At 40.6% G+C, this 57,671-nt stretch carries 48 protein-coding genes and 6 pseudogenes (2 of these 54 only partly in view); 26 read left to right on the top strand and 28 right to left on the bottom strand.

What is annotated here, in order from left to right:
* Together ANSO36C_RS24360 and ANSO36C_RS24355 are read right to left on the bottom strand one after the other, a co-directional pair.
* Nucleotides 1–144: the beginning of a type II toxin-antitoxin system VapC family toxin gene (locus ANSO36C_RS24360; RefSeq protein ID WP_251956611.1), read on the bottom strand. 279 nt of this gene lie to the left of the window's left edge; the window shows 144 of its 423 coding nt (coding positions 1–144); it begins with the start codon at nucleotides 142–144; its stop codon lies off the left edge, out of view.
* Nucleotides 141–362, bottom strand: a complete 222-nt coding sequence (locus tag ANSO36C_RS24355) for a hypothetical protein (RefSeq protein ID WP_251956610.1) — start codon at nucleotides 360–362, stop codon at nucleotides 141–143. Before ANSO36C_RS24355 ends, ANSO36C_RS24360 begins: the two co-directional genes overlap by 4 nt.
* A 93-nt stretch (nucleotides 363–455) precedes the next feature.
* Between ANSO36C_RS24355 and ANSO36C_RS24350 the strand changes: the two genes are divergently transcribed.
* From ANSO36C_RS24350 to ANSO36C_RS24340, 3 genes are all read left to right on the top strand, one after another.
* On the top strand, nucleotides 456–1,058 hold the full coding sequence (locus ANSO36C_RS24350) for a molybdenum cofactor guanylyltransferase (protein ID WP_251956609.1): 603 nt from the start codon (nucleotides 456–458) through the stop codon (nucleotides 1,056–1,058).
* Nucleotides 1,059–1,194: 136 nt separating this feature from the next.
* Nucleotides 1,195–1,494: an HNH endonuclease gene (locus ANSO36C_RS24345; protein WP_251956608.1), complete on the top strand. Its 300-nt coding sequence runs from the start codon at nucleotides 1,195–1,197 to the stop codon at nucleotides 1,492–1,494.
* Nucleotides 1,495–1,650: 156 nt separating this feature from the next.
* Nucleotides 1,651–2,151 carry a hypothetical protein gene (locus tag ANSO36C_RS24340; RefSeq protein WP_251956607.1) on the top strand — a complete coding sequence of 167 codons (501 nt, stop codon included), beginning with the start codon at nucleotides 1,651–1,653 and terminating at the stop codon, nucleotides 2,149–2,151.
* Nucleotides 2,152–2,389: 238 nt separating this feature from the next.
* Here the strand turns inward: ANSO36C_RS24340 and ANSO36C_RS24335 are convergent, their stop codons facing one another.
* From ANSO36C_RS24335 to ANSO36C_RS24325, 3 genes are all read right to left on the bottom strand, one after another.
* Nucleotides 2,390–3,889 carry a family 10 glycosylhydrolase gene (locus tag ANSO36C_RS24335; protein WP_251956606.1) on the bottom strand — a complete coding sequence of 500 codons (1,500 nt, stop codon included), beginning with the start codon at nucleotides 3,887–3,889 and terminating at the stop codon, nucleotides 2,390–2,392.
* A 176-nt stretch (nucleotides 3,890–4,065) separates the two neighbouring features.
* On the bottom strand, nucleotides 4,066–4,767 hold the full coding sequence (locus ANSO36C_RS24330; protein ID WP_251956605.1) for a hypothetical protein: 702 nt from the start codon (nucleotides 4,765–4,767) through the stop codon (nucleotides 4,066–4,068).
* 153 nt (nucleotides 4,768–4,920) lie between these two features.
* Nucleotides 4,921–5,640 (bottom strand): Uma2 family endonuclease, encoded by a 720-nt coding sequence (locus tag ANSO36C_RS24325; RefSeq protein WP_251956604.1) that lies wholly within the window; start codon nucleotides 5,638–5,640, stop codon nucleotides 4,921–4,923.
* 135 nt (nucleotides 5,641–5,775) lie between these two features.
* On the opposite strand from ANSO36C_RS24325, the gene ANSO36C_RS24320 reads away from it, so the two are divergent.
* Entirely contained in the window at nucleotides 5,776–6,774 is a 999-nt protein-coding gene (locus ANSO36C_RS24320) for a DUF4351 domain-containing protein (RefSeq protein ID WP_251956603.1), read from the top strand.
* Between the two features lie 97 nt (nucleotides 6,775–6,871).
* Here the strand turns inward: ANSO36C_RS24320 and ANSO36C_RS24315 are convergent, their stop codons facing one another.
* On the bottom strand, nucleotides 6,872–8,449 hold the full coding sequence (locus ANSO36C_RS24315; RefSeq protein ID WP_251956602.1) for an NAD(P)H-quinone oxidoreductase subunit 4: 1,578 nt from the start codon (nucleotides 8,447–8,449) through the stop codon (nucleotides 6,872–6,874).
* A 363-nt stretch (nucleotides 8,450–8,812) separates the two neighbouring features.
* Here ANSO36C_RS24315 and ANSO36C_RS24310 point away from each other — a divergent pair, with 363 nt between their 5' ends.
* From ANSO36C_RS24310 to ANSO36C_RS24300, 3 genes are all read left to right on the top strand, one after another.
* On the top strand, nucleotides 8,813–9,076 hold the full coding sequence (locus ANSO36C_RS24310) for a hypothetical protein (RefSeq protein ID WP_251956601.1): 264 nt from the start codon (nucleotides 8,813–8,815) through the stop codon (nucleotides 9,074–9,076).
* Between the two features lie 48 nt (nucleotides 9,077–9,124).
* Complete coding sequence (locus ANSO36C_RS24305; protein WP_251956600.1) at nucleotides 9,125–9,355, top strand: hypothetical protein; 231 nt, start codon at nucleotides 9,125–9,127, stop codon at nucleotides 9,353–9,355.
* A 363-nt stretch (nucleotides 9,356–9,718) separates the two neighbouring features.
* A complete protein-coding gene (locus ANSO36C_RS24300) occupies nucleotides 9,719–10,531 on the top strand; it encodes a hypothetical protein (RefSeq protein ID WP_251956599.1) in 813 nt (270 codons plus the stop codon).
* A gap of 258 nt (nucleotides 10,532–10,789) precedes the next feature.
* Here ANSO36C_RS24300 and ANSO36C_RS24295 read toward each other — a convergent pair.
* The 3 genes and pseudogenes from ANSO36C_RS24295 to ANSO36C_RS24285 all read right to left on the bottom strand — a co-directional run bounded on the left by ANSO36C_RS24295 (nucleotide 10,790) and on the right by ANSO36C_RS24285 (nucleotide 14,628).
* Nucleotides 10,790–12,894 (bottom strand): annotated as a pseudogene (locus ANSO36C_RS24295) (NAD(P)H-quinone oxidoreductase subunit 5).
* A gap of 221 nt (nucleotides 12,895–13,115) precedes the next feature.
* Entirely contained in the window at nucleotides 13,116–13,502 is a 387-nt protein-coding gene (locus tag ANSO36C_RS24290) for a thioredoxin family protein (protein ID WP_251956598.1), read from the bottom strand.
* A gap of 409 nt (nucleotides 13,503–13,911) precedes the next feature.
* On the bottom strand, nucleotides 13,912–14,628 hold the full coding sequence (locus tag ANSO36C_RS24285) for an NnrU family protein (protein WP_251956597.1): 717 nt from the start codon (nucleotides 14,626–14,628) through the stop codon (nucleotides 13,912–13,914).
* Nucleotides 14,629–14,840: 212 nt separating this feature from the next.
* Here ANSO36C_RS24285 and ANSO36C_RS24280 point away from each other — a divergent pair.
* From ANSO36C_RS24280 to ANSO36C_RS24260, 5 genes and pseudogenes are all read left to right on the top strand, one after another.
* A pseudogene (locus ANSO36C_RS24280) lies at nucleotides 14,841–15,856 on the top strand (LysR substrate-binding domain-containing protein).
* 340 nt (nucleotides 15,857–16,196) lie between these two features.
* Complete coding sequence (locus ANSO36C_RS24275; RefSeq protein ID WP_251956596.1) at nucleotides 16,197–17,600, top strand: serine/threonine-protein kinase; 1,404 nt, start codon at nucleotides 16,197–16,199, stop codon at nucleotides 17,598–17,600.
* A gap of 24 nt (nucleotides 17,601–17,624) precedes the next feature.
* Nucleotides 17,625–18,671, top strand: coding sequence for a PstS family phosphate ABC transporter substrate-binding protein (locus ANSO36C_RS24270; protein WP_251956595.1), 1,047 nt, complete (start codon nucleotides 17,625–17,627; stop codon nucleotides 18,669–18,671).
* A gap of 161 nt (nucleotides 18,672–18,832) precedes the next feature.
* Nucleotides 18,833–20,230, top strand: a complete 1,398-nt coding sequence (locus ANSO36C_RS24265; protein ID WP_251956594.1) for an ABC transporter substrate-binding protein — start codon at nucleotides 18,833–18,835, stop codon at nucleotides 20,228–20,230.
* Nucleotides 20,231–20,315: 85 nt separating this feature from the next.
* A pseudogene (locus tag ANSO36C_RS24260) lies at nucleotides 20,316–21,076 on the top strand (PstS family phosphate ABC transporter substrate-binding protein); the annotation flags it as partial.
* Nucleotides 21,077–21,155: 79 nt separating this feature from the next.
* On the opposite strand, the gene ANSO36C_RS24255 reads toward ANSO36C_RS24260, so the two are convergent.
* Complete coding sequence (locus ANSO36C_RS24255; protein ID WP_069068606.1) at nucleotides 21,156–21,875, bottom strand: Crp/Fnr family transcriptional regulator; 720 nt, start codon at nucleotides 21,873–21,875, stop codon at nucleotides 21,156–21,158.
* 526 nt (nucleotides 21,876–22,401) lie between these two features.
* Between ANSO36C_RS24255 and ANSO36C_RS24250 the strand changes: the two genes are divergently transcribed.
* Nucleotides 22,402–23,163: a DALR anticodon-binding domain-containing protein gene (locus ANSO36C_RS24250; protein ID WP_323374495.1), complete on the top strand. Its 762-nt coding sequence runs from the start codon at nucleotides 22,402–22,404 to the stop codon at nucleotides 23,161–23,163.
* Between the two features lie 180 nt (nucleotides 23,164–23,343).
* Here the strand turns inward: ANSO36C_RS24250 and ANSO36C_RS24245 are convergent, their stop codons facing one another.
* Complete coding sequence (locus ANSO36C_RS24245; RefSeq protein ID WP_251956592.1) at nucleotides 23,344–24,195, bottom strand: Cof-type HAD-IIB family hydrolase; 852 nt, start codon at nucleotides 24,193–24,195, stop codon at nucleotides 23,344–23,346.
* Between the two features lie 318 nt (nucleotides 24,196–24,513).
* Nucleotides 24,514–25,221, bottom strand: coding sequence for a choice-of-anchor E domain-containing protein (locus ANSO36C_RS24240; protein ID WP_251956591.1), 708 nt, complete (start codon nucleotides 25,219–25,221; stop codon nucleotides 24,514–24,516).
* Nucleotides 25,222–25,747: 526 nt separating this feature from the next.
* Between ANSO36C_RS24240 and polA the strand changes: the two genes are divergently transcribed.
* A complete protein-coding gene (gene polA / locus ANSO36C_RS24235) occupies nucleotides 25,748–28,690 on the top strand; it encodes a DNA polymerase I (RefSeq protein WP_251956590.1) in 2,943 nt (980 codons plus the stop codon).
* Between the two features lie 142 nt (nucleotides 28,691–28,832).
* Nucleotides 28,833–29,768 carry an ABC transporter substrate-binding protein gene (locus ANSO36C_RS24230; RefSeq protein ID WP_251956589.1) on the top strand — a complete coding sequence of 312 codons (936 nt, stop codon included), beginning with the start codon at nucleotides 28,833–28,835 and terminating at the stop codon, nucleotides 29,766–29,768.
* A gap of 531 nt (nucleotides 29,769–30,299) precedes the next feature.
* Here the strand turns inward: ANSO36C_RS24230 and ANSO36C_RS24225 are convergent.
* The 4 genes and pseudogenes from ANSO36C_RS24225 to ANSO36C_RS24210 all read right to left on the bottom strand — a co-directional run bounded on the left by ANSO36C_RS24225 (nucleotide 30,300) and on the right by ANSO36C_RS24210 (nucleotide 34,126).
* Nucleotides 30,300–31,269: pseudogene (locus tag ANSO36C_RS24225) on the bottom strand (FTR1 family iron permease).
* 79 nt (nucleotides 31,270–31,348) lie between these two features.
* Nucleotides 31,349–31,783 carry a ferritin-like domain-containing protein gene (locus tag ANSO36C_RS24220; RefSeq protein ID WP_196528570.1) on the bottom strand — a complete coding sequence of 145 codons (435 nt, stop codon included), beginning with the start codon at nucleotides 31,781–31,783 and terminating at the stop codon, nucleotides 31,349–31,351.
* A 117-nt stretch (nucleotides 31,784–31,900) separates the two neighbouring features.
* A pseudogene (locus ANSO36C_RS24215) lies at nucleotides 31,901–32,937 on the bottom strand (helix-hairpin-helix domain-containing protein).
* A gap of 163 nt (nucleotides 32,938–33,100) precedes the next feature.
* Complete coding sequence (locus ANSO36C_RS24210) at nucleotides 33,101–34,126, bottom strand: multicopper oxidase domain-containing protein (RefSeq protein ID WP_251956588.1); 1,026 nt, start codon at nucleotides 34,124–34,126, stop codon at nucleotides 33,101–33,103.
* Nucleotides 34,127–34,725: 599 nt separating this feature from the next.
* Between ANSO36C_RS24210 and ANSO36C_RS24205 the strand changes: the two are divergent.
* From ANSO36C_RS24205 to psb27, 8 genes and pseudogenes are all read left to right on the top strand, one after another.
* Nucleotides 34,726–35,413, top strand: a pseudogene (locus ANSO36C_RS24205) (energy-coupling factor ABC transporter permease).
* The gene (locus tag ANSO36C_RS24200; protein ID WP_251956587.1) at nucleotides 35,400–35,702 is read left to right on the top strand and encodes an energy-coupling factor ABC transporter substrate-binding protein; all 303 of its coding nucleotides are present in this window, start codon (nucleotides 35,400–35,402) and stop codon (nucleotides 35,700–35,702) included. Before ANSO36C_RS24205 ends, ANSO36C_RS24200 begins: the two are co-directional and overlap by 14 nt.
* Nucleotides 35,699–36,511, top strand: a complete 813-nt coding sequence (gene cbiQ, locus ANSO36C_RS24195; RefSeq protein WP_251956586.1) for a cobalt ECF transporter T component CbiQ — start codon at nucleotides 35,699–35,701, stop codon at nucleotides 36,509–36,511. The genes ANSO36C_RS24200 and cbiQ overlap by 4 nt, the downstream gene beginning before the upstream one ends.
* Nucleotides 36,486–37,316 carry an energy-coupling factor ABC transporter ATP-binding protein gene (locus tag ANSO36C_RS24190; RefSeq protein WP_251956585.1) on the top strand — a complete coding sequence of 277 codons (831 nt, stop codon included), beginning with the start codon at nucleotides 36,486–36,488 and terminating at the stop codon, nucleotides 37,314–37,316. Before cbiQ ends, ANSO36C_RS24190 begins: the two co-directional genes overlap by 26 nt.
* A gap of 160 nt (nucleotides 37,317–37,476) precedes the next feature.
* On the top strand, nucleotides 37,477–39,078 hold the full coding sequence (locus ANSO36C_RS24185; RefSeq protein WP_251956584.1) for a glycosyltransferase family 39 protein: 1,602 nt from the start codon (nucleotides 37,477–37,479) through the stop codon (nucleotides 39,076–39,078).
* A gap of 102 nt (nucleotides 39,079–39,180) precedes the next feature.
* On the top strand, nucleotides 39,181–40,323 hold the full coding sequence (gene cofH, locus ANSO36C_RS24180; RefSeq protein ID WP_410174630.1) for a 7,8-didemethyl-8-hydroxy-5-deazariboflavin synthase subunit CofH: 1,143 nt from the start codon (nucleotides 39,181–39,183) through the stop codon (nucleotides 40,321–40,323).
* 253 nt (nucleotides 40,324–40,576) lie between these two features.
* Nucleotides 40,577–41,272, top strand: coding sequence for a phosphatase PAP2 family protein (locus ANSO36C_RS24175; RefSeq protein ID WP_251956583.1), 696 nt, complete (start codon nucleotides 40,577–40,579; stop codon nucleotides 41,270–41,272).
* Nucleotides 41,273–41,329: 57 nt separating this feature from the next.
* Nucleotides 41,330–41,734: a photosystem II protein Psb27 gene (gene psb27, locus ANSO36C_RS24170; RefSeq protein WP_251956582.1), complete on the top strand. Its 405-nt coding sequence runs from the start codon at nucleotides 41,330–41,332 to the stop codon at nucleotides 41,732–41,734.
* Between the two features lie 234 nt (nucleotides 41,735–41,968).
* Here the strand turns inward: psb27 and ANSO36C_RS24165 are convergent, their stop codons facing one another.
* The 3 genes from ANSO36C_RS24165 to ANSO36C_RS24155 all read right to left on the bottom strand — a co-directional run bounded on the left by ANSO36C_RS24165 (nucleotide 41,969) and on the right by ANSO36C_RS24155 (nucleotide 45,128).
* The gene (locus tag ANSO36C_RS24165; RefSeq protein WP_251956581.1) at nucleotides 41,969–42,223 is read right to left on the bottom strand and encodes a type II toxin-antitoxin system HicA family toxin; all 255 of its coding nucleotides are present in this window, start codon (nucleotides 42,221–42,223) and stop codon (nucleotides 41,969–41,971) included.
* A 172-nt stretch (nucleotides 42,224–42,395) separates the two neighbouring features.
* Nucleotides 42,396–43,751, bottom strand: coding sequence for a (Fe-S)-binding protein (locus ANSO36C_RS24160; RefSeq protein WP_251956580.1), 1,356 nt, complete (start codon nucleotides 43,749–43,751; stop codon nucleotides 42,396–42,398).
* 63 nt (nucleotides 43,752–43,814) lie between these two features.
* Nucleotides 43,815–45,128, bottom strand: a complete 1,314-nt coding sequence (locus ANSO36C_RS24155) for an FAD-binding oxidoreductase (RefSeq protein ID WP_251956579.1) — start codon at nucleotides 45,126–45,128, stop codon at nucleotides 43,815–43,817.
* 636 nt (nucleotides 45,129–45,764) lie between these two features.
* Here ANSO36C_RS24155 and msrB point away from each other — a divergent pair.
* A complete protein-coding gene (gene msrB, locus ANSO36C_RS24150) occupies nucleotides 45,765–46,259 on the top strand; it encodes a peptide-methionine (R)-S-oxide reductase MsrB (protein ID WP_251956578.1) in 495 nt (164 codons plus the stop codon).
* A 630-nt stretch (nucleotides 46,260–46,889) separates the two neighbouring features.
* On the opposite strand, the gene ANSO36C_RS24145 is transcribed toward msrB, so the two are convergent.
* Nucleotides 46,890–47,081, bottom strand: a complete 192-nt coding sequence (locus ANSO36C_RS24145) for a hypothetical protein (RefSeq protein ID WP_251956577.1) — start codon at nucleotides 47,079–47,081, stop codon at nucleotides 46,890–46,892.
* A 377-nt stretch (nucleotides 47,082–47,458) separates the two neighbouring features.
* A complete protein-coding gene (locus ANSO36C_RS24140; RefSeq protein ID WP_251956576.1) occupies nucleotides 47,459–48,058 on the bottom strand; it encodes an MBL fold metallo-hydrolase in 600 nt (199 codons plus the stop codon).
* A 225-nt stretch (nucleotides 48,059–48,283) separates the two neighbouring features.
* Between ANSO36C_RS24140 and ANSO36C_RS24135 the strand changes: the two genes are divergently transcribed.
* Nucleotides 48,284–48,418, top strand: coding sequence for an aminotransferase class I/II-fold pyridoxal phosphate-dependent enzyme (locus ANSO36C_RS24135; protein ID WP_251960430.1), 135 nt, complete (start codon nucleotides 48,284–48,286; stop codon nucleotides 48,416–48,418).
* Nucleotides 48,419–48,441: 23 nt separating this feature from the next.
* Here the strand turns inward: ANSO36C_RS24135 and ANSO36C_RS24130 are convergent, their stop codons facing one another.
* The gene (locus ANSO36C_RS24130; RefSeq protein ID WP_251956575.1) at nucleotides 48,442–48,585 is read right to left on the bottom strand and encodes a hypothetical protein; all 144 of its coding nucleotides are present in this window, start codon (nucleotides 48,583–48,585) and stop codon (nucleotides 48,442–48,444) included.
* A gap of 339 nt (nucleotides 48,586–48,924) precedes the next feature.
* Here ANSO36C_RS24130 and ANSO36C_RS24125 point away from each other — a divergent pair, with 339 nt between their 5' ends.
* The gene (locus ANSO36C_RS24125; protein ID WP_251960429.1) at nucleotides 48,925–49,296 is read left to right on the top strand and encodes a four-helix bundle copper-binding protein; all 372 of its coding nucleotides are present in this window, start codon (nucleotides 48,925–48,927) and stop codon (nucleotides 49,294–49,296) included.
* A 318-nt stretch (nucleotides 49,297–49,614) separates the two neighbouring features.
* On the opposite strand, the gene ANSO36C_RS24120 is transcribed toward ANSO36C_RS24125, so the two are convergent.
* The 6 genes from ANSO36C_RS24120 to modB form a co-directional block, all read right to left on the bottom strand.
* On the bottom strand, nucleotides 49,615–52,404 hold the full coding sequence (locus ANSO36C_RS24120) for a type I restriction endonuclease subunit R (protein ID WP_251956574.1): 2,790 nt from the start codon (nucleotides 52,402–52,404) through the stop codon (nucleotides 49,615–49,617).
* A complete protein-coding gene (locus ANSO36C_RS24115) occupies nucleotides 52,401–52,943 on the bottom strand; it encodes a hypothetical protein (protein ID WP_251956573.1) in 543 nt (180 codons plus the stop codon). The genes ANSO36C_RS24120 and ANSO36C_RS24115 overlap by 4 nt, the downstream gene beginning before the upstream one ends.
* Nucleotides 52,944–53,007: 64 nt before the next feature.
* Nucleotides 53,008–53,394, bottom strand: coding sequence for a hypothetical protein (locus tag ANSO36C_RS24110; RefSeq protein WP_251956572.1), 387 nt, complete (start codon nucleotides 53,392–53,394; stop codon nucleotides 53,008–53,010).
* Nucleotides 53,391–54,680 (bottom strand): restriction endonuclease subunit S, encoded by a 1,290-nt coding sequence (locus tag ANSO36C_RS24105; RefSeq protein ID WP_251956571.1) that lies wholly within the window; start codon nucleotides 54,678–54,680, stop codon nucleotides 53,391–53,393. Before ANSO36C_RS24105 ends, ANSO36C_RS24110 begins: the two co-directional genes overlap by 4 nt.
* The gene (locus tag ANSO36C_RS24100) at nucleotides 54,680–56,755 is read right to left on the bottom strand and encodes a type I restriction-modification system subunit M (RefSeq protein WP_251956570.1); all 2,076 of its coding nucleotides are present in this window, start codon (nucleotides 56,753–56,755) and stop codon (nucleotides 54,680–54,682) included. Before ANSO36C_RS24100 ends, ANSO36C_RS24105 begins: the two co-directional genes overlap by 1 nt.
* 227 nt (nucleotides 56,756–56,982) lie before the next feature.
* Nucleotides 56,983–57,671 carry the final stretch of a molybdate ABC transporter permease subunit gene (modB, locus tag ANSO36C_RS24095; protein WP_251956569.1) on the bottom strand. Its footprint extends 1,114 nt past the window's final position, so only the last 689 of its 1,803 coding nucleotides appear in the window; its start codon lies beyond the right edge, outside the window; its stop codon occupies nucleotides 56,983–56,985.

The following is a 57,671-nucleotide window of genomic DNA, read 5'->3' as shown; positions in this document are numbered from 1 at the left end:
GATGCCTTTAGCGATTTCGCCAATTGTAATGACGCTGAGGTAAAGTGTTTCTGGTACTTGAGAATCTAGCCAAGCTAAAACTTGTTGATGTGGTTGTTTGGCAACAAGTTCGGAAATCACGCAGGTATCAAGGAGGTAGGTCATGGGGTGAAGGCATCGCGGGGAAGGGTGCGATCTCGACTCAGGTCAAGTTCTTCGGTGAGTTCAGCTAGGGGAGATTGACGGAAAAACTCTGAGAGTTTGCTTGGTTGATCTGGGTGGGTGTTGTGTGTGGTCAGGCTTTGGGCAAGGAGTTGAATGATGTACAGTTTATCGTTGGGGGAAAGCTGAAGGAGTTGTTGTTCGAGTTCTTGGATAGCCATGATGGGATTTAAGTAGAAGATAAATTTATTCTACTTTCAGCGTCAGGGGTTAATTTAATTTGACTCGTTTTTTACCCTCTATTTTTTTGACGAATGACTATTAACTCATGTAGCAAATTAACCGCCATTGTATTAGCGGGCGGTAAAAGTTCTCGGATGGGTCAAGATAAAGCCTTGATTCCCATTGAAGGGATGCCGTTGTTACAGAGAGTTTGTAGCATTGCTCAAAGCTGTGCTGATACTGTCTATATAATCACTCCCTGGCCAGAACGCTATCAAGATTTGCTTTTGCCTGGTTGCCAGTTTATTCGGGAAGTGCCTTTATCTGGAGAATCAATACCTCACGGGCCTTTAGTTGGTTTTGCTCAAGGACTAGCCGAAGTAGAGACAGAATGGGTGCTTTTGCTAGCTTGCGATTTACCGAGATTGCGGGTTGAGGTGTTGCAAGATTGGGTAACTCGACTTGATAGGGTGGGAGATGATAAGGTCGCAGCTTTAGCTCATCATCCCAAAGGTTGGGAACCTCTGTGTGGTTTCTATCGCCGCCGTTGTTTGCCACAACTTTTAGAGTTTATCAACCAAGGGGGGCGATCGTTTCAGCAGTGGCTTCAGCAATATCCTGTAGAAGTTTTGCCTTTACCAGAACCAGAAATGCTGTTTAACTGTAATACACCAGAGGACTTGGCTTTAAGTTAATCTTTACATCTGATGGTATTAGGGAATAACTATACACTAGGTTATGCTTTGTAAAGTTTGGGTAGTTTTATAGTCTTGTCACAAAGTGCAAAGTTCATAGAAATTTATATTCAGTTTTATTAGTAAAAATTAAATTATGAAATGTATTATTTGTAAAGAAAATAAGTCTTATACTAATTTTAGTAAAGAACATATATTTCCTGATAGTATAGGAGGAAATATTACTTTAGATTGTGTTTGTAAAATATGTAATGATCTCCTTGGATCTTCAGTAGATTCAAAGCTTACTAACCACGAGTTTGTACAATTAATTCGTCTGGCTTTAAAAATTCCTGGAAAATCAGGAAAAATTCCTAATCCGCTTGGGGAAGCTTATATTGCTGGTACTCAAGAAAAAATTAGATATGTATTTGATAATTTTGGTAATCCTAAATAACTACAACAGGTTTCTTCAAAAGTTGATATTGAACTTGAAGATGATGGGGCATTAAATATTCATATAGAAGCTTCTACAAAACCAGGTGATGAAGCAGACAGAAGGAAACTAATACATATTACTAACACAAAATTAAAAAGAAAGGGTTTAGGTTTATTGTCTGAAGAAGAAGAAAAACAAATTTTAAATGCTCAACCTGTTAGTAGTGAACGACCTCTTCTACATAAACAATTGAAAATAGATACAATTTTTTATAAACGTGCAATTATAAAAATTGCATATGAACTAGCTTATTATTGGCTTGGTTCAGATTATCTTAATGATAATATTGGAGAATTATTGCGATTAATCATTTATCAAGATTTTCAAAAAGAGCGTTGGCAGAATAGATCAATTGATTTTAATATTGATTTTTATAGAGAAAAATCTTGGTTTCCCTATTTATATTTTGATAATTATAAAAACAATATTCATGTTGGTAGTTTATTAAAAATTAATAATTATTTGAGATGTTATATAAAAATTTTCGATATATTTCAGGGTGTAATTACAATTAGTAATGATGCCTCTTTATATCCTAACTTCGTGAATAAATTGATAGCTATTAATTCACAAAATAGAACATCAGAACAATTTGATCTGAAATATAAGTTTTGAGTTTGGATTTATATATATTGGGACTTTACTTATTTACGTTATTCTAAAGTATTTTATCCCTCTTCCAAGAAACCATATTTACTGCGGGTTGAGAAATAAGCTCAAAACCAAAAGCCTGAGCTTTTTCGTGGGCGCTAGCAATCGCATTGTGAGCATTAAAGATGCTCGTGCTTGCGCTAGACGCTTTCCTGATGCTGACGACACAATTGGGTGATTGGCGAAATTGAACCTCTCCTGTTTACCGAGTGCGACAGAATTTGCGATCGTTATCACTCTCAGGATATTGCCAAGAATAGGCAAAATGGCTAACTCCCTTTAGCTGGGGGGCAAATTGGCGGAGTGCTTGCATTTGCACTTCTAGAGATGGACGATTACTAACGGATTCTCCCCATTTACCAGCTAAGGCGGGAATCACTTGCGTACCCGGTTTTGCCATACTCAAAACCCGCTGCACTTGCGACACAATACAACTGGCATTACCGCAAGTTCCATAAGCCATAGGATGCCATTCTAACGTAGCGGGGAACCGATCCCAAGGTTGCAAACGAGAATCATACCCTTGTCCGACAGTTTGGTTGCCATCAGAGAAAAAGACCACTCCTGTAGGAATACCTTGCTGCTTTGCTGGGTAAGTAGCGATGTTAACAAAATCTAGAATTCCTTGCATGGCGTGGGCAACCGCAAGCTGCCACAACTCCCATTGCAAAAGCGGCTGTCTATCGGTTGCAGACAGGATTGATTTTTGCCCTGGTGGGAGAATGCGTCCTTGCCAAAGAGGTTCTCCTTCTTGAGGATAAAGTTTATCGACTTCGGCGACATCTCCGGCGCCGACGAATCCCTTACTCAAAAAGCGGCGAATCAAGTCTAGCCCTTTGTAATTTTGTGCCCGTTTAAATAAAGCTTCTTGGGTTGCAGGGCTAAATAGCCATAAATCTGAAACTTTGGTGGCAATAGAATCACTTCCAGCTTGCCGGGGATAACGCACGTAGTCTAATAGCAGTCCATCTGGACGACGGCGCAAAATTTCTTGTACCAATCGGTAGTAGTCGCGTTTTGCTTGCAAGTTGTAGGGGTCGATAAATACTTGAGAGCCATTATCTACCACATATAAACTGGTTTGACCTTTGCCATTACGAGCGATCGCATCTTCTCTATCTGGGCGCTGGGCGTAAGTATAGCCGAAATTGTTAGTAAACATCCAGGCGTAGACTTTCAAACCACGTTGCCGACCTTTTTGTAGTGCTGTGGCGAGTATATCAACGTTTTCTGACCCTGGAGTGCGAATCACAGCAGGCCAAACCGTCGGGTTAGCTTTTGCTGGCAATAATACCTGCCCGTCGGAAAATACTTCTAAATAAACTTGGTTATAGCCACGGTTAACAATCCGATCCATAATTTGATCAATTGTTCCTGGCTGAACGTCACAAGGATACAAGCGCAACCAAATAGCTTGGGTTTTTGGCCAAGTGCGAGTGCGGCACTCCTGTAATTCCTGTGCCTGTTTTTGCACTAAATTTTGGTAACGCGTTTGAGCATCTTGTTGGCCTTTGAGGGCTGACAAACGTAAATTTTCTTTTTCTTGCACCGCCGCTGATGGTAACTGACAATATTCAGTTACTTGCGCCATTGCTGGTTGGCTACCAAAGTTGGGGAGTAAGGAACTACTAGTGAAAACAACAGTAAATAAGCGCTGCCAAAATAATTTTGATTTTGCAACGTTCAAGGAACGGTTAAACATACCTATCAGTAGATGGACACTATAACAATTCAAAATTAAAAATTTGTACCCTATAAGTTTTTGCCGACCAATCATAGTAATGAATGATTGAGAGGTGTTGACATATATTTACCCTACCGTCAAAAGTTTTCCCCTGTCAATTCGCTACGAACTTATGCAAAGCTGTATTAAGTTAGCTAGCTTTGGGTTAGTTGTAGCTTTAGGTAATCGATGAAGTCCAGAATTTCTGGATCAGTGAGATGTAGACGCGATCGCTTGCCATATCTCTGCTGCAAATACTCCCTTCCCTGCTCTGGAGTCCAATTTAATTGGGCTAAATATGTGTCACTTTGAGCTATCAAAACTGCATGAATTTCTGATGCCGTTGTATTAGCAGATATTTGGATTTCATCTTGATGTAAATTTTGAATACAATTAATTTTTAAACTTACTTTTTGTCCTAAAGCTTGCCAGTCAATTTCTCTGTGTCCATTCCAACTAACACCTATAGAACGATAAGTGACTGGATTATAAATTGCACAAAATACAATTGTTCTTTCTCCAGGACTGACTGCGATCGTCAATGGATGATGCAATTGTTCAGAAGTCAAGGCATCAAGTGAAAGCAACAAACTTTTAGAAAAATAAGATTCACTTCCTGAGCGGATAACATAAGGTTTCTCTGCCAAAATATGCAAATCCGTTTTTTCTGATTCTCCATGTGAAGTTTCCACTTTTTTATTAACTTCTATCCCAGTTATCACCCCAGTCAAAGCTCTCTCATAAATTGGGATTTGTCTTGTATCGTCGGATAGCATATACCAGCAGTGATCCGATTCTTTGCTGACAAAAACATATTGAGGTTTTGGTACTGCTCCAAATCCTAATTTAACTTCCATATTTTTGATGCAGGTTTTGGTAAATATATTTATTGAGCAACAAGTCATGACGATTTGCACCATCAAGCTATGAGTTGCTTTATAAATATAATTCCCTAACCAGGAAGCTAATTAACATTAAGGCAGCGAAAATTACAAAATCTGCTGAATCTATTACAAGTTTTCTGGCTCAACACCAAGCATTTTTAACCTTTCTGTTAACATTTTCACTTGTTGCTCTGTTTCCACACGTCGCTGCTCTTCAAAAGCTGTGCGTTCTTCCGCTTCCCTGATGCGTTCTTCTGGTGTTAGCAATCTTTGCCCTTCTTCGTCATACCAGTACAGCCATTCCCGAACTATACCTTGGTAAATTCCCCGTTCTCTACCAATCCCTAAACCAATTTCTGGTATCCAAACGGGATTTCCTGACATTAAAATATATTCTCCATCAACTAGACGATACACTTCCAAAGGTGTCTTTTTACGCCGAAGAGGACTATATACAATGTAGTATAAAATTCCTAATTCTTTGGCATAAAATTCTTTCTTGGTGCTATATTCTTCCCGATATATTTGAGAAACAACTTCTAATGCTAAAATTGGCGGTTTCTTTTCTTCCCACAGCACATAACTTAGGCGTAAGTCCTCATCAATAAAGCGTTTAACTCCTAAACTGAGAAACCCATTAGGGACAATGGCTGGTTTATCTGGGTCATAATAAATACCCATGTCAACACCAAAAAACCAATCCCAGCGATCGCACCAAACCAAAGCCAGTATCGTTTTCAGTAAGCCGGGAATTAAATTTTGTAGTTCATTATCCACAGAGGTATCATCTGAGTCGGGTAATTCTTCGGAAGATGGCAAACAATGTAACGGATTGTAGTTTAACATAAGCAGTTTTACTAAATCTGATTGTACCTTGATTGTAAGAAATGTATCGATAATTAAGGAAGTATATAAAGACAAACTTATTGTGGATTACTGGATGCACATAAATGTGATGAAAATAAACCTATTGGATAAATTATGACTAATATTAGCGATGTCTACGACGGGCTACGCCTACGCGCTGATTTTGATAGCCCTTGGAAAGAAATTATAGAAGCTTATTTTCCCCAAGCAATGCATTTCTTTTTTCCAGAAACCTCTGCATTAATTGATTGGGAACGTCCCTACGAATTTCTAGATAAAGAATTTCAACAGATAGCTCGTGAAGCTGAACAGGGAAAAAGATATGCCGATCAATTAATCAAAGTCTGGCAAACCCAAGGGGAAGAACTGTGGTTATTAATCCATGTTGAAATTCAGGGACAAAAAGAAGATAATTTTCCTAAGCGGATGTTTACCTACAACTTTCGCATATTTGACCGCTTCGATCGACCAGCAATAAGCCTTGCAATTCTCTGCGATCCCAACCGCGAATGGCGACCAAGTAATTACAGTTACAATTATCCCAATACTCGCTTAACTTTTGAATTTGGCAGTATTAAACTTTTGGATTACGAAAATCGCTTTCAAGAGTTAGAAAATAGCGATAATCCATTTGCAACTGTCGTCATGGCGCATTTGAAAACGCAGCAGACACGCTCATTACCTGAACAACGCAAAATATGGAAATTTAGTCTAATTCGCAGACTATATGATTTGGGTTTAGGAGAGCAGGATATTCGCAATCTATATCGATTTATCGATTGGGTTATGATATTACCAAAGACATTAGAAAATCAGTTTTGGGAAGAGTTTAAACAATTTGAGCAGGAGCGAACTATGAGATATGTAACTACGGGTGAGCGCATCGGCTACGAGCGCGGAAAACAAGAAGGTAAACAAGAAGGTAAACAAGAAGGTGAACAACAGCTTATTTTAAGGTTACTACAAAGACGAGTGGGAGAATTATCATCAGAATTGCAAGAGCGCATCAAATCTCTTTCTTTAAATCAATTAGAAAACCTTGGCGAAGCTTTGTTAGATTTTACTACTATGGAAGATTTGCTTAACTGGTTGCAAACAAATCAATCAGCTTAAAATCTATTATAAAAAGTTACGAGTGAGTAACAAAAAGGGCAGGTATAAAACCCGCCCTCAAGGTAATCAATATTTAAACTAAACTAGCGTTCGCAACTTAATTACCAATTTCCGGCGCACTCAAAGAAACTTTTAGTGCATCGTCTTTTTGTTGTGCTAATGTCGGCACTGAATCACGCAATCTTGCCGTCAATTGTACAGTTGTAGCGTCATACATCTGAGTCAGCAATTTTGGATAGAAACCAATACCAATAATTGGAATTAACAAACAGGCAATGATAAATACTTCACGGGGTTCAGCATCTATCAAAGCTTGGTGAGAAACTAATTCCTTGTTCTCTTCTCCGTAGAAAATTTCTCGTAACATAGATAGCAGATAAATCGGAGTTAAAATTACTCCCACTGCCATCAAGAACACCACAATGACTTTAAAGGTAGAGCTATAAGCATCGCTAGTAGCAAAGCCGACAAACACCATTAATTCTGCCACGAAACCGCTCATCCCTGGCAATGCCAAAGAAGCCATCGAACAGGTGGTAAACATGGCGAAAATCTTCGGCATTCTTTTCGCAACACCGCCCATTTCATCCAACATCAGGGTGTGGGTGCGATCGTAAGTTGCGCCAACTAGGAAGAACAAACTCGCCCCAATTAATCCGTGGGAAACCATTTGCAATACTGCCCCACTCAATCCCAAATCGGTGAAGGAGGCAATACCAATCATCACAAAGCCCATGTGGGAAATTGAGGAGTAGGCAATTTTTCGCTTCAGGTTGCGCTGGGCAAAGGATGTTAAGGCAGCGTAGATGATATTAACTACCCCCAAAACCACCAACACTGGTGCAAAAAGAGCGTGGGCATCGGGGAGCATTTGGGCATTCATCCGAATTAAGGCGTAACCGCCCATTTTCAGAAGAATACCTGCCAATAACATGTGTACGGGTGCTGTAGCTTCACCGTGGGCATCAGGTAGCCAGGTGTGCAAGGGAATAATCGGCAACTTGACAGCGTAGGCAATCAGGAAGCCAGCATAGGCGGCAAGTTGGAAATTGAGGGCAAAGTCTTTTAAAGCGATCGCTCTCATGTCGAATGTCACCGTATCGCCGTAAAATCCCATTGTCAGGGCAGACAGCAAAATAAACAGCGAACCGCCGGCGGTGTATAAAATAAATTTAGTCGCTGCATATTGCCGCCTTTTGCCTCCCCAAATCGACAGCAGGAAGTATATCGGTACTAGTTCCAGTTCCCACACCAGGAAAAATAACAGCATATCCTGGACGGCGAACACGGCAATCTGACCGCCATACATCGCCAAAATCAAGAAGTAAAATAGCTTGGGCTTGAAGGTGACAGGCCAAGCTGCTAAAATCGCCAGCGTGGTAATGAATCCAGTCAAAATAATTAGGGGCATGGATAAGCCATCTGCCCCTACTGACCAATTCAAACCCATTTGTGGTACCCAGGGGTAACTTTCCACCAACTGCAAATCTGGATTGGAGAAATCATACCCAGTATAAAAAGCGTAAACAATTAGTGCAAAATCTATCAGCCCCACGATAAGGGAGTACCAGCGCACTGTTTTGCCTTCTTTGTCAGGGATGATGGGAAGAAGTAGCGATGCGGCTATCGGAAACAGAATAATCGTCGTCAGCCACGGAAAATTAGCTATATTCATCACAATTAGTCTGCTATCAAAATCATGTTTGGCAAAAAGTCACTAGTTATTAAGTAACAGCTTTTTAGGGATTTCGTCTTCCTCGTTAGGTTGATTTAATTAAATTGGCAATCCCTCGTTTCTTCTGTTGGGAGTCTTTTTTGACAGTTGGGGGTGTGGAATGTGCGTTGTGATACTCCCAGTCAAGTCAAAAATTTACCCTAAAAAAGTTGGTAAAATTATAGTTTAGGGGTGCGATATCTACGACAAGCCGCTTTGGGTCTACGCATAGCCTAACCTATCACTAAAAATACACAATGCTGTTTAGTGGTTGTTGAAAAAAGCAATTTGGTGCAAAAAAGCATAATAGGAGAAATAACCATAATGATAATCGCACAAATTGAAAATCACATTCGTTATGTGACCAACGTAAATGGAGAAACAACAGATGTACTCGTCCCTGTAGAACTTTGGCAACAGCTTATAAGTTCCATAAATTCTGATAACGTCAGTGGTTTAGCTTGGATTGATGAACAAGAGCCAAAAGCACAAATATTAGCCGATTTGCAAGAGTCAGTGCGACAAGCAGCAGTAGGACAAACTTTCCCAGTTTCAGAGCTTTGGGACTACAGTAGGCGAGTTGATTGAGTTTTTTTAGTAAAATAGACAGGGAAAGTTGATAAGGGAAATTCGATTATGTCATCTCCAGCGATCGCTACTGTAATTAAGATGATGGAATCTTTATCTGAAGATGTGCAAGATAAAGTTGCAGAACATCTCCGAGAGTACCTGGAAGATTTGCAAGATGAATTGAAATGGAATAAATCATTTAACAAAACTCAACAACAACTGATTGCATCTGCCCAATCTGCTAAAAGAGAGATTGCGGAAGGACTTGCAAAACCAATGAACTATGAAAATTTATGAAGTCTGCAACTCTTCCTTTCTTTTGGGATTAAGATTATATATTATTAATTTTTTTATAAGTAACTCAAAAAAATGGATTTTACTTTATCAAATGCGCCTGAACATGTAATAAAAAATATTGATAATTTACAAGAAGTATGGTTGCGAAGATGCGATGCTATTGAAAACAACCAAAAAGGATCTTACTAGTCGCCATTTATTATTAATTTTACACGATTTGCGTGAAGAGATACAGAATAATCTTTTAACTTTAAAGGTAGGGATAAGCCGCAAACTATCAGATATAACTCTATTGACTCACAAAATAATCAACAAAGGCTTGGTCAGTGGATATCTTCTGAAGATATATGTCATCCAACTGTAGTGAAATGGCTTGCTTCTATCGACTGGTATAGACGAGCAACTGAAGCTTCACAAAGTTCTGAAGAAGTATTAAATTCATGGTTTGCTGTAGAAAAGTTTTCTGATGATTCTAAAACAATTTCTAAAAAGCTTCCTGAACTATCAGATGGTCTTAAGAATAAAAAGAAGATTCTTAAAGAAAATATAGATTTATGGCTTGATAGTGAAGGTATTAGAACAGTACAGTTACTTCTTACTTTGAGTAAATTAAAATTTAATCTATATCATGAAGTAAGACAAGTTGGACGTGTTTTTACTATACCTCTAACATTTTCTGAGATGGATATATCTAAGTCTATAGATCAGAATTTACAAGACTACTTATCTGCTAATAAAGATAAAATAGATTTTTTAGAAAAATTTATACAAAAAGTTCCTGAAATAAAGAAACAATTAAATTCTAAAAACATAGTGTTGCCAGATTTAAATCAAGTAAATGAAATTTTTTATAATAATAATTATTGTGAAAAATACTTGATTGAGAAAATTATTGACCTCAAAGATGATGTTTATAACATCTATCGTATTCGTAATATGCTAGTTCATTCTAGTAGTACCACTAGTAGATTATTCGATTATTATGCAAAACGTAGCCGAGAGTATTGTCACTCTTTGTTAGATGCCATTGCATATAAAATATATCAGACTTATAACGATGATGAAATTATGCCTTTGGAGTCTTATTTTAGAGAAATGGTAATTGATGCAAATATTGCTTTAGAGGCGGTAAAAGACAATAAAATGGACAAGTTTATAAATTGGGCTTTATCGTAAATAATTTTAATACCGACTTTTCAGGCACGTTATACTTTTTGAATAATATATTTACCATCACTGATAGATTGGGTGTCTACATGGTAGATATAATAAATATTTTTATAGCTGTATATAGCAATTTTAGAGCAAATAAACTTATGTAGCTTGTCTTACATATCTTGTCGTCTTTTCAGACCTAACTCTCAATTCCACTTTGCGCCTCTGCGTGAGACAAAAAATAATGTAGGGGTGGACGATCGCCCACCCCGATTAAAATCAGGTAACACCAAAGACAATCACTAAGCCCAAAACCGCCCCAAACACAATCAAGGCATAGAATTGAGCGCGACCGTTTTCTAGGTACTTCAGACCTTCACCGCTAACAAGGGTAAAGAAAGCCTGTGAGTGTTAACAGCACCATCTACAACGCGGAAGTCAACTTCCATAACTTGTCTAGCTAGGCGACGCAAGCCGAGGACAAAAACCCGATGGTAAATGTCATCAAAGTACCACTTGTTGAGGGATAACTCGTAAAGTGGTTTGATTTGAGCAGCGATCGCAGCCGGGTCAATTTTACGGCGCAAATACATCAGCGAAGCCAGGGTAATCGCAATTAAAGAAATTCCGACTGAAGCACCCGCCATGATGTAGAATTCCGTCGGATTGAACTCGGAAGCCTTTTCTATAACTTCGGAGAGGGTTTCACTAGGAGGAAAGATAAACTCTTCAAAATAATTGGCGTAGGGAGTTCCCACCAAACCAATCAAAATAGAAGGCACAGCCAACAGTGCCAACGGCAGCGTCATTGTCCACGGCGATTCGTGGGGGAAGTCGCTGTGATGCTCGTGAGAGTCATGGGAATCATGCTGCTGACTAGTTGCCGCCAATTCTCCTTTCTTCATTGCCCCAGGCCCAAAATTCGGGACTGGTTCTTCTGACTCTAATTCCAGAACAATTGTCGCCGCAGCTTTCTTGAGTTTTTCCTTGATTTTCTCGTCAGTACCCCGGAATTTGCCTTCAAATGTCATGAAATACATTCTAAACATATAGAAAGCTGTAATCCCGGCAGTTAGCCAGCCGATAAACCAGAGGAATGGATTAGCCTCAAAAGCCTTTCCTAAAATTTCATCTTTTGACCAGAAACCAGCAAAGGGTGGAATACCAGAAATTGCCAAGCAACCAATCAAAAAGGTAGTTGCTGTGACGGGCATATACTTTCGCAGTCCACCCATCAAACGCATATCTTGCGCTAATGCGGGGTCGTGACCGACAACACCTTCCATGCCATGAATTACTGAACCTGAACCCAAGAACAGCATCGCCTTGAAATAGGCGTGGGTCATTAGGTGGAATAGTCCAGCACTGTAGGAACCTATGCCCATTGCCATCACCATGTAACCCAGTTGGGAAATGGTGGAATAAGCCAAGCCCTTTTTGATGTCGTTTTGGGTAATGGCAATGCTAGCCCCCAAAAACGCCGTAAACGCCCCAGTAAAGGCAATGACATTCATTGCAACTGGAACGCCTTCAAATACTGGGTACATCCGGGCAATTAGGAAAACACCCGCCGCCACCATTGTTGCCGCGTGAATCAAGGCAGAAATGGGGGTGGGGCCTTCCATCGCATCTGGTAGCCAGACATGGAGGGGGAATTGGGCTGATTTTGCAACTGGGCCTAAGAAAACTAAAATCGCCAATAGGACAGCGAGAAAATTGCTGATAGAACCTGATTCGACAAGTTGGGCGAGGCGATCGCCCATGATATTAAAATCAAAGCTTCCTGTTGCCCAGTACAGCCCCAAAATGCCGAGTAATAGACCAAAGTCGCCGACGCGGTTGGTTACAAACGCTTTTTGAGCGGCATCTGCTGCTGACTTGCGATCGTACCAAAAACCGACCAGCAAGTAGGAACACATCCCGACCAGTTCCCAGAATATATAAATCTGTACTAGGTTGGGGCTGACCACCAGACCTAACATTGAGGAGCCAAACAAACTCAGATAGGCGTAAAACCTCACGTAACCGGGATCGTGAGCCATGTAGCCATCGGTGTAAACCATGACTAAACAGGCTACCGTTGTGACAATCACCAGCATTAAGGCTGTCAGGTGGTCAATAGTGTAGCCCATGCTCAGGTGAAAATTACCTGCTGCCGCCCACTCAAAGGTGCGAATATAAGACGCGTGTCCTTGAATTTGACTCCATAACAAGGCAAAGGACAGTGCCATAGCAGCTGCCATCATGGAGATAATCACCACAGCGTTAAGCTGCCGTAGGCGGTTTGTCACCTGATTAAACGAGATTAACCCTAGACCGACCAGCATTGCCCCAAGAAGAGGGAACACCGGAATCAGCCAGGCATACTGATAGATTACTTCCATCACTGACGCCTACTTTTAAAATTCTTGATTTAGCGTGTCTAAACTGTTAATAATTGTGACACACACCCTTTAGGATAAAATAACCCACCCAAGACTGAGTTGGGTGGGGTGTTAAGCATGGTTTTAGATTTCATTACTGGTCATTGGTCATTTGTCATTGGTTATTTGTCATTTGTAACTATGCCCCATGCCCAATTACCTATGTCTGATACCAATGACCATTAAGCTGACCGACACTCCAACTCCACTGTCTTTGAACTTTTGTAGATTTTGGGGCGCTGGCTGTAGCTGGCTTTAATCTCTTCTAAAGCCAGACGTAAATCTTCTCTGCCGCGAAAGCATTCCAAGCGATGGCGAACAGTACCATTTTCAATCAATAGTAAAGTGGGTAGTGATTTAAGCCTATAAGTAGTAGACAATTTAAAATTTTGATCAGCATTAACCCCAACTAATTTAATTTCTTCCCCACATTGGGCTTGAAATTGCAACAACAGGGGGTGGATAATCCGGCACAAGCCACACCAAGGTGCTTCAAAATTAACTAAAACAGGAATAGGAGATTCTAAAACTTCTTGAGTAAATGTCCGCTCACTAACCGACAACACCATGACGCCTCTTGGTTTATAAGGTTTTTATATCAAACTAGCTATCAGCACTGAAGTAAAAGATTGGCAAGTCAGTAACTATCGATAGATGCTTTTAGGACAAAAATTTCAGGACAGAGAAAAATTGAGTGCGTTAATGTGTCTGTGACAAAAAAGCCACCGTGAAATCGCGCTGGCTTTTTTTGGATGTTAAACTCCTGGTTGCCGAGGCCGCCTGGAGATTTAACTAAATCTGCCACGTTTTCCAAGGAAAGGCAATTGACCAATGACCACCAATATAAAATCTCAAGCTGACTGAACGCTCTTACTAATGATAGATGTTTGAATTTATCCTACATTGATTTGGAGCAATTGATAAGCTGAGATTTTCCGTTTTTTGGCATTTTATGCTGACACTGGGGATCATTTAAATTTACCATACTATCCTACTAGTTGCTTCCATCAACAGTGGATGCGACCACCAAAGCAAAGCGATGAAAATGGCAACTCCTAAATAGGCAGGGCGCAAAAATTCCTCCCATTTGAGAGATTGACGTCCGTCAATAATTGCTTTAAAGGGAATAATTGAAGTCCGCTGTTTGGCAATTTCGAAAGCTTCTCCATAACGATCGCTCAGGCGGCGATCGCCGTGCCAAACTCCAAACAAGTGATGCAAGACCAATCCAATGGAAGTCACAAGGGTAAAGGTAGTTCCCAGCCAGAGAGTATGGGCAACACACCAAATTATTTGTCCCACCATCTGGGGATGACGGGTAATCCGAATGATTCCTGTTTCGTAGAGATGAACTTGGGGCTTTTGAATGGCAGCAATTTCTAGTAGATTGAAGGTAGCAGGATATAAAAACAAAAACGAGATTGCTGACAGCAGCCAAACAAATTCTCGCACTCCTAGCACCCCTTGTACCTGCCAAAGTTGCAAACCATCATAGCGGTGCCCAAAAAAGTAAATAATCAATATCACAGCCAACGGTAGGCTGATTAATGCAAAGAGAATGCGATAAAGCCTTGGGCCAATGTGTTTTTCTGCCCAAGGGCGTAAAGCAGCGCCTCCACTGTGAGCGATCGCAAAAACTATTTGTAACCCCAGTATGACAAAATGACTGGGTGTCAACCAAGAAATCAGCAGCATATACACAGGTGAAGTAATTTAAAGAAAACTGAATTCAGTACAACCAATACCACAAAGTATTCAAAAGGAGACTTTAGTCTAGATGTTGTGCTACTGTCTTTTTCGAGTTAAGCCTTCAAGTTTAATATCCAACAAATCATGCCCAGCTAATTACTGCTAAACCTGATTTGTTGTGTGCATCCGCTCCTTTAAAAGTTTGTGGGTTGAGCCTTATGTCTGACCTTCCTTTCACTTTAGATCAGTTACGTATCCTGAAAGCGATCGCTGTAGAAGGAAGCTTCAAGCGTGCCGCTGATAGTCTTTACGTCTCACAGCCTGCCGTGAGTTTGCAAGTGCAAAATCTCGAACGGCAGCTCGATGTTCCTTTATTCGATCGTGGAGGACGACGCGCCCAATTAACCGAAGCAGGGCATCTACTCTTAAGCTACGGCGAAAAAATTCTTAGTCTCTGTCAGGAAACCTGCCGGGCGATCGAGGATTTACAAAATCTCCAAGGTGGTACTTTTAATTGTCGGTGCTTCTCAAACCACCGGCACTTATCTTTTGCCCAGAATGATCGGGATGTTCCGACAAAAATATGCTGATGTGGCAGTGCAATTACACGTTCACTCAACTAGGCGAACTGCTTGGAGTGTCGCTAATGGACAAGTTGATCTAGCAATTATCGGCGGTGAAATTCCTGGTGAGCTGTCAGAATCGTTAGAAGTTATTCCTTACGCTGAAGACGAACTCGCGCTGATTCTACCTGTTTTTCATCCCTTTGCCAAACTTGAAACAATCCAAAAAGAAGACCTATATAAATTACAATTCATTGCCCTAGATTCCCAATCGACTATCCGCAAAGTTATTGACCAAGTGTTGTCACGTTGTGAAATTGATCCCAGACGTTTGAAGGTGGAAATGGAATTAAATTCCATTGAAGCGATTAAAAATGCTGTGCAATCTGGTTTGGGGGCTGCCTTTGTTTCAACTAGTGCGATCGCTAAAGAGTTACAAATGGGTGTTCTACACCGTACCCGCCATTGAAGGTGTCGTTGTCAAACGGACATTGTGGCTGATTTTTAATCCCAATCGCTATAGATCCAAAGCCGCAGAAGCCTTTAGTCAAGAAATTTTGCCCCAGTTCGCTAACCCAGAATGGAATCAAGATGTGTTAAAATTGGCACAAAAAAACATAGTATTAACTACACTGGAGGTACTAACACCCAACTTATCAGACGAAGGCTAAAATCACGTTATTTAGTCGTTTGTCATTTGTCCAATGTTTTTTGTACATTACCAATGACCAAATAATTCGTAATGACGCTCCTCTGTCGCTAACGTAATTCGTAATTATTAACCCATCGCTGTTTGTGCAGGATGCTGTAAGCAAACCAGGGGTTTAACATCAGGAAAAAAGTTTTTGGTTCTTGATTAATAAATTTAGTTTTTCTGTAACCTGAAGTATTTACGAAGTACGTTAGCGTAGCGTTAGCCAGTCCGCGTATCCCTATGGGGAAGCAAGCTACGCGTAGTGTCTGGTAGAGAGCTTCATTATCAATTACGAATTATTTTGACTAATTACGAAAATGGAAGTTTACTGCACTCGTCCACGTTGTCCACGCCCACAAAACTATTTTGCCGATTTAGATAATATTACAACCCTAAAAACAACCCAGCAAAAGTATTGCACTACCTGTGGTATGCCACTGCTATTAGATGGTAGATACGTGCCAACGAAGCTGCTGGGAAGAGGCGGATTTGGAGCAGCATTTTTGGCACGCGATCGCCGAATACCAGGAATGCGTCAATGCGTCGTTAAGCAGTTTCAACCATCGGGAAATTTAACCTCAGATCAACTGCAACAAGCGCAGTTAATGTTTGAGAGAGAGGCAGAAGTTTTAGCACAGCTTGGTAATGACCACGAGCAAATTCCTGACTTGTTTGCTTTCTTTCCAGTGATTGTTAATAGCTTGCAATCAGTACAAGAAGACCAATTTTTTTACTTGGTGCAAGAATATATTGATGGGCAAAACTTAGAGCAAGAATTAGTTCAAAATGGCAAGTTTTCTCAACAGCAAGTGTTGGAAGTGCTGCAAGAAATATTGAAGGTACTAAAGTTTGTTCATGATAGAGGCATTATCCACAGAGACATCAAACCTTCAAACATTATGCGTCGTCGTGATGGTAAACTTTTTTTACTAGATTTTGGCGCAGTCAAGCAAGTAACAAACGCTGTACCTGGTTCTGTGGGTTCTTCCACAGGAATTTATTCTATGGGATTTGCACCGCCTGAGCAGATGGCTGGGGGTCAAGTATTTCCATCTACAGACTTATACGCGTTGGCGGTAACTCTTATTACCTTGTTAACAAATCAGGAAGCAATTCAACTATTTGATGCCTATAGCAACCAGTGGAAATGGCGAACGCAAGTAAGTGTCAATCCTCGCCTTGCTGACATATTAGATAAAATGCTGCTACCTGCTGCTAATCAACGCTTCCAGTCAGCCCAGGAGGTTTTAGATGCACTTAACCCACAGGCGGCTCAAGCCCCTACACAACTGAATTCGCCCTCTGTAACCCTCCCGCCACAACCACCCACAGGTTCTAATCCTGTCGTCCCCCACCATTCACCAACTAAACCAGCGTTTTCGACAGTAGAATTGTTGGGTGGAGCGGCATTTAGTGGATTTGAAGGTGCATTAATTGCGATCGCCCTCCTCAGTCTAGTACAATCACCACCAATTACTTTGAGTATTGCATTTGTAATTTTGGGGATACTGATATTTGCCCAAACTAGACGGTGGATTGAAAAGTTCGATTTATTAATTATTCCCACAATTACTTTTGCGATTATTTTTTTTGTCCCCTTTTTACAAGGGGAGCTTACCATTCAAGAAATAGTTTTTTTAGCAGTTGGAGCAGGCTTAGTAGCGATTTCCCTCACAGCCATCTTTCGACTTATTTATAAATTATTATCTCTAATACTTTAAAACTCCTGCTGTTAAGAGCCACCTATGTCTCAGAAAAACGAAACTCTTAGTCTTTTCTTAGCCGTTGTCATCACTATTGGTTTAATCTTTGGTGGTCTATGGTTTCTTATGGAACGGTGGGCGCAACTAAATGGAACTGTTGCTAAAACTTCGGGAAATAGCAACACAGGTAATCCCATAAACCAGTTTGTCAACAACAGATGTAACGTGCCGAATCTCCCCGATGGGACATTCAACTATGGTGGTAGTACAACCTGGGCACCCATCCGTAAAGACGTAGACTCCGTACTAGAAAGCCTGTGCCCTCAATTTACTTTACGCTATACTCAATCTCCTTCCGGTCAAGCAGGATCTGGAACTGGCATTCGAATGTTGATAGATAATCAACTAGCTTTTTCTCAATCTTCTCGCTCAGTTAAAGCTGAAGAAAATACAGAAGCTAAACAAAAAGAATTTAGTTTGAAAGAAATTTCGGTGGCTATTGATGGTATTGCGATCGCAGTTAACCACAATTTGAATATTCCTGGTTTAACTGTCGCTCAACTCAAAGAAATCTACACTGGTAAGATTACTAATTGGCAACAGGTTGGTGGGCCAAATTTACCAATTACAGTCTACTCTCGTAGCCAAGAAGCTGGGGGAACAGTGGAGTTTTTTGTAGAAAATGTTTTAAATAAAGCCAATTTTGGTAGCAATGTTAATTACATTGGCACGACCACAGAAGCAGTACGAAAGATAGCGATGAATACTGGCGCAATTTACTATGCTTCTGCCCCAGAGGTTGTACCCCAGTGTACGATTAAGTCCTTACCACTAGGTCGCACAAGCGGTCAATTTGTGCCTCCGTACCAAGAACCGTTTATACCTCAATCTGAATGTCCCAGTAAGCGTAATCAATTGAATAGTCAAGCATTTCGTAGTGGAGACTATGCAATTACCCGGAATTTATTTGTAATTGTTAAACAAAATGGTCAAACAGACCAAAAAGCTGGTGAAGCTTATGCCAATTGGCTGCTCACACCTCAAGGTCAAGAATTGATCGAAAAAGCTGGATTTGTCAAAATTAAATGATCAAAATGGTTAAAATTAGCCAAATAATCAAATTAGGACTTACGCAAAAACTCTCAAACTCTTATTTGTCAGTGTTATCTACGTTGAGAATAGTTCGCTTTTACCTTAAACCGTAAGTTCTACAAATATATAAACATTTTTTCTTTATTTCAAATTTGTTCATGTCACAAAAGAATGAAACCACAATTTTAGCCTTAGCCTTACTGCTGACAGTTGGCATAGTTGGCGGTGGCTTTTGGTGGTTTACTAAGAATGGGGTCAAACTTGGTAATACTAGCATTTCCAATCAGGAAGCAGGCGGTAATTCATCGTTGCAAGACCGCATTAGTTTTGGTGAAAAATCCTTTACTCCGAGTGACATTTCTCCAGTTAAAAAAGAAGGAGTACAGGCGATCGCAGCTAAAAGTTATGATAAAGCGATCGCCAATTTGACAGCTGCCTTAAAACTCAACCGTAACGATCCAGAAGCCTTAATTTTTCTTAACAATACCCGCATCGGTTCTTCCAAGAGCTACACTATCGTGGCTTCTGTACCGTTCGGCACTGACCCCAATATTTCTTTAGAAATTTTACGTGGCATCGCCCAAGCCCAAAATGAAATTAATACCTCTGGAGGAGTCAAGGGAGTGCCATTAAGGGTAGGAATAGCTAATGACGACGACAATCCAGAAATAGCCAAGCAAATCGCTTCTAACCTAGTTAACAATTCAGAAGTATTAGGTGTAGTTGGCCCCAATACTAGCGATTCCACCTTAGCCGCAGGTACTATTTATACTTCAGGACAACTTGTAGCAATTTCGCCTACCAGCACATCTGTCAAAATTTCTAACTTTAGCCGCTACGTTTTTCGCACCGTTCCCAGTGATTTTATGGCTGCGAGAAGTTTAGCTAATTACATGGTGAAAACTTTGCAGAAAAAAAATGCAGTGGTTTTCTTTAATTCTCAGAGTAACTATAGCCAGTCTTTAAAGTCAGAGTTTGTTTCATCTGTTTCCCTAGAAGGTGGGGAAGTATCCAGCGAATTTGATTTATCCAAGGCCGATTTTAGTGCGGCTAAAAGCTTAGAACAAGCAACTAAACAAGGTGCAGAAGTGTTGATGTTAGCTGCTAACACTGCAACTCTCGATAAAGCACTGCAAGTAATTCAGATTAACCAGAAAAAGTTAACTCTGCTGGCGGGAGATGATGTTTACACCGCTAAAACTTTAGAGGTTGGCAGAGAGCAAGCTGTGGGGATGGTAGTGGCAGTTCCCTGGCATATTGAGGGCGATCCTAAATCAGATTTTCCTCAGAAATCGCGGCAGTTATGGGGTGGTGATGTGAGTTGGCGAAGCGCTCTCAGCTATGATGCCACTGTAGCTCTGATTGAAGCATTAAAACGCAATCCCACACGGTCTGGAGTTCAACAAGCATTAACTTCCTCTGAGTTTTTTGCCAGTGGCGCTTCTGGTACAATTCGGTTTTTAGCATCAGGCGATCGTAATGCGCCAGTCCAACTTGTAAAAATTGTTCCTGGTTCTCGCTCTCGCACTGGTTATGACTTTGAACCAGTGCGTTAGTCAGCAATAAAAAATTAAAACTTAACCAATACTTAGGGCTTGCTTGAATAACTGACTAATCCTAATCTTGCTTTTTTGTGACTTTTTCAGCAAGCCCTATGTAGAGCCCAGCAATGATCTCCTGGCTCTGGTACTGGCATCCAGTCATTGATAGACGGTCAACTAGCCTTTGCCCAGTCCTCCCGACCAGTTTTAGATCAAGAATTAAGCCGTGCCCAGCAGCGCGGGTTCAGTTTAAAACAAATTCCTGTGGCAATTGATGGTTTGGCAGTCGCAGTTAATCCCAACCTGAATATCACAGGAATAACAGTAGAACAGTTAAAGTCAATTTACACAGGCAAAATCAATAATTGGAGCCAGGTGGGTGGCCCCAATATCCCGATTAAGCCCTATTCCCGCCGCATTGCTGATGGCGGTACAGTCGAACTTTTTGTCCAAGACATCTTGGGCGGTCAAGCTTTCAGCTCCAATGTGGAATTTATCTCCACAACCACCCAAGCCTTGCAAAAACTGGCTGGTAGTCCTGGTAGCATCTACTACGCTTCTGCCCCAGAGGTGATTCCTCAATGCTCAATCAAAGCCTTGCCGTTGGGGCGGACGCAAGGACAATACATTGCACCATACCAAGAACCTTCTGTCCTCCCGTCTGAATGTCCTGGTAAACGGAACAAGTTGAACATTGAGGCTTTCCAATCAAGAAAATACTCGATTACCCGGAATCTGTTTGTGGTGGTCAAACAGAATGGTCAGACTGAGCAGCAAGCAGGTGTCGCTTACGCCGACTTACTGCTGACTGAGCAGGGACAGGAACTGATTAGCCAAGCTGGGTTTGTCAAAATTCGCTGACACCTGCGATCGCCTCCGGTGGGGTATAGCCCATCGCATTTAAGACAGAGTGGCGGAAATCGCCGCTCTGAACAGTACTTTAACCAGCTCTATTAATCGACTCTGCTGGCAAGCATATTAAATTATCGCCTTGAGTCAGGATTAAGCCACGTTGACGCAGCTTACCCATCAAGCGGGTAACGGTAACACGAGTGGAACCAATCGCGCTACCAATTTGGGCATGGGTGAGGGGGAAGGGCAGAGCATAGCCGCGAATCACATCAGGATCAGTGTCGCTCATTGCTGGTTCTCCATATTCCTCAATTAACAATGTGAGAAATCCTAAGAGTCGGTCAATTGTGCGGCGTTGCCCCAAGGCACTCAGCCACAGCAGCTTACGCTGGTGCTGATACCTAAAAGCATCCATAACTTCACGACGGAAGTGAGGCCAATTGTCTAAATCGTGCCAGTACATCCACAACACCGCAGTTTGGTCAACATGGGCGTAAGCCTGGAGTGTGAATGGTGATTGAGCAACAATTTCAAATGGCTGTCCCGCTCCGACAAAACCCAAGAACGCTTCTTCTGGGGTTCTGTTGATTCGTCGAGATGTTAGCTGACTAGCTGTCGCACTAACTTGGGCGGTTCCTACCATACGGATCGCACCCCTTTGCACCAAATACAGCAATCCAGGCCGGGCTGGAATGCGCTCATCTTTGCTAAAGGTGCGGCAGCGGTAGTGTTCTTGAGCCCAGTCAAGAATGCGTTGCCAAGTTAAAAAAGGCCGTGATGCCTCAGAAAAGGAGGATGGAGATTGCATAGGTAACAAAGAGCGTTCGGCTGAAGACAAAGACGTAAATAAAAGGGTGCAAGGAGTGTCTTTGTGTTGACGAGGCAGGCTTAACGCCTAACAGCGCCAGCCAATCCAAAGAATAGAAAGCAAATTAACTCTCTACTCTTTTGTTATACTTCCTACTGTACAATGATGGTAGTAAAATTTACTTACTATTCATCGAATATTCATCAAATTTTATCCTCTTCTCATTTTTCTTTATCTAAATTAAATTTATACCGCAAGATAGATGACAGAAAAGTAACAAATATATCTTACATGACTATTTAAATAATATTACGTGCATTACAAATTACCAGTTAGCAAATATACGTCAATCAAGCAGTTAGCATACAGTTATTTAATAAAATCAATAAGCATTGATACTTATATATCAGAAAATGTATGCATAAAAGATGAAAAAATTCCTCTATATAAAGATAGAGATGATAATAGAGTTTTATACATCTCAAATGTGTCACTACGACTATCAAAATCTCAGAATCGAAAAGCGATGGAGCTTGCCAGTGCGATCGCATCTGATTTATCAGGGATTTGTGATGACGTTTTTAGTATCCAAATAGTTCCTCCTGGTTGGATACATTTTGAATTAACTCACTCAACCTTAGCTACTTGGTTACAAAGCCTCGTAGTGGAGAGTTCGGGGAAAGCAGGGGAGCAGGGAGCAGGGAGCAGGGAGCAGAGAACAGGGGAGAAGAATTTTCCCCTCTGCCCCCTGCACCCCGCCCCTCTGCCTCTTTCTCTTTATTCCCCTCTGCCCCCTGTACCCCTCCCCTCTGCCTCTTCTCCATGCCGAATGCCGAATTTGTTTGCTGTTCAGTACGCTCATGCACGCTGCTGTTCGCTAGTGCTTTTGGCTCATCGAGAGGGATTGATTAAACTTAGAGAAGTAGTTCCAAATCCTAGTCCAGCTTTTTGGAATGTTATTTCTCCCAACCCTCTACCTTGGCTTAATTGTGAAGGAACACTGCGGCTAAATCACCCAGATGAGCGTCGTCTAATTAGCGAATTAATACAAGTGGTAGACAACATAGAGTGCCCTGATGTTAGCGGTTCTGTGAAATGGGAAAAAGTAGCGCTGAATTTGAGTCAAGCTTTTGAAAAGTTTTGGTCTAATTGCCGGATTTGGGGTGAAGTGAAAATTAACTCACCAGAGCTAGCTCAAGCCAGACTCGGATTGCTTATGGCTACTCAGTCAGTATTAAGATTTGTCCTAGAAGAAAACTTGGGGGTTTTTGCGCCCTTGGAGTTATAAATCGGTAATGTTGCTTAGGCAAAAATAAAAACTTTTATGATAGCTATTGACTCAATGCACCACCTCAGCTACATTAGCAGGTGTGTGAGGAGCGAACCAGCTAGGGCACCGAGACGAAACACGGCCAGTCGTCGGTGTCCTTTCTGATTTATATGGGTTAGGTTTGAAAAAGTGCCCTCACTACAGCAAAAACTTTTCAATTGCTACTGCTGCTCCATCTTCCTCGACGCTAGGAGCTACCCACTGCGCGATGGCTTGCACTCCTGCTGGTGCGTTGCCCATAGCTACACCAAATCCGACATACTCCAGCATTTCCACATCATTGAAGTTATCGCCAATCGCCATAACGTTGGCTAACTGTAATCCCAATAATTCTTCAGCTAGGTAACGTACAGCAGTCCCCTTATTCACAGAGGCGTTAGTTGCTTCAAAAAAGGTAGCAACAGATGTTGTCAGATAAAGTTCAGCAGGTGTGTATTGACGGCGCAAATTTCCTAGTAGCTTGTCAATTACATCAGTGTCATCAGACAAAGCAAGAATTTTTGTCGGTTCATTGGTTAAGGCTTGACGCAAATCCCCCACGGGAATCGCAATAACACCAGAACGTTCTGCATAAATTTGGGTTTCTCTGGTTAATTCACGGACGTATAGCTGATCGTTGATGTAGAAGTGGACAGATAGGAGCGATCGCAACTCCGGTTGTTCAAAATAGTCGAGTAACTGGTGGGCGATTTCTCTGGAAACAGCCCAATGGCGATGAATTTTTTGGGTGATCGGATGTTGAATCCAGGCTCCTTGATAGGCCATTAATGGTAGGGTAGAGCCAATGTCTTGATGAAAGCGCAAGGCTGAACGATACATCCTACCTGTTGCGATCGCCACTTGAATTCCTCGTGCTTGCGCTGCAACAATAGCTTGCTTTACAGGTTTGCTAATGGTGTTAGAGTGTCCTGCGATCGTCCCATCTATATCCAAAACTAGTAGTTTAATGTCTTTTGCAGCAGCCTGATTGTCAGTAGATGCTTTCTGCATAATTTCCTAAATTTTAAGTTCCAGTAAGAGGTTAACAGGCTCTAGCGACCAGTGGGGAGTAGTAAAAGAAATTGGGTTCTTTAATCTACCCAATTTTCCTATCGTGAGGATGCCAAATAGCACAATTTTAGATTTTAGATTGACCCCAGCGAACAATTCACTTATTATGAGGATTTTGGATTTGCTTAAAAATTATTAAAAACTCTGGCTAATAGTCGCAACAAAAAAACCCGATTCTCGAAGAAATCGGGATTTTCATTTAAATTAAATAGACTGACCGATAAATGAAACGGGAAAAACCTGCCTATTCAAAAAAGTCTATGAATTGCACACTTTGATCCAGCTTTTTTTGCGTTGTGACAACAGACAAAGCCCAGCAATTAAACCAACTCCAAGTGTGGCAGAGGGTTCAGGTACTGATTTTACATCATCGTAGTCATAAGTTACTTTGATACTTGCTTTGGCGTATGTATCAATATAGGAACTCATGTTGCCCGATCCAGAAACTACTGAGCTAGCTATAGCTGAGAACAAAAAGTCTATATTGCCATTACCAATGAAAGACTGTAAAAATTGGGTATTAGTGAAAGACTGAGTACCAGATTGTGTGGCAGTTAAGTTAAGAATAGTCTTACCAGATGTGCCACTATAATCAGTGTTGCCGTCATATTTAGCAACTTGGTAATTAAAGCTATTTTGTGGATTGAGTGCAAACAGAGACTGATTATTTAATTCTAAGCTGAGTTCACTGGCAAGATTTACTGTCATCGAAGTAGGGCTTTTACTCCTGTTTTCAAGACCTGCATTTCCAAGTATGTCGCCAGTAAATCCTATCGTTACACCTTTGAGTGTGCCTAGAGATGAGTCAAATTTTTGGATGCTCAGAGGTGCATCATTAATATCTGTGAGATCGTAATCAATGGAACTTGTGTACGAGAGAGAAGCTGCATTAGCGACTCCAGATGTTGCAATAATTCCTGCCAATGTTGTGGCAGCAGCTAAAGTGTTGAATAGTTTTGTTGTCATGGATGAAGATGCTTTTCTGAAACGAATCATTACAGGATTACTAACTTATTTCTAACTCTGAAATTTTGCTTGTAGTCTTGATAGATATACGTAACTTTATGTAAAGTTATTATGTTCATATTCCTTCGACAAATAGACTTTTTGATTGGTATATATAAAGTTTTGCTAAGGCCAAGAGGTTTTGATAGTCGTAATATTATGTCGAAATATTAAGCTAGTTTTGTTGGTTCCTGAGAAGTAAGCTAGGTCAACCTAATTAAACATAAAACGCTCAGGAGATAGATCCCCGACTTCTGGTGATAATGTGGTGATATAGCTAATATCTGGTTACTATGCTTATACCCACGTACTTAATTGGGCTGGTATCCCTGCCAAAAGTGGGTTCTACTTGGCTTCCGTACTAAAGCTGCAAATGCGTAGACATCACTTTTGGTACGCAAAAACTACGCTACTGTCACCAAAGCCAAGCTAAACGAGGATCGGAAATTGCTAACTATGTGACAAAGCTTCTGGCTAAAATAGGGCTATGTCTGAAACTTTGACTTCTGCAACTACAACACGCCCCACGTTCATCCTCGTAGATGGACACTCGCTTGCTTATCGTTCATACTTTGCTTTCGCCAAAGGGCGAGATGGAGGACTGCGTACCAAAACGGGGATTCCTACCAGTATATGTTTTGGTTTTGTGAAGTGCCTGCTAGAGGTAATGGCAACACAACAGCCCCAAGCAATGGCGATCGCTTTTGATTTGGCTGAGGCAACTTTTCGCCACGAGGCTGACGAGACTTATAAAGCCGATCGCCCGGAAACGCCGGAAGACTTCATTCCCGACTTAGAAAACCTGCATGAGTTGCTGAATGGCTTCAATTTACCCATTTTCACTGCCCCTGGTTTCGAGGCTGATGATGTTTTGGGAACCTTAGCACAACGAGTAACAGCTGCTGGGTATAGAGTAAAGATTCTGACTGGCGATCGCGATTTATTTCAACTGATAGATTCTGACAAACAAATCACTGTTCTCAATTTTAGTCCAGATGCCCTAAAGCGCTCTACAAATAGCATCACCGAATTTGAAGCAGAACAAGTCAAAGAGAAAATGGGCGTTTTGCCTTCACAAATTATTGATTTCAAAGCTCTTTGTGGTGATAAATCAGATAATATTCCTGGTGTTAAGGGAATTGGGGAAAAAACAGCAGTGCAGCTGCTGAATACATACAGTTCACTTGAAAATGTTTATGCTGCGTTAGATGAAATTAAAGGCGCAACTCAGAAAAAACTGGCGGCAGGTAAAGAAGATGCCGAGAAGTCTCGTTATTTGGCAACCATAGTTTTAGATGTTCCTATAAAATTTGATTTAGAAGATTGCAAATTAAAAGGTTTTGATACAAGCGTCTTATCACCAATTCTAGAAAAATTAGAACTCAAGTCTTTTTTAGGCAGGATAAACGACCTACAGCAACGTTTTGGTGGCAAAATTGAAGAAAAGCAAGAAGCCAAAACAGACACAATTAACCCCAATACTAACTCAGAATTCAACGTTCATGAAGATAATGATTTGTGGTTTTTCAGTGCTAGTGATACAGCCGCAGTTCCACAACAATCTATTTCTCCAATTACACCACGCATCATCAACACCGAAGCCAAATTAACTGAGTTAGTGAAACTTTTGCAAAAATTCACTAATCCAGAAACACCCGTTGCTTGGGACACTGAAACCACCGATTTAGAACCAAGAAATGCTGAGTTAGTAGGAATTGGTTGCTGTTGGGGAACGGAACCAGATGAAGTAGCTTATATTCCCGTGGGGCACAAAACTGGGGAAAATTTGCATAAGGATTTGGTGCTAGAAACATTACGTCCAATTCTCGAAAGTGCAGATTATCCCAAAGCTTTACAGAATGCCAAATTTGACCGCTTAGTTCTCAGGTGTCAAGGAATTAACTTGGCGGGAGTGGTGTTTGATCCAATGCTGGCAAGTTACATTCTAAATCCAGATTCAAGTCATAACTTAATGGATTTGTCGCAGCGATATTTGGGATTGACGGCTAAAAGTTACTTAGATTTAGTTCCTAAAGGCAAAACTATTGCTGATATAGATATTCCCGCCGTCGCAGATTACTGCGGGATGGATGCTTATTCTACCTTTGGTTTAGTGGCGAAATTGCGTGAGGATCTGGAGAAAACTCCAGCTTTATCTAAGCTATTAGTGGAAGTGGAACAGCCTTTAGAAGCAGTTTTAGCCCAAATGGAATACACAGGCGTTCGCATTAATTCAGCTTATTTGCAAGAACTTTCGCAACATTTAGAAATTGAGTTAGCCAGGTTAAAAGAGGAAGCAACCGAAATAGCCGGGGAAAATTTTAACTTGGGTTCTCCTAAACAACTGAGCCAAATTTTGTTTGAAAAATTAGGGTTAAGCACTAGACATTCTCGTAAAATTCAAACAGGCTTTTCTACAGACGCAGCAACACTAGAAAGACTTCAAGAAGATGATAACACTGGATTTGTGGAAGCGATTATTGAGTATCGCACCCTATCTAAATTAAAGTCTACTTATGTTGATGCCTTACCTGCATTGGTGCGTCCAGATACCCAGCGAGTGCATACTGATTTTAACCAAGCGGCGACATCAACTGGTAGGTTATCTTCTTCTAATCCAAATCTGCAAAATATCCCTATTCGTACAGCTTTTAGTCGCCAAATTCGGAAGGCATTTTTGCCAGAATCCGGTTGGTTGATGGTGGCTGCTGATTACTCACAAATTGAATTGCGGATTTTGGCTCATTTGAGTCAAGAGCCGATATTAGTGCAAGCATATCAGCAAAATGAAGATGTTCACACTGTTACCGCGCGGTTAGTGTTTGAAAAAGAAAATATCACATCAGAAGAACGAGGGATGGCCAAAACTATCAATTTTGGCGTGATTTATGGAATGGGTTCTCTCAGGTTTTCGCGCTCAACTGGGATAGATAAGACCATTGCCAACGAGTTCATTAAGCGGTTTAATGAACGATATCCGAAAGTTTTTGCATATTTAGAGCGAGTGAAAAAAGAAGCGATCGCGCTTGGTTATGTAGAAACTATTTTCGGTCGCCGTCGTTATTTTGACTTTACTAATAACAGTTTACGCAAATTAAAAGGCAGTAACCCAGAAGATATTGATCTGAGTAAGTTGAAGAATTTGGGCGCTTTTGATGCGGGTTTATTACGCTCTGCGGCTAATGCACCAATTCAAGGTTCCAATGCTGATATTATCAAAATTGCAATGGTGAGATTGCATGAGGTTTTGAAAAACTATCAGGCGCGTTTGTTATTGCAAGTTCACGATGAATTAGTGTTTGAAATTCCCCCTGATGAGTGGGAAGAATTACAACTACAAATTAAATCGGTGATGGAAAATGCAGTGCAGTTGAGTGTGCCGTTGCTGGTGGAGGCGCGTGTCGGTGAAAATTGGATGGAGACGAAGTAAGTTTAACTGGGGATTAGGACAATTACATTAATAATTAGTAATTCGTAATTCGTAATTCGTAATTCAACTGATAGCGTCATTAGTAATTACGAATTACGAATGGTAATGTTATACCATTATTACTAATATAAGGAATTTTAATATGCATCGTCGTTGGTTCTTATCTGCTTTCGCAGTTTTGTTGAGTGTAGTTTTAGTTGCTTGCACCACTGCAAATACTCAACAAGCACAAACCCAAGTGAAAAATACTACTGAGGCGACTAACACGAACTCTCAGCAATTACCAAAAGGATCAGCAAAAAGAGTTGTTGCTCTTTCTTCTCTTTCTGCTGATATTATTTCTCGACTCGATCAAACAAAAGTTGTTGGAATTACTGGTAGTAAATTATTTAAGAATGACTCAAGATTCAAGGATATTCCCCGTGTTAGTGAAGGTCAAAGTCCGCCAAATTTAGAGAAAGTTGTAGCACTTAAACCAGACTTAGTTATTGGCGCTGAAGGTTTTTCTAACATCCCAATTCAAAAACTTCAGCAGCTAGGAATTCAAACTTTGCTCACTAAAGTGAATAGCTGGGAATCTCTAGAAGAACTTACTAAAACACTTGCTAAATCAATTGATGCTGATCCTCAGCCTTTGTTAAATCGTTACAAAAGTTTCTTGCCAGAAAAGCTCACTCAAGGTTTTTCTACTTTAGCGCTGGTTAGTCGTCAACCAATTTTAGCACCAAATAAAAATAGTTGGGCAGGGGATTTGCTGGCGAAATTTCAAGCGAAAAATATAGCAGCAGATTTACAAGGAAAAAGTCCAATTGGTGGTTATGTGACGCTTTCGGCTGAGAAAGTTTTAGAAGCAAATCCAGAGGTGATAATTTTAGTTAATGCTCCACAAGGAAATTCACAAGCTGGGCTTTTAGATTCGCTGAAGAAGGAAGCTTTTTGGCAGCAATTGCAAGCAACCAAAAATAACCGAGTCTATGTGTTTGATTATTATGGTCTGGTGAATCCAGGTAGTATAGATGCAATTGAAAAGGCATGTCAGCAGCTTAAGCAAGCGTTGTTTGTAGCACAGGGTACTTAGATCAATAAATATAATTTAAAATCTCGTTTTAGAGGATGTTTGAAAAGTCCTGTTGTTGGTAGCAAAAAGTTTTAGATCCCCCTAAATCCCCCTTAAAAAGGGGGACTTTGACTCCGGTTCCCCCCTCTTTTTAAGGCTACGGTGTATACACAAGTCTTAAAAACCTAGCTTGATAAGATTTTCCTCGTTCCCAGTCGGAGACTGGGAATGCATTCATTGAGTCTCTGGCTCAATGTCTGGCTGGAGGCAGAGCCTCTCACTTCTCGTTCCCAGTCGGAGACTAGGAACGAGAAGTGAGAGAACAATGAGAAAATCGAGCTTTTTTCGACTTGTGTATACACGGTAGCTTTTTAAGGGGGGCTAGGGCGGATCAAGAGGTGCTGAAAATCACAGCTAACCACTTTTCAAACAACCTCTTAGGTTCTATCTTGAAATACTTGTCATTGATGAATAGGGTAAGTGGCAGCCATAAATAGGTATTCCCAGTCTCTGACTGGGAACGAGGCAAGAAATATAAAATAGTCTGTGCTTTTAATCTTTTACAGAACTAATTGGTTTTTGAGGAAAGGGGATATTCTTTTTACCTTCAGGAGAAGCACCTCCAAGACTGCGGAAATACAATCCTCCAATGGTGAGTAAAAATCCTACGTATCCCACTGCTTGGACAAGATAGAGATTGTCTCTATACCCAAATAAAGATTTGAGAATAATCCCAGGAAACTGTTCGTCAGGCAAGATTGTGGAAGTATTGGAAACCATTGGCCCCAAAATACAGGAGTGGACTTTTGTAAAACGTTCGTAATAGAAACAAAGGCTTTCTGTGTGCGCGACTGCTAAGGGCTAGGTTAGCTACTGCTTCGTCAAAATGTTTCAAAGCTGAAACTACCAACCCAGCGACAATTAACACTAATAAAACGCCCATTACCTGGAAAAACTGGCGGATGTTAATTTTGACACCCCATTTAAATAGCAGCACCCCAATGGCAGATGCTGTTACCAAACCAGCAATAGCGCCCAATGCTGGCATTAATCCTTGTTGAAAATTAGCAGCAACGAAGAGAACAGTTTCAAAGCCTTCGCGGACAACGGCAATTAAAATTAAAGTGAAAACACCCCAGCCAGCATTTGAGTTTTGTGTCAGTGCTTCTGTTACTGCTCCCTCAACTGTAGCTTTCATGAATCTGGCTTGTTTAGTCATCCAGATTAGCATCCAACTGAGCATTGCGATCGCTAACACACTAAACACACCTTCCAACGCTGGCTCAACTACGGTGGTGTATTGAGGATTTGCGGCTCCCAGTACTTGAATTATCCAACTGAATAGCACGCCTATTAAGGCACTGACGACAATACCAACGCCGACACCAGCATATACCCAAGAGTTGAGTCGGGATTGTTTAGCTTTTTTCAGCAAAGCTAGCACAATACCAACAACAAGGGCAGCTTCCACTCCTTCTCGGAGCGTTATTACAAAAGTAGGTAGAGCAGTACTAAAATCCATCTTTTATCCTTTGTTTTTTGTCCTTTGTCATTAGTCCTTTGTCATTTGTTTTTGACTAAGGACTAATGACTAATGACTATTAACTAAAATCGCGTAGCATCTTTTTCAGTTCGAGATTATGCATCTCTTCTTGACCAATCATGCCGCGAGCGAATTCTTCAAGATAAATGCTGGCATTGGTAACAGTATCGAGCAGATTTTTATACAGATCCAATGCCTTTTTCTCGTGGGATAAGCTTTCTTCCAAGATATCCTTGACTTTATGCCGGTAGGTTTCTTCCATTGGGGCAATTTTCAGGGAGGGATGCCCATCTAAACCGGTGAGAATTTCTCCCACTTGTTCGGCATGAAGTAAAGATTCACTTGCCTGTGCTTTGAAAAAGGCCACAATTGGAATACGGTTAGGGCCTGTCACCATCAAAGAATAATGTGTATAACGCACTACTCCTGCTAGTTCAAATTCCATGATGGCGTTCAGCAGGTCAATAGTCTTTTTATGGTCAAGTTCTTGCATCAGTTGTTAGTTCAAGTAATGAATGGAGTGTAATAAGTTAGGAGTTCGTAATTCGTAACTTCTAACGATTTCATTATTCTAAACTCTTTACTTTATGCTTCCCATTAAATCAAAATGTTATCGCTGTGCTTGGGTATTGGATCTATTAACCACTTTTTGAGAGTTTTCCTCAATGGTTTTCACCAGTTTGGTAACATCATTAGCAGTTTTGACTGCTTTTGCTGGTGGGATGGCGGCAGGCCAAACTTTTATGAGTTCAACAAAACTAGCATCGATCGCTTTGTGTGCTTCGGGATCTGCTTGAGCTACTTGACTAGAAATTCCTTTGTATAAATCATTGGCGTAAACGACAAAACCACGGGAGTCTTGATACTCAATTGGCGCAGTTATTTTACCATTTGCGATCGCAGCGCCATATTCGGAGTTAGCTGAATCTAGTAGTTCGTTAATTACCTGTAGCACAAATCCTGGTTTTGAGCGTTGATCTGCTGGCAAAGCTGCGATCGCGCCATCAACTGCTTGCACTGAAGAAGTAAAATTAGTTTTAACTTTGCTATCCTTCGGACTAGATTTCACTAAATCTTGCAAACTCACCAATGTTGTCTTAAATTCTTTGACTTTACGCTCATTCAATTGTTCTTCTACGTCAACATATATTTCCTCAACTGGATGTCCAATATGAGGTTCTGCCTGTTTCGGCTGATTCTGATCCAGCAGTTCTTGTGCTACCAAAAGATGCCCTTTCATTAAGCCTAATTTAGACATATAGTCAACATCTTTTGCCTCACCGGTAAGTACCACTTCTTGAACACCAACCTGGTCTTTAATTTGGTCGAACTGTTCTTGAGTAATTACTTTTTTAGTAACTAAATCTTCTGGGCTGCCATAAGGACGAGCTGCCTGGATTTTGTTCGATAAAGCCGGGACACCTAGTTTAGCTTCAAATTTATCTAATTCTGACAATATAGCAGTGTTAATGTTAATTTTTTCTTTGCCACCGTGACCACTGTGACTGTTTACTACTTACTGCCTCTGTAGCTGGGGCTAGCAACTGGTGCTGATGGATTTTCTGCGGTTGGTGTACTGCTACAGGAACTCAAGGTAACTATTACGGCGGCGGCTGCTGTTAAACAGATATAACGAAGTTTTATCATCTTTGCTCCTCGCACAAATAAAAAGGTATTAATGGGAATATGTCAAACTATTGCTATAAGCTAGTTTGTTTGACACAGTGTCATAGACTTTACTGTTGCATATAATGATATTTTTTATCAACTAATTAGCTGAACTTTAATAAATTAATTACAAATTATCTAGTTAAGACTGTTTGACAGGATTTTGAGAGTTGCTCTGGGCAAGTACTTCAAATTGACCCATGCAACCATTTTCTGCGATCGCATCCTGGTGGGGATGGAACATATACTTACCTGGATAGCGAAAAGCAAATTCTAAGATGTGCCTTTCTGCTACACCCATCGTAATCACATCAGTTTTCTCGCTAGGAGTCATACTCATGCCATAGCGATAAACATCAAAGAAGTTGGCGTGGAGGTGAAAAGTCACTGCCGGATCGTATTCAATGATGTTGAGGACATACAGTCGAATCAACTGATCTTTGTAAATCGGAATGGGATGATGCATGTAATAGTGGGGCAGACCATTGAAGGCGTAATAGTCATTATGGTTATCATCATTCACGTCATACCCACCCATCACTAGTACAATTTCATCAGCCGGCGGACGGGGGGTAGGTGGATCAATGATGAACATTCCATACAGCCCCTTAGCTATGTGACGGGTGACTGGTTCAATATGGCAGTGGTATAAGTGAACGCCATAGGGTTCAGCATCAAATTCATAAATCGTGGCTTTGCCGTTGCTAATTGGGCGAACACCATCCATTTCTGCTGGATGAACGCCATGAAAATGCAAAGAGTGAGAATGTCCCGCGTTGTTGAGAAATAGTACCCGGATGCGCTCGCCCTGTTTGGCCCGTAGCGTTGGCCCTGGTATGCGACCGTTTAAATCCCAAATGTTGTAAGAGACAGCACTATTGAGTTTTATTATGGAAGTACCCGCAGTTAACTGAAATTCCCGGATAGTCCGCCCATTTTCTTGCTTTACCGTCCCATAGTCAAAATCCCTTAACATCTTCATCGGGTTAGTAACGTCGTCTGGTGCTTCCATAACAAACGGTGGCACTTTGACGATTGATTTACTTTGTAGATTTAGCATCTGCCAAAGTCCAGCTGCACCAGTTACTCCAGCACCTGCTAGTCCTAGCTGCAATAATTGACGGCGGCTCCAGGGTTTTCCGTTACCTAGAACGAAATTGTTGGGCATGACATTAAGTTACGATTAGCGCCAAAAAAGAATTGCAAAAGATTTGCAATTGCTTTTAAATACTAGAGGAATTAATAATTATTGTCAATAATCGTAAATACTTCAAAACTGCTGCTTTAAGTTATTAAATTTAGATCAAGCCAGAACCAGTCCGTGAAAATCCCAACCAATGATTCGGATTTTAATCAGTATTTATTTTTCAAATTATGTATAAAAAATATTTTAAGCAAACTAGCTTTTCATACCTATTTTCTATTTGATTGATATGCTTATTGCTTTAGCAGTACTTAGAATACAAACAATGCGTATAATAACACCTGGGATATGGACGAAACTAAGAGACTGTTGCTATGCTGTGGTGCATTTTATTTACTTAGAGATGAGATAAATAGCGTTTCCATAACATTGTCAGTACTTGCAATTTTTAATTTTGAATAGTTTATTGAGAGCGTCCACCGATTTAAACTGAATCTTTAAAATGTATTTGCGAGGTATACAGCGTGCCAAGAATTCTTCTCAAATCAAAAGGCGTATCACTAATTTTGATAGGTATTTTGAGCTTTTATTTAGTTGTTGGAGCGTCTACACCAGCCTATGCCATGCATATTATGGAAGGCTACTTACCAGGGAATTGGGCAATTTTTTGGTGGGTAGTGGCGTTACCATTTTTTATTTTAGGATTGCGATCGCTGACTCGGATCACCCAAGCCAACCCAGAACTCAAACTACTCTTGGCATTGGCGGGAGCTTTTACTTTTGTATTGTCAGCGTTGAAACTTCCTTCAGTCACGGGTAGTTTCTTCCCATCCCACAGGTACAGGGTTAGGAGCAGTGCTATTTGGCCCGTTAGCTATGTCGGTGCTGGGGGGACTAGTTCTCTTATTTCAAGCGCTGCTGTTGGCTCATGGCGGCTTGACGACATTGGGGGCAAATGCTTTTTCGATGGCGATCGCAGGCCCATTTGCTGCTTATTGGATATATCATTTGACGATGCGGCTAACTGGTAAGCAAAAAATAGCTATATTTTTAGCAGCCGCCTTGGGAGATTTACTCACCTACATTATTACTTCCGTGCAACTTGCTCTTGCTTTTCCCGCACCCGTAGGTGGATTTATAGCCTCATTTACCAAGTTTGCAGGAATTTTTGCGATTACTCAAGTTCCTCTGGCAATTAGTGAAGGTTTGCTAACTGTATTGGTGTGGAATTGGCTACAATCTTATACACCTCAAGAACTAGAATTGTTGAAATTAATCAAAGGGGAACCTCAACACAATGAAACAGTCTAAGAAGGGATTGAGTAATTGGCTGTTGCTATTAGGAGTAGTGGTATTGGCAGTAGCACCACTAGTATTAATTAAAGGATCGGATTTTAGTGGCGCAGATGGTCATGCTGAAAATGCAATCAAAGAAATTCAGCCCGAATATAAACCTTGGTTTAATTCATTAATTGAGTTGCCCGGTGGAGAAGTTGAAAGCTTATTATTTTCCGTGCAAGCGGCGGCGGGTGCTGGAGTAATTGGTTATGTAATTGGGTTGTATAAAGGGCGATCGCAGCATCAAAGGAATAAGGAATGAGTCTGCAAATAGATACTCTTGCATACACTAATCGGTTGCGGTGGTTAGCACCAGAGCAGAAATTACTGTTTGCGATCGCTCTGTTGATCATCGCTGCTTTTAGCCATCCCCTAGTTCAAGTTTTGATTGCAGTTTGGATGAGTACTTGGACAATTATATATGCAGGGATTCCTAGCAAAATTTATTTCAAACTAGTTTATGTTGCTACTTTATTCTGGTTAACAAGTTTACCAGCTTTAGTGATCAATGGCGTAAATATTTCGCAGTTACATTTAGTGCAAACTGATTCAGCCACAGGGTTGGATATTGGCTCTTATTATGTGTACATCAGTATTCACGGTATTGAACAGGGATTGATGATTTTAGCACGAGCGATCGCGTCTCTTTCCTGCTTATATTTCATCATGTTAACTATCCCCTTCACCGAACTTTTACAAGTTCTGCGCCGCGTGGGTTTTCCTGCGCTGTTAACCGATTTATTATTACTAATGTACCGTTTTATTTTTATTTTATTAAACACATCTGCCGAATTATGGATTGCCCAACAAGCTCGTGGTGGCTATTGCAGTTTTAATATTGGGATGAAAAGTTTAGCTCTGTTAATTGGGCAATTACTCAAACGAACTCTAGAAAACTATCGTCAAGTATCCTTGACTTTGGCATCACGGGGGTTCAATGGAGAATTTAAAGTTTGGCATCCTCATCGCTACCATCTATCTAAGCGATATGCCATCGAAGCAATTTTAGGATGTGCGTCATTAATCGCCTTGGATTGGTACGATCATGCAACAATTTTTACTCGAATTTGAGCAGTTATATTACACTTATCCAGGCGCACAACAATTAGCTTTGAATAGTTTAAATCTAAAAATCCCTTTTAACAAAAGATGTGCGCTAATCGGACAAAATGGTTGTGGTAAAACTACATTATTTTTATTAGCTAACGGTCTATATAAACCTCATAAAGGTAACTTGTATTGGCAAGGAAAACCTCTGCGATATGACCGTCAATCACTGATAAAATTACGCCAACAAGTAGGGCTAGTTTTTCAAGATCCAGAGCAACAACTGGTAGCTTCTACCGTTGAAGAAGATATTTCTTACGGCTTGTGTAATTTAGGATTGCCAACAGGAGAAATAAAACAGCGAGTCGAGCAAGCCTTAATAGAATTTGGACTTACTGAACTAGCTCAAAGACCAGTCCATCATCTTAGCTTAGGACAGAAAAAGCGAGTTTCCATAGCTGATGTCATGGTATTAAAACCAGAACTACTATTGCTAGATGAACCAACAGCATATCTAGATAAGTTACATACTCGTAACTTGATGACAACTCTAAAAAAGATTCATGCAGATGGTACAACTATACTCATGGCAACCCATGACCTGGATTTAGTTTATCGTTGGGCAGACTGGATATTTGTAATGGATCGGGGACAACTTGTAATGGAGGGAAAACCACAAGATGTGTTTAAGCAGCGTGAAGTTCTCGAAGATTTACAGCTAGGAGTGCCATTGATCTATGAGATGCTATTTGCTGAAGGATTACCCGAAGAAGAACCAGTTTTAGAACGTTTGCGACAAAGGATATTTAACTTATTCCGTTACTTCTAGCTTTTTGATAATTCACCCCATAAAATCGAGGTAGAAGCAAATCTTGTTGATATGATTGTAACGGTTTTTGAATTGATTAATCTTAAACATCTGAACAACTGCTTGATAAACTCTGCTAGGTGACTTCATGAAGCTTAAATTTGCGGTATAGTTAAAATTTATGATAAACAAACAATCATTAATTGCAAAATATTTTCCCCCTATTGGGCTACAATTTTTAATTATTATTTTGTTAATATTAGGGATATTTTTTCGCTTCGCCTATCTAGATCGAAAAGTCTACTGGCATGATGAAGCTTATACCTCATTAAGAACTTCTGGTTACACTAAGACAGAATTTGTTCACCAAGTGTTTAGTGGGCGTGTGTTTGCTGTTGGAGATATACAAAAATATCAACAGCCTAATTCTGAAAAAGGTTTAATTGATACAGTTAACTCTTTGGCAATGGAAGATGCCCAGCATCCTCCACTTTATTACGTGATGGTTAGATTATGGATGCAGCTTTTTGGCAATTCAGTAGCGACTACGAGAAGCTTGTCAGCCATAATTAGTTTAATAGCCTTTCCTTGCATTTATTGGTTGTGCTTAGAATTATTTCAGTCACCCATAACAGCATGGATAAGCGTAGCTTTGCTAGCAGTCTCGCCTTTCAATGTGCTGTACGCCCAAGAGGCAAGGCAGTCGAGTTTGTGGATAGTGACTACTTTGTTAGGGAGTGCTGTTCTGCTGCGAGCAATAAGACTGGGTAGCAAGCAGCTTTGGGGAATTTATGCAGTAACAGTGGCACTAGGATTATACACTTTTTTGTTTTCTATATTGATAGCGATCGCTCACGGCATTTATGTATTTGCCGTTGAAAGCTTTCGATTCACCAAAACAGTTAAAGCTTATTTAATAGCAACTATTATCGGGTTTTTAGCTTTCGCTCCTTGGATTTTAATTGTTATTAATAGCTTGTCTGAAATTGAGCGCACAACAGCCAGTACTCAAGCTAGGCAATCTGTATCAGCTTTGGTTTCTGGTTGGATTAGCAATATTAGCTATTTATTTGCTGATTTTTGGCGCTACGAACCATTTTTTCCAGATTTGAATTTGCCAGTTTTGCGCTGGGGTCGATTTTTAATTCCCTTACTACTAATCTTGGTAATATACTCATTCTTATTTCTTTATCGTCAAGCAGGAACACGAGTTTGGTTATTTGTTTTTCTCTTAAGTGGAGTACCTGCTTTAGCTCTCATTTTGCCTGATTTAATTATTGGAGGTAAAATCAGCTTGCGAGCTAGATATGTCATTCCGTGTTATGTGGGCATTCAGCTAGCTGTTCCTTACTTGCTGTCCGCTCAAATTAGTTCTTCTAAGTTAATAGCCCGCAAATTTTGGCAATTAGTAATGGTAGTAGTAATTTCCAGTGGGCTTATATCCTGTGTTGTTAGTTCTCAAGCCGAGACATGGTGGAATAAAAGCAGCCATGCCAATCCTCAAATAGCTCGCATCATCAATAAAGCTAATAACCCACTATTAATTAGTAGTAATTATTCTCTAAATATTGGAGATATAATGTCTCTAATTAATCTGTTAGATCATCAAGTGAAAATGCAATTGGTAATTGAACCAAGTCTGCCAAATATTCCTGATAGTTTCAGTGAAGTATTTTTTTATAATCCTTCTAAAGAATTGAGATATGAACTTGAGAAGAAATACAAACTAGTCGAGGTTTTCCAGTATAGTAGGCTGTGGCGGCTAGAACAGAAAAGCAGCTAGATTTTCTCTAGCTGCAATTCTTCTAAGCTTGATATATTTAGTAAAAGTTTTTATTATTTCCAAAATTATAAAATTAATATTTACAGAGAAATTAAGAAAGTAATGCTGACAAAAATTACTGTTGAAAAAATTCTTGACCATGCCTTGATGGGATACGACTTATCTCCCGAAGAGGGAGTGGTATTGTTACAACAAACTGACGAGGAGGCGATCGCAGCGATACGTGATACATCCGATACACTCCGCCACACTCAAGCAGGCGATACGGTTACATACATAATTAATCGTAATATCAACTTTACTAATATTTGTGAGCAGCACTGTAGTTTTTGTGCTTTCCGTCGAGATGATAGTGATGCCGATGCATACTGGTTAGATTCGGCGCAAATTTTGGAAAAGGCCACAGATGCGGTGCAACGGGGCGCGACGGAAATCTGTATGCAAGGGGGGTTAAATCCACAAGCGCTGATAAATGGTAAATCTTTGCCCTACTACCTCAAAGTCGTAGAAACCATCAAACAGGAATTTCCTCACATACATCTCCACGCTTTCTCTCCCCAAGAAGTGCAATTTATTGCCAGACTTGACGGGCTTGAATATGCTGATGTGATTACTGCTTTGCGCGATGCTGGTGTTGGCTCAATGCCAGGAACAGCAGCCGAAGTATTAGACGATCAAGTAAGGCGGATACTGTGTCCAGAAAAGATTGACACAGCCACTTGGCTAGAAATTGTCAGCACCGCTCACAAATTAGGCTTGCATACCACTAGCACGATGTTATCTGGGCATATTGAAACCCACGAGCAGCAAATCGGGCATTTAGAAAAATTGCGATCGCTCCAAAAAACCGCCATTAATCGGGAATATCCAGCAAAGATCACAGAATTTATTTTATTACCATTCGTTGGCCAAGAAGCCCCCAAATCCTTACGTCGCCGCGTCGGACGCGATCAACCAGTTTTGAGTGATGCACTACTGCTAGGCGCTGTGGCGCGGATTTATTTAGGTAATTGGATTCCCAACCATCAACAGAGTTGGGTAAAACTGGGGCTTGCGGGTGCGACAGAATCCTTAGCTTGGGGTTGCAACGATATCGGCGGCACATTGATGGAGGAGCATATTACTACAATGGCAGGTGCTTTGGGCGGTACGTGTATGGAAGTGGAAACCTTGCAAACTGCGATCGCTTCTTTAGGAAGACCTTACCAACAAAGAGATACTCTTTATCAGAAAATTAAGAGTTAAGTTACTTCTAAAAAATAAATAGATATAATTATGCCAAATTATTTGTACATTTGTAGGGGCGCGAAAGTTTGCGCCCCTAGGATGTTTTTTTCAACTGGAAGTACCTAAGAGTAGCTCTTTCAAGGTGGGTAACAATTTTGGCAAAAACTTCCTCCTTAATCTTCTTACTCTGCGTTCTCTGCGCCTCTGTGGATAAAAAAGCTCCAGAAGACTAACTGTGCGTAGTCCTTCTAATGATGAATTACATTAAAGTATGCTCCGACAAATTTCTAATTTCTGGTTGCGTAATATATATCCTCGTTTGGCTCCCTTAATTGCCACAATTGGCATTGTTGGACTTGCTAGTTGTTTGCTCATTCTTTTTTGTTTAGCACAACTGGCTGAAGAGGTTTTGGAGCGAGATGCTTTTACATTTGATACTACTTTTCTCTTATGGCTACATCAGTTCGCTAATCCCAATTTAGATAATTTAATGCTGTTTATTACAAATCTTGGTAATCCTAATACAGTGATTGTAGTTGCAGGCATTACTTTATTATTACTTTCGTGGCGACGTTACCGAGAAGAAGCAAAATTTTTTGTACTTGCTTGCTTAGGAGCATTAATTTTAAATACAGGGCTAAAGTTGTTTTTTTATAAACCCCGCCCGGAACTGTGGGATCGCTTAATTACTGAAAAATCTTTTAGTTTTCCTAGTGGTCATGCACTAGGTTCGATGGTGCTTTATGGTTTTATTGCTTACGAACTGGCAACTCACTATCCTAATTTTGCCAAAGTTATTTATAGTTTGGCGGTTATTTTAATTGTTGCTATTGGTATCAGCCGCTTATATTTAGGAGTCCATTGGCCTACAGACATAATTGCAGGTTATGGAGTCGGTTTTTTGTGGCTGATGATATGTATTACGATGCTTAAATTGCAAAAATTGAGGCAAAAAAACTTTAATTGATCCCCAAGTTACCAATCCAAGATACTATGGACATTGATTTACGTATTCTTTTACTTAATGCATATGAAGCGCTATTGGTCGCGTTTGCTTGCGCTGGTTTTGGTTGTAGCTATCGGCTTAATGGGTTGTTCTGGCAGTCCAGATAGCTTGACTGGGGATTATCGTCAAGACACCTTAGCTGTGGTCAATATTATGAGACAAGCTTTGGATATTTCACAAGATTCATCAGACAAAGCACAAATTCAAGCAGAAGCGCGTCAAAAAATTAATGACTTTTCAGCTCGCTATCAGCGTGTTAACTCTGTTTCTGGTCTTGGCTCCTTTACAACCATGCGAACAGCCCTCAACTCCCTGGCTGGACACTACAGTTCTTATCCAAATCGTCCCGTACCTGAAAAACTTAAAACTCGTTTAGAGAAGGAGTTACAGCAAGTAGAGACAGCACTGAAGCGTGGTGGTTAGCTGTTAACTACTGTCTATTCCATCATCAAAAGTCAGGAGTCAAAACTTTTGACTCTTGACTGTTTTGCCAAATTAATATATTGGTAAGTTTTAAATTTTTAACTAAACTCATTGATTAAATACACTACAAATCTTCTTCTTGGCAGATAACGGCTTTAATTTTCATCGCTAATCATCTTTACAAGATTGCGACTAATATTTTAGCTTTTAGCTTCAAGGTGTGCGCGATCGCTTTTAGTCCAAATCTTCTTCGGTAAGTCCAGCATCTTTCATAATGCTTTTCAAAGTTCCAATCGGTAAGTCTCGATTACTATGAACCAGAACGGAGAGGATACAGCACTTCCGGCAGCTATGAGGTACATCCTCAAAGCTAAAAGCTATGTTAGGAGAGAGGCAATAAGAAAAACTGTATTGCATAATAGCGGGAAGCGCTGTAACATCAACACCTTCTTTTACGTAAATATGATGACTGCCAGTAATCGGTTTCAATTCCTAACCCTGCCGTTCCAAAATTTTACAAAGTGCTTTACCTGAAACCGCTTTCATAGCGATATTTCAACCAGCTGTATAGTAGGGAAGCACAGCTGTGCTTCCCTACTTGTGGTTTTCTGGCTTTATTAAGAGATGACAGAAGTAAATGCATAACGCAAAAAGCAAACGTCTATAATTTCAACTTTTCACCACGAATTGAATAATCTAACAATTCCATCGGATGAATAACTGAAATCTTCTTACCTTGCAACTGCAAATGCTTTGTAATTTGCAAAGTACACCCCGGATTAGCAGAAGCAATTAACTCAGCACCAGTATTCAACAAATTCTGCACTTTTTGCCGACCCAATTCTTCAGCAACTTCCGGTTGCAGCATATTATAAACCCCAGCGCTGCCACAACATAAAGCCGCGTCTATTGGTTCTCTCAACTTCACCCCTGGAATTTGTCGCAACACCTGACGCGGTTGGACGCTTATCTTTTGCCCATGCAATAAATGACAAGCATCTTGATAAACTAAATTCAAAGGTTTATCAGTCACTGATGAAAGTTTCGCTGTTAAGCCAACAGTTGCCAAAAACTCTTGAGCATCTTTAACTTTAGCGGCAAAATCCTTTGCCTTTTCCCGATACTCTGGGTCACTTTCTAAAATGTGACCGTATTCTTTTAAAGTATGACCGCAACCAGCAGCATTGATAATTACGAAATCTACATCCTCGTTGGCAAAACTATCAATCATTTGCCTTGCTAAAGCTTTTGCCTGTTCTGTTTGTCCTTGGTGTTCGGGAAGTGCTGCACAACAGCCTTGAGATTTGGGAATTACAACTTCACAACCATTGGCTGTTAAAACCCGCACGGTTGCTTCATTCACGGGGGAGAAAAACAGCCGTTGCACGCATCCTAAAATTACCCCGACTCGGTAGCGCTTCTCACCTTGGGCGCGAATAATAGTAGGCAAATTATCCTGAAAAGATTTGAGAGTAATTTCTGGCAGAATTGATTCCATTGCTGCCAAACGGGGCGATATTTTATTGAGTAAACCCGTAGTACGAAAAAATTTAGCAAACCCCAACTTTTGATAAACCAACAACGGAACTAATAAAACCCGTAAAAGATTGGGATAAGGAAACAAAGAAAATATCAGTTGACGAAAAAATTGGTCTGGTAAACTGCGAGGATAATTTCGTTCAACTTGGTGACGAGTTGCAGAAATTAACTTGTCATACTGGACACCAGAAGGACAAGTACTTACACAAGCAAGACAGCCCAAACAAGAATCAAAATGTTCTACAGTTGCCGTATTTAAAGCAATCTCACCCTCATTAATTGCATCCATTAAATAGATGCGTCCTCTAGGAGAATCCATCTCCTTGCCAAGCACCCGATAACTCGGACAAGTCGAGAGACAAAATCCACAATGGACACAACTATCAATCAACTTCGGGTCAGGCGGATGACTCTCATCAAACCCCTTTAAATTCTTTAAACTAGCCGTATTATTAACAGAATTTTCGGAAACTTGCATAATTAATTCTTTTCCCCTCTTCCTTTGCGTCCTTGGCGTCCTTGGCGGTTCGTTTCTTATTTCTTAAATCCCACCCACAAACCGCCCAGGACTTAAAATATTCTTACTATCAAACTGTTCCTTAATACGGCGCATTAAAGGCAAAGCATTCCCCGTATAACCCCAAACATCTATTTGTTCTTTAACCGCCACTGGTGCTTCCAGAATTGTTAAAAAACCACTACTCGCTTGAGTGCGATCGCGCACTATCAAAACTTGATTTTTACTCTCTAATTGTAACAAACCTAAACCACTACTAATATGAATCAAACCCAACTCCACCTGAGTCAAAATCTCCACAGCATCAGTAGGTAACACTCCTATTTTGCAGGTAATTACAGATTCTCTAGCAGTAGTATGTATTCGTTCTTGCAATCTCTGCCATAGATTAGCTTCATCATCATCGGCAAAAATTGCCCCATTCAAACCTAACTTTTGCCCTACTTCCAAAACTCGGTTTGACTGTTCTTTAACACTCTCACTAATACTTTGAAAGCGAGCAATTAATCCAAGTCCTTCACCCAAACCTAAGCTAGACACCAATTTAGCTGATAGCAAATCAGCCTGAACTGGTGTTAACGCCGAACCTCGAAGAATATCAGCCGCTTGAGATATAGCCTCAGCTTTACCAGTTAATATTACTGTCCCCGATGCCTCTGCTAGCGGATACAGGCGGAAAGTTAGTTGACTAATTAAGCCTAATGTGCCATAAGACCCCGTAAACAACTTCATCAAGTCATATCCGGCAACATTTTTTACTACTCTTCCCCCAGCTTTGGCGATTTCTCCATCAGCACGAACAAAGGTAATACCTAGTAACTGGTCACGCACACTACCATAACGTTGCCGTAGAGAACCTGTATCACCTGTGGCAACAATACCGCCAATGGTTGCCGATTCTGGCGCTGTGGGGTCAACGGCGAGAAATTGCCGCGACTTTGCCAAAAGTGCTTGCAAATCGGAGAATTTCATTCCAGCTTCTACGGTGACAGTCAAATCACCAACAGCGTGTTCAATCAGTTGGTTCATGCGTTCTGTACTGACTACAACATCAACGCCTTTAGCTAAACCGCCCCAGCTAAGTTTACTGCCACTACCACAGGGGAGGACGCGCCAGTTATTTGTATGAGCAATGGCGATGACTGCGGCTAGCTGTTCTTGAGTGCGGGGATAGACAATACAACTGGGGGAATTTCCAGAAACTATAGCCTGCTGAATACGTTTTTGCTGACTGAGTTCGATATTTTCCCAAAGACAAACAGCATTTTCTTCGCCGACGATAGATGCAAAATCAGAAGCGCAGACGGCTTGCGGTCTGTCATTAGACATTGCTTTCATTGAGTTTATTTTTTTACGCCCTACATCTAATTTACTGGCTAACCTGACCAAAAAGCGCATTGCTACTAATATACGGTGACTTTAGCAATGCCTACGGCAAACTGCGCCAGCGATCGCTTGTAATCAGCGCCAAATAAAAGTAACGTGAGTTTGAGAGCGATCGCTACTCTTTCGGGCGTTGCATAAATGCGGAATAAATCAGTTAAACACGGGTACTTATTTATACTTTAAATAGTGAAGTAACAAGCGAATTGAGTATTGCCGAAAACTATACTTGCTATTGTCCAAAATTAGGTCAAATAGGACTTACGCAAGAGTTACGGAATAACGTAGACGCTTCTCTACGAGACGCTACGCGTAGCTTGCTTCCCGAAGGGTACGGCTTGCCGCAGGCTACCACAGAGGCGCAGAGTACACGGAGAAATCAGAGTTGGAGAGAGATTTTGCGTAAGTCCTATCAAATAGATCGGATTCCCGCCTACTGTTTGTTTGAAAAATAATTTGTCGTTTCTTAGCTGATTTTAAGGAATTTATCAGCGTTTATTCAGAGCGATCGCTGATTATAGTCATTAATGTAGGGAATCCCGTACTGGAGTTGATTGTCCAGTTAACGCGAAAATAGAAAATAATAGATATATGGACAAACGGTATTTTTTACAGGCTAGTGCAGTAATAGTCGGCACAGCATTGCTATCAAGGTATATCAATTGGGGGTCAGAAGCGATGACAACTTCTAAGAGTGGATTTGAAGTTACCAAACTAGAGTCAGAGTGGCGCACCATTTTAACGCCAGAACAGTTTAATGTATTGCGTAAACATGGGACTGAACGTCCTCACACCAGTCCACTGGATAAGGAATACGACCAAGGCACTTATTATTGTGCTGCGTGTGAGCTACCACTGTTTACATCTGATACCAAATTTAACAGTGGTACTGGCTGGCCTAGCTTTTTTAACCCGATTGAAGGTGCGATCGCTACTACTGTAGACAGGTCGTTGTTTATGAGCAGAACTGAAGTGCATTGTAGTCGCTGTGGTGGTCATTTGGGTCACGTTTTTGATGATGGCCCCGCACCCACTGGTAAACGCTACTGTATGAACGGTGTTTCGCTGAAGTTTGTTCCTGCTTGATAAGTTGCGTAGGCGCAGCCCATCGTAGACATCGCACCCATTAACCTAAATCGTCCTATTTGTTTGGCTCTTTTTTCTCCTTTTTGTCTTTGGGATCTTTTTTAGGTTTTTTAACTTCTTTATTACTTTTTCTTTCCTTAGACATCAGTGTTCTCCAACTAGGCTAGGTTAATCAGTGAAAGCTTCCACATTTTGCTCTCAAGGAATCAGGAAATGGTTTACCTGATATTCTTTTAAGGCAAAAAAGTAAAGTTTCAGACAGAAATGCTGCTAACTACCATGATACGGTGTTGTTTGATTTTCTTCTGATAGCCTTATCTATTTATTTGAACCACAATCTTCTGTTAGGGCGCATAGCTAGCTGTGCGCCCTAATACTGGTAAGGTGAAAATATTATTAACGCAACAATGTGTAGTTGAATAATTCAAGTCAGATATCAAGTACAATGACTCTGAACCACATTTCTTAGAATTCGCTGGCAGGATCTACTTTGACAGTAGTTACTATCGCTGTTTCTGGTTGCCCTGCCTTGACTTCAGACACTCAGGATTTAATTAACCAGTCGGCACAAAATAGTCTATTACTCCGTACCCTCTCAACAATTTATTAAAGTGTGTTGCGATCGCTTGTTCACACTGAGGATTTAGACCGTGTATTGATTGGCTTTTCTTTAGTCTTAGGCTCAACAAGATATGTGATTGCACTAAGTCCAACCATTCCCCCACCAATGGCATACATAATATTTTTATTCAAATATTGGGAGCCAACGTAGCCAAAGGCAATTGCCGCAACAGTTGTGACAATCATTTGAGGTAGTCTCATAAATATAACGTCCTTTGCTCAACTTGCTGTAATTGCAGATATTTCATGCTTCAGCCTTGCCATAATAAATCAACAGGCAAAGAAGGTTGATTCTTTGCATTTATATCAATGGTCATAATATTAAACTTCGGACTAAGCTTGTACTACGTTCTAAAGGCAGGTAATCAAACATCCTTGGGTAGAAAGTATTGCCTCAACTTCTCCAAGGGACTTTCGGTTAAAAAAACATTCTATCCCTGACGCTCCAAGTTCGCGTAAGCGTCCCGCAGGGTACGTAGGGGCGCAAGGCTTTGCACCCCTACAAATCTACAAATAATTTGGGATAATTTATTTTTTGCAAGTCCCCAATATTAAAATCGATGATCGCCCCCGCTCATTTATAATGTCGCTACAAGATCCTTTAAGCGATCGCCTCCATCCCGAAAGACTGGCCAACCATCCCCCACCAACACTGCTTCTACCCGACTTAATTGAGCCAACCTGCGAACAGAAGCAACAGCCTCCTCTCGATTCAGCAGCTTATCATCTGGTAAAATCGTCAAGCTACCTGCTTTACGTGCCCGGACTAAATCCCCTGTAATTAAAGTTGTCTCTTCCAGTAACAGAGCCAATTCACCAGGAGTTTTAGAACCATTGAGTTCAATCACCTCAAGTCCTGGGACAAATTCTTCACCATCAGATAGCCAGCGATCGCAAGGTATAGGAAAAGTGTCTTTTTCTGCAATCGGGCCAGCTATTTTAGCATAAGTTTGATCGGCAATTTCTTTACTTGCCCTAACATGCTCAGAATTCGTCAGCACAATCCAAAGCACACCACCGAGGGATTTTAGATGATTCCAATCATGGTTTGATAGGGCTACTGGGTCAATCAAGATGTTGCCATCTGGGCGAATCCAGGCAATCCCATTGAAATCAATATTTCTTGCCGGATTGAAATTAGACCAGCTATAAAGATCGGGACGGTGCAAAGATTTCATGATGATTCTGGATCGGTACTTCAACAATTGACTATTAATCTCAATAATTAAGTATATAGATAATAAGGTTGCATTCACTCTGGATCTGGAATTTGAGTATACTACGATAGGTCTATCGATATTATGCATTTCATCTGGGTCACAAAAATTCCCGCATCATCGCAATAGAGATCAACGGAGGTACAGGGCGTTACTTGCGGTTCCACAGATGCCATTGCTTCTGTGATGCTGGCGACAGTCGATCCCGGCGACGAAGTAATTATATTTGAGCCATATTACGAAAACTACTGCCCCGATGCGATTTTAGCTGGTGCTATACCTCGCTACGTGACTCTGCATCCTCCTTATTGGATCATTTGATGAAGCACAGTTGCGTCAAGCTTTCAATGCCAATACCAACAACCAGAAAAGGGACATTCGTTAATCAAATTTTGCTTCAGCAAAAGACCTGAGACATTAAAAGCAGGGAGCGATCGCTTTAAATTTAACTCTAACTTTTGATTACCGATGTAAAGTTGACTTGCCAAATTAAACCCCACTCCAAAACGAGGGATTATAAGCCTTAATGTATAGTATTATCGAGAAAAACAACACTAAATTCCTGTAGAATAAGTTAAAATTCCCGGTAATTACAGCACTTCCGGCAGCTATGAGGTACATCCTCAAAGCTAAAAGCTATGTTAGGAGAGAGGCAATAAGAAAAACTGTATTGCATAATAGCGGGAAGCGCTGTATATCGGGATAGTAGGCTTAAAAATTTTAGATTAAAAACCCCATTGACTCTTTAAAAGGATAGGATTAATGTGATGAGTAATCCTTCCGAGGACACTATCTATACATCAAAAAATCAGGAGGTACTTCCGATGATGATGATGATGATGACTGAAACCATGACTCCAGAAATGCAGACTTGCATGGATGTTTGTATGGACTGTCATAGAATGTGCATGGAAACTATGACTCATTGCATGAGTAAAGGTGGACAGCACATGGACAAGAACATGATGAGCATGATGAGTATGATGCGCGATTGCTCTGAAATGTGCATGATGTGTATGAATATGATGATGAGCGGTTCTGAGTTCATGGAACGCACTTGTATGCTCTGTGCAGAAATGTGCGATCGCACTGCAATGGCGTGTGAGATGATGAGCGATGACGCGAAAATGATGGAATGTGCTGCCGCTTGCCGTAAGTGTGCAGAGTCTTGCAGAAGTATGCAGATGATGCCTGCTTAATTCCCCTAACTAGCAGAAGTTTCTCTGCAACCTAATATTCAAGCGCTCAGGCTCAAAGAGTCTGGGCGCTTGAAGTAATTTAATCATTTTTGTTAGCTGAACTCTTGTGTCAACCTTGTATACACTTTCCTCAGCATCCACTCTTTGACTACTTCACCAAAATCTTTAAAATCTATGATTTTAGTAAAAATATCTTGATTTAAATCCATTCGCTCAATCAGCTTTGTCAGAAATACATCCTCAAAGCCATATTTAAAGTTCTGAATTGAGTTACTTTTGGCTTGTTGTGATAATGTCTTATCCTGAACTAGTGCTTCTTCAATTTGGCTGAAAAAATACTTTGTCTGCTTCAGTAAAATCAGTCCTAAATCTTTTGTTGAGAATATCGATAATCTCTGAAAGTTTAGCCTGTTCTTCTTTATCTCTTGGTATGCCAGCTTCGGTTATAGGTTGTAGAGATAACTCTGTATTTTTTTCTAAGATTATCTGACCTTCTCGGATTTTTTGTAGTCGATAATATTCTAGTGCAACTTCGTCAATAAGTTTAAAAGCTTCACTTTGGCTAAGTTTTGGTAATTTGGTTTGCAAAAAACGAGCAAAAGCATAAAATTTTTCTAGTTCTCCATCTGCAAATGGCATAATCTGTGCCAAGAATGCATATAATCTGATAAACGCGGTTAGACTATTTTTAAATTCATCTTGCTGTTCTTCACTTAAACCTTTAAAACGGTCTACAGCAGGATCAATAAAGGAATGCAGTCTACTTTGATCTTGATTATTTACCTTTTCCTGAGACTTAAAAAATATCTTGGCAAAAGCATCTACCTCACTAGACCAGATAATCTGGTAGCCATCTAACCTATTTTTTAAATCATACAGTCTGTTAGGATCTGTTGTTGCTATTAGTGTGGTTTGTTCGTAATAAGGCTGGAAAGCATCAATAATTTCCTGTTCATCATTAGCAAAATCTAAAACAAAAGTGTCTTCCTTACCGGGACAAGTGCGATTCAACCGAGAGAGAGTTTGTACAGCTTTGACACCAGAAAGTTTTTTATCTACATACATGGTGTGCAATAATGGCTGATCGAAACCAGTTTGATACTTGTCTGCTACAATCAAGAGTTGATATTCACCCGTTTCAAATTTGTCGGGTAATTCTTTTTCACCAAAGCCGTTGATATCAGATTCAGTGTACTCGATATAAGTTTCTCTATCGGTAAAAGCAGTAAAGGCTACTAATGCTTTGATGTCTGCATAACCTTGTTTCTGTAAATAGTTGTCGAATTCTTCTTTATAGCGGATTACATGGGGTCGAGAAGCTGTAACCACCATTGCTTTAGCTTTACCGCCAATTTTATGCATTACACATTGGCGAAAATGCTCGATAATAACTTGAGTTTTTTGGGCTACGTTGTGTGGATGGAGTGATAAAAATTTAGCGATCGCTCGACTCGTTTTCTTTTTGCTAATATTAGGATCGTCTGCGATCGCCTTATTGATTTTGAAGAAAGTTCTGTAGGTTGTGTAATTTTGCAACACATCCATGATGAAACCTTCTTCAATTGCCTGCCGCATGGAATATAGATGAAAAGGTTCTGTTTGCCCTTGGGAGTTCATGTGGCCAAAGTCTTCTAAGGTTTTTGGCTTGGGTGTGGCTGTGAAGGCAAAGAAGCTCAAATTTGGTTGTTTACCACGGCTACGCATCGACTTGCGGATGTTATCTTCAATATCATCTTCCTCGTTAACCATGCTTTCTTGCTTGGCTGAAAGACTTAAATCGTTGATAGAAAGCACTTCTTTCATTTTCTTGGACGCTTCGCCACTTTGAGAACTGTGGGCTTCGTCCACAATTAGGGCGTAATTACGTTTTGGTAGTTCGCCAATCTTGTTTTTTTCTAAGATTTCCCGAATCTTATCTAAGACAAAAGGAAATTTCTGTAAGGTAGTAATAATGATGTTAGTGCCAGAAACCAACGCCTCAGCTAGTTGTGCAGAGTTTTTATCAATTTTTTGCACGACTCCTTGCTTATGCTCAAACTGGTAAATCGTGTTTTGGAGTTGCTGGTCTAATACTTTTCTATCAGTGATGACGATGACTAAATCGAAAACTCGCTCCTCTTGGTCATTATATAAGCTAGCAAGTTGATATGCTAACCAGGCGATCGAATTACTTTTGCCACTACCAGCAGAATGCTGAATTAGGTAATCTTGTCCTGTCCCCTTAACTTTGGCATCTGCGGTTAGCTTGCGAACTACATCTAATTGGTGAAACCGAGGAAAGATGAGGCTTTCTTTTTTGGCAGATTTGTGGTTTAGTTTAATGTTTTCTTGCTCTAGGTGCAAAAAACGAGATATGATATTTAGCCAACTGTCTTTTGCCCAGATATCATCCCAAAGGTAAGCGGTTTTGTAACCCTTTGGGTTGGGTGGGTTGCCTGCACCTTTGTTATAGCCTTTGTTGAAGGGAAGAAAACGGGTGTTACTGCCATCAATGCGCGTAGTCATCCAGATTTCATCGGGGTCTACGGCAAAATGCACCAAAGAACGCCGCTTGAATTGAAATAACAAATCTCGGTTATCCCGGTCTTGAATATACTGGTGCTTGGCTTTTTCTACATTTTGTCCAGTGAACTGGTTTTTTAGTTCTACCGTAGCGACTGGTAAGCCATTAATACTCAGCAGCAAATCTAGGGAGTTTTCATGATTAGCACTGTAATGCACCTGACGAGTCACAGTCAGGATATTTTGCTCATAAAGTGCTAAAGTATCGGGGTTTAGACTGCTGGCAGGTTTGAAGAATGCCAATTTGAAGCGTACACCGTAGTCAATAATGCCATAGCGCAGCACGTCTAACATCCCGCGATTTTCCAATTCTTGGCACAACCGTTGGATGAACTTAGGTTCAACTTCAGCACCATGAATGTCTGTCAGGTTTTGCCATGCTTCTGGCTGAGAAGTTTGAATAAACCGTAGCAGGATGACTTTATCAAGCGCTAATTCTTGAGTAAAGTTGCTAGCATTGCCTTCTTCATAGCCACCATTACTCACTAAAGCGTGAATAATTGCATTTTCAAAAGCTTTTTCAGTTGTCTGAACAGTTGCAATCATGGTTGTGCCTCAGTCTGTTCAATGATTTTCACGGCGGTTAAAAATTGCTCATAAGCAACCTGACGGAGAATTTCGTGTAATTTGCCGCGCTGGAATTCATTTAAGTCTACCTTTAAATCGTCTTTTTCGTTGTAGCAAAGGTTGACAAAACTGATTTCATCGTTATGTAAAAATTTTACTATGTCTGGTTTTTTATCAGGCAGATTGTTTATGAGTTCGCAGGTATCGGGGTCAAAATACTGATGCACTAAATTTTGGATACCAACAATGGGACGACCTTGATAGTGAGGTTTGCCATTACTAGATTGCCACAGAACACCAAAGACTTTGCAATTTCCTGAGCGATAAACTTTCCCGATTTGTGGTGCGCCTCTGATACCGGATGAAAGAAGCGAAGTATCCCGAATTTTGTTGATGAGTAGTTTTAATGGTTGCATATCTAGCTTGATGTCTTTGATGCCGACCTCTTCGTAAAGCTCTAAAATCAAATCGTCACTTTCAAGATCACCAATGAAACAGACTGGTTGAGAATCATCCAAGAAGTAACGTTGGGCTGTAAATACTTCTTGTTTTAGATCGTAGGACAGCCGCCATACAGAAAATTCACTGGTTTGCCAGCGCCAACCGCCGAATATAAATTGAGCTTCGCTTCTTGCATCGTCGTAGTTTTGGGCGACTCAGTTCACTGAGATCAATGGCTTGGGCGAGGTCGGTGAAGAGAGATTTTGTATGATTTAGTATATCTAATAAATCGGTTTGGGGATTTTTCAGGGCGGGAGAAGTGTTAATTGTTTGAATTAGGTTGAGAATCATCGGGTATGCGCGGTTGGTTTCGCCTGCAAAACAGATGAAACAGTCTCTTCGGGGCAATTCAAACAGTTTTACTCCTGCTTCCCAGCGTTCGCCAGCAGAAAGACAGCTATCGGTTGCAAAGACTAATTCTTGGTCGCCTGCGGGTGTGTGGCGTATCCAGACTGCACACAGAGTCATGCAGCAACCTCCTCCCTGATATCAATTTTGCCTGTGACTGCTGCTGTGATGAGAGATTGGCGATATTCTTGGAGTTTTTTAATCTGCTCTGAAACTGTATTAATTAGCTTGGCAGTACGCGATATTTGTAGGCTGAGTAAATCCACAATTTCTAACTGCTCTTTGCGAGGTGGAACTAGAGCAAAAAGATTTTTTATATCTTCTAATCCCAAACCATCTTTTGTGCTGCCATCTAAAAGTGCATTGAATTGATGTTGTCCTGCTGAAGCAAAGAGATACAAACCTAGCCATTGAGGATTGACTAAATCTTGTCTTGGCCTCGTCAATGCAACGTGCTGATTAACATAGGCTTCACCTAAATCCTGGGTTACAACACCAACTGTACCTATGTACGCGGTAACTGAAATCAGGAGATCACCTAACTGAACACGAGAACGTTCACCTTCTGCATCTAAAGGTGGTTGAACATATTGAATATCTTTTAAATTAAGCTCTATAGATTTTCTTGAAAGATTATTTATACGTATAAATATTGCTCCTTGCTCACTGTAGTATTGCGCCCACCCCCGTGAACCACTGGTGACACGCGCTGTTAAAAATTTGAGGCGCATTATTTTCCAATGCCCAGGAATATAGCCAATCCAGGGAATACCAGAATCTTTCATTGGAACTTTTGGGTTTAGCCCTTTAGTCACAGCTTGGTTGATAAAGGCAGTGCGTTTTTGTTCAAGTAGTTGGATGAGGCGTTGTTTTTTGGCGATGAGGGTGTCAATTGCTGCGGTTTTGCGGTCTAGAAAAGAGGCGATCGCTTGTTGAACAGATAAAGGAGGCTTTGGAATTGAGATATTACCGATAAATTCCCAATTTGCACGAGGCATCTTTACCCCATAAGTAGATGAATTTACCAAATACACAAAATCTGTTGTCAGTAGAAGATACTTCAGATAATTGGAGTCGTAATGAAGTGGGCGGAAAACTAGAAGTTCTGGAGTACAGCAACCATCTTCTTGTGCAACAAAAGTCTTGGCTAGATAAGGTCTTAATTTTCCAAATAAAACATTTCCAGCATAAAATCTATCCGCTGTTGCTGCGTCTTCTTCGATTGATTTTGTAATGTTATTAGTTAATTTTCCTGTCCAAGACTCAACATTTTCTAAACCCACATAGTTAAAAATATTCTCGGCTTTCTCGTTGATTAATTGTACGCCCCTTTTAAAACGAATTTTTTCCCAATTCTTATCCCATGATATCCCTATCAACTTGTGAGGTGACAGATTATTATTCATTACAACACCTCCTCCAATATCCCTCTAATCTCCTCTTCTAAATCCTTAATCTCCTGCTCAATCTCCTCCAAAGGTCGTGGCGGCATATATTCATAAAAATGCCGCGTAAACGGTATCTCATAACCAATTCTCGTCTTAGTCTCATCCACCCATGCATCCGGCACATGGGGTAATACTTCTCGCTTTACATACTCCTTAATATTATCCTTCAAGGCTACATTTTCATAATCTCTCAAATCTGTATCCGGTTCAGGATTACCATCTTTATCAGTGCAAATATCAGCAGTTTCATCACGTTCGCCTAAAGCATTCATAATCGCTTTTTTCAACGGTGCTGAAACTTTTACATCAGCCGCTTTGAGTGCATCTGTCAAATCCTTTTCAAACGCATCCCGATTTTTATAGACACAATCTGCACCCAAAGTACGCAATACTTCTTTAATTGACTCCTGTAACTCCTTCCCTTCCTCAATCTCTCGTAAAGCTATCCCACCCCGTTTTTTAGATTCAGCTAAATTCACAAAAGCGGTTTCAGTTTCTAGCTTGGCTATACGTTCATCACTCACTTGAAAATTTAATCTTAGCGGACGTTCTACCGTAATCCGCCAATAGCCAAAGTCTTCGTTATCAAAAATCTTACTAACAATGACATCCTGTTCTTTGCCATCGATCTCAAGTTTGCGTTTAGCATTGTTTTGAAACTCACCATAAATTCGCGTTATTTCCTCAATTTGATTGGGCTTACCATCTTCACCATTGCCAATTTCATTCCGCTTATTTCCCAAGCTGCGACTCATTTTTTTGTAATAATGAATAGCGTTGATTAGCTGTATTTTCCCTTTGCGCTCTGGGGCTTTATAATTAGTGATAATCCAAATATATGTATAAATTCCAGTATTATAAAATAATTGATCAGGCAGTGCCGTAATAGCTTCTAACATATCATTTTCAATAATCCATTTGCGAATATCACTTTCGCCACTGCCAGCACTTCCAGAAAAAAGCGGTGAACCGTTAAATACAATAGCAATTCTAGAACCGCCATCATCCCGCTTCATCTTAGAAATCATGTGTTGCAGAAACAGAAAAGAACCATCTGATATTCTGGGTAAACCTGCTCCAAAGCGTCCATCAAATCCTTTCTTTTCATACTCATTTTTGACGTAGGTTAGTACTTTCTTCCATTCCACACCAAACGGCGGATTAGATAACATATAGTCAAAAGTTTCGTGTGCTAACCCGTCAGTAGTGAAAGTATTACCAAACTTAATATTGCTGATATTTTGACCTTTAATCAACATATCAGATTTACAAATTGCGTATGATTCTGGGTTAATTTCTTGACCAAAAACTACAGGTTTAGAGTTTTGGTTAAGTTCTTTAATGTACTCTTCTGCTAAAGACAGCATCCCACCTGTTCCACAAGCAGGGTCGTAGATGGTTTTGACAATGCCTTCTTGAGTTAAAATATCTCTGTCATTAAGAAATAGCAGATTTACCATCAACCGAATTACTTCACGCGGTGTAAAGTGTTCCCCTGCTGTTTCATTAGACAACTCTGAAAACTTGCGAATCAACTCCTCAAAAATATAGCCCATCTCCATGCTATTTACTTCATCTGGATGAAGATTGATTTCAGCAAAGTTTTTGACGATTAAAAATAGTATATTTGCTTCATCTAAACGATTAATTTGGTCACTAAAGTTAAAATATTCAATGATTTCTCTTCCGGCAATAGAGAAACCATTAATAAAGTTTTTTAGATTAGCAGCTACATTATCTGGATCTGCTTTGAGTTTTTGAAAGGTAAACTGGCTAATGTTGTGAAAAGTTACGCCAGCTTTTTGGTTCAGTAACGGCTCTGGATTCTTCAAATCTTTCATGGACTTTACTTTTGTTTCGTAAAATTCCATAACTTCTGTCTTCGTTGGCTCTAGAACACAGTCCAAACGGCGCAACACTGTAAACGGTAATATGACTTTACCATAGTCAGCTTGCTTATAATCACCGCGTAAAAGTTCAGCAATACTCCAAATAAAACCGGCAAGTTTTCTTACTTTTTCCGTTCGAGACATTAAAAACTCCAGGGTAGACTCATCAACTGTAATGTATTGGAAGCCAGCTAACTCACATTTTGCATCCGACGACTAGGAAGTTGCAGCTATACAGACAAAACCCGCTTCTGCGGGTTTGAAGCTATTGCTTCCCACAATCATCCTATGTATGGTCAAATAACTAATCTATCACTGCCGCCAAGTTTTCTATTATTACAGCTTCGTTGCGTTCCTATACATCTCTGCGTTCATTCCATCAAAATCAAGCGCAGAGGATCTAAACGCACATACCAAGGAAAAGCTTGGTCTTTCATCGTCACCCATTTTTCTTTGAAGACTTCAGCTTGCAGATGGTAATCTTGAGAATTCTTGCTAGGCGAATTTAATTTGAGAAACAACGTCATTCGATGGGGAGTTTCACTTGTTCGTACTACCCAACAGGGAAAGGTATTTTCTTGTGATGAGTCGTTGGTAAAAATGAACTGATGGGCACGAATACCGATGTGAGATAATTCGCTATTAACTGGTTCAATTACTTTCAGGGTACAACCCCAATCAATCGCTTCCACTTGTTGCGATGACTGAGGAATAAGGCGAGAGAAGTTTTTACATCCGGTAAGTTGGGCGACACTAACAGTACTAGGATGCTGAAAAATATCGTGTTTTGAGCCATAATGAACGGCTCTACCATGCTCCAATACCAATAGATTTGGGCAAATCCGATAAGCTTCTTCCATATTATGGGTGACAAATAGAGTCACACCTTGGTAGCCAGCAAGAGTTTCTGTCATTTGCTGCTCTAATTGACTACGCAGATGGGTGTCAAGTGCTGAAAACGGCTCATCTAAAAGTAATGCTTCCGGTTGACTTGCCAATGCTCTTGCCAAAGCTACCCGTTGTTGTTGCCCCCCAGAAAGTTGGTGCGGATAGCGATCGC

Source organism: Nostoc cf. commune SO-36 (assembly GCF_023734775.1).
Classification (GTDB): Bacteria; Cyanobacteriota; Cyanobacteriia; order Cyanobacteriales; family Nostocaceae; genus Nostoc; species Nostoc commune_A.
The sequence above is the reverse complement of the archived record's forward strand: the minus strand, read 5'-3'. Positions and strand labels throughout refer to the sequence as shown.

Excerpts from the sequence above, each read along its gene's own strand:
- ANSO36C_RS24125 (WP_251960429.1), top strand. The coding sequence starts at position 48,925 with ATGATGATGATGATGACTGAAACCATGACTCCAGAAATGCAGACTTGC.
- ANSO36C_RS24175 (WP_251956583.1), top strand. The coding sequence starts at position 40,577 with ATGCTCCGACAAATTTCTAATTTCTGGTTGCGTAATATATATCCTCGT.
- ANSO36C_RS24145 (WP_251956577.1), bottom strand. The coding sequence starts at position 47,081 with ATGAGACTACCTCAAATGATTGTCACAACTGTTGCGGCAATTGCCTTT.
- ANSO36C_RS24265 (WP_251956594.1), top strand. The coding sequence starts at position 18,833 with ATGTCACAAAAGAATGAAACCACAATTTTAGCCTTAGCCTTACTGCTG.
- ANSO36C_RS24100 (WP_251956570.1), bottom strand. The coding sequence starts at position 56,755 with ATGTCTCGAACGGAAAAAGTAAGAAAACTTGCCGGTTTTATTTGGAGT.
- ANSO36C_RS24200 (WP_251956587.1), top strand. The coding sequence starts at position 35,400 with ATGAAACAGTCTAAGAAGGGATTGAGTAATTGGCTGTTGCTATTAGGA.
- polA (WP_251956590.1), top strand. The coding sequence starts at position 25,748 with ATGTCTGAAACTTTGACTTCTGCAACTACAACACGCCCCACGTTCATC.
- ANSO36C_RS24320 (WP_251956603.1), top strand. The coding sequence starts at position 5,776 with ATGACTAATATTAGCGATGTCTACGACGGGCTACGCCTACGCGCTGAT.
- ANSO36C_RS24325 (WP_251956604.1), bottom strand. The coding sequence starts at position 5,640 with ATGTTAAACTACAATCCGTTACATTGTTTGCCATCTTCCGAAGAATTA.
- ANSO36C_RS24250 (WP_323374495.1), top strand. The coding sequence starts at position 22,402 with ATGGAGCTTGCCAGTGCGATCGCATCTGATTTATCAGGGATTTGTGAT.
- ANSO36C_RS24285 (WP_251956597.1), bottom strand. The coding sequence starts at position 14,628 with ATGCTGCTGATTTCTTGGTTGACACCCAGTCATTTTGTCATACTGGGG.
- ANSO36C_RS24330 (WP_251956605.1), bottom strand. The coding sequence starts at position 4,767 with ATGGAAGTTAAATTAGGATTTGGAGCAGTACCAAAACCTCAATATGTT.
- ANSO36C_RS24290 (WP_251956598.1), bottom strand. The coding sequence starts at position 13,502 with ATGGTGTTGTCGGTTAGTGAGCGGACATTTACTCAAGAAGTTTTAGAA.
- ANSO36C_RS24270 (WP_251956595.1), top strand. The coding sequence starts at position 17,625 with ATGTCTCAGAAAAACGAAACTCTTAGTCTTTTCTTAGCCGTTGTCATC.
- ANSO36C_RS24305 (WP_251956600.1), top strand. The coding sequence starts at position 9,125 with ATGTCATCTCCAGCGATCGCTACTGTAATTAAGATGATGGAATCTTTA.
- ANSO36C_RS24190 (WP_251956585.1), top strand. The coding sequence starts at position 36,486 with ATGCAACAATTTTTACTCGAATTTGAGCAGTTATATTACACTTATCCA.
- ANSO36C_RS24355 (WP_251956610.1), bottom strand. The coding sequence starts at position 362 with ATGGCTATCCAAGAACTCGAACAACAACTCCTTCAGCTTTCCCCCAAC.
- ANSO36C_RS24350 (WP_251956609.1), top strand. The coding sequence starts at position 456 with ATGACTATTAACTCATGTAGCAAATTAACCGCCATTGTATTAGCGGGC.
- ANSO36C_RS24315 (WP_251956602.1), bottom strand. The coding sequence starts at position 8,449 with ATGAATATAGCTAATTTTCCGTGGCTGACGACGATTATTCTGTTTCCG.
- ANSO36C_RS24185 (WP_251956584.1), top strand. The coding sequence starts at position 37,477 with ATGATAAACAAACAATCATTAATTGCAAAATATTTTCCCCCTATTGGG.
- ANSO36C_RS24210 (WP_251956588.1), bottom strand. The coding sequence starts at position 34,126 with ATGCCCAACAATTTCGTTCTAGGTAACGGAAAACCCTGGAGCCGCCGT.
- ANSO36C_RS24120 (WP_251956574.1), bottom strand. The coding sequence starts at position 52,404 with ATGATTGCAACTGTTCAGACAACTGAAAAAGCTTTTGAAAATGCAATT.
- ANSO36C_RS24335 (WP_251956606.1), bottom strand. The coding sequence starts at position 3,889 with ATGTTTAACCGTTCCTTGAACGTTGCAAAATCAAAATTATTTTGGCAG.
- ANSO36C_RS24240 (WP_251956591.1), bottom strand. The coding sequence starts at position 25,221 with ATGACAACAAAACTATTCAACACTTTAGCTGCTGCCACAACATTGGCA.
- ANSO36C_RS24220 (WP_196528570.1), bottom strand. The coding sequence starts at position 31,783 with ATGCAAGAACTTGACCATAAAAAGACTATTGACCTGCTGAACGCCATC.
- ANSO36C_RS24135 (WP_251960430.1), top strand. The coding sequence starts at position 48,284 with ATGCTGGCGACAGTCGATCCCGGCGACGAAGTAATTATATTTGAGCCA.
- ANSO36C_RS24245 (WP_251956592.1), bottom strand. The coding sequence starts at position 24,195 with ATGCAGAAAGCATCTACTGACAATCAGGCTGCTGCAAAAGACATTAAA.
- cbiQ (WP_251956586.1), top strand. The coding sequence starts at position 35,699 with ATGAGTCTGCAAATAGATACTCTTGCATACACTAATCGGTTGCGGTGG.
- ANSO36C_RS24110 (WP_251956572.1), bottom strand. The coding sequence starts at position 53,394 with ATGACTCTGTGTGCAGTCTGGATACGCCACACACCCGCAGGCGACCAA.
- cofH (WP_410174630.1), top strand. The coding sequence starts at position 39,181 with ATGCTGACAAAAATTACTGTTGAAAAAATTCTTGACCATGCCTTGATG.
- ANSO36C_RS24345 (WP_251956608.1), top strand. The coding sequence starts at position 1,195 with ATGAAATGTATTATTTGTAAAGAAAATAAGTCTTATACTAATTTTAGT.
- ANSO36C_RS24105 (WP_251956571.1), bottom strand. The coding sequence starts at position 54,680 with ATGAATAATAATCTGTCACCTCACAAGTTGATAGGGATATCATGGGAT.
- ANSO36C_RS24230 (WP_251956589.1), top strand. The coding sequence starts at position 28,833 with ATGCATCGTCGTTGGTTCTTATCTGCTTTCGCAGTTTTGTTGAGTGTA.
- ANSO36C_RS24140 (WP_251956576.1), bottom strand. The coding sequence starts at position 48,058 with ATGAAATCTTTGCACCGTCCCGATCTTTATAGCTGGTCTAATTTCAAT.
- msrB (WP_251956578.1), top strand. The coding sequence starts at position 45,765 with ATGGACAAACGGTATTTTTTACAGGCTAGTGCAGTAATAGTCGGCACA.
- ANSO36C_RS24275 (WP_251956596.1), top strand. The coding sequence starts at position 16,197 with ATGGAAGTTTACTGCACTCGTCCACGTTGTCCACGCCCACAAAACTAT.
- psb27 (WP_251956582.1), top strand. The coding sequence starts at position 41,330 with ATGCATATGAAGCGCTATTGGTCGCGTTTGCTTGCGCTGGTTTTGGTT.
- ANSO36C_RS24160 (WP_251956580.1), bottom strand. The coding sequence starts at position 43,751 with ATGCAAGTTTCCGAAAATTCTGTTAATAATACGGCTAGTTTAAAGAAT.
- ANSO36C_RS24255 (WP_069068606.1), bottom strand. The coding sequence starts at position 21,875 with ATGCAATCTCCATCCTCCTTTTCTGAGGCATCACGGCCTTTTTTAACT.
- ANSO36C_RS24310 (WP_251956601.1), top strand. The coding sequence starts at position 8,813 with ATGATAATCGCACAAATTGAAAATCACATTCGTTATGTGACCAACGTA.
- ANSO36C_RS24155 (WP_251956579.1), bottom strand. The coding sequence starts at position 45,128 with ATGAAAGCAATGTCTAATGACAGACCGCAAGCCGTCTGCGCTTCTGAT.